The 54,443-nt window shown below is 54.8% G+C and carries 65 protein-coding genes and 1 other RNA gene (2 of these 66 only partly in view); 34 read left to right on the forward strand and 32 right to left on the reverse strand.

The window, feature by feature from the left end; genetic code table 11:
• Positions 1-734 carry the 3' portion of a choline ABC transporter ATP-binding protein gene (choV, locus tag ACHUEV_RS06115; RefSeq protein ID WP_394178172.1) on the forward strand. The gene continues 286 nt to the left of window position 1, outside the view, so 734 of the gene's 1,020 nt are visible here — the last part of the coding sequence; its start codon lies beyond the left edge, outside the window; its stop codon occupies positions 732-734.
• Positions 735-749: 15 nt separating this feature from the next.
• On the opposite strand, the gene ACHUEV_RS06120 is transcribed toward choV, so the two are convergent.
• Positions 750-1,652 (reverse strand): DMT family transporter, encoded by a 903-nt coding sequence (locus ACHUEV_RS06120; RefSeq protein WP_394178173.1) that lies wholly within the window; start codon positions 1,650-1,652, stop codon positions 750-752.
• A gap of 106 nt (positions 1,653-1,758) precedes the next feature.
• Here ACHUEV_RS06120 and ACHUEV_RS06125 point away from each other — a divergent pair, with 106 nt between their 5' ends.
• The 3 genes from ACHUEV_RS06125 to ACHUEV_RS06135 all read left to right on the forward strand — a co-directional run bounded on the left by ACHUEV_RS06125 (position 1,759) and on the right by ACHUEV_RS06135 (position 5,226).
• A complete protein-coding gene (locus ACHUEV_RS06125) occupies positions 1,759-2,574 on the forward strand; it encodes a TIGR00282 family metallophosphoesterase (RefSeq protein ID WP_394178174.1) in 816 nt (271 codons plus the stop codon).
• 48 nt (positions 2,575-2,622) lie between these two features.
• A complete protein-coding gene (locus ACHUEV_RS06130) occupies positions 2,623-4,404 on the forward strand; it encodes an SLC13 family permease (protein ID WP_394178175.1) in 1,782 nt (593 codons plus the stop codon).
• A gap of 72 nt (positions 4,405-4,476) precedes the next feature.
• Entirely contained in the window at positions 4,477-5,226 is a 750-nt protein-coding gene (locus ACHUEV_RS06135; protein ID WP_106355118.1) for a YebC/PmpR family DNA-binding transcriptional regulator, read from the forward strand.
• A 78-nt stretch (positions 5,227-5,304) separates the two neighbouring features.
• Here the strand turns inward: ACHUEV_RS06135 and ACHUEV_RS06140 are convergent, their stop codons facing one another.
• Together ACHUEV_RS06140 and mgtE are read right to left on the reverse strand one after the other, a co-directional pair.
• Positions 5,305-5,856 (reverse strand): 5-formyltetrahydrofolate cyclo-ligase, encoded by a 552-nt coding sequence (locus ACHUEV_RS06140; RefSeq protein WP_394178176.1) that lies wholly within the window; start codon positions 5,854-5,856, stop codon positions 5,305-5,307.
• A complete protein-coding gene (mgtE, locus tag ACHUEV_RS06145; RefSeq protein ID WP_394178177.1) occupies positions 5,853-7,226 on the reverse strand; it encodes a magnesium transporter in 1,374 nt (457 codons plus the stop codon). The genes ACHUEV_RS06140 and mgtE overlap by 4 nt, the downstream gene beginning before the upstream one ends.
• 99 nt (positions 7,227-7,325) lie before the next feature.
• Between mgtE and guaD the strand changes: the two genes are divergently transcribed.
• Positions 7,326-8,618: a guanine deaminase gene (gene guaD, locus ACHUEV_RS06150; RefSeq protein ID WP_394178178.1), complete on the forward strand. Its 1,293-nt coding sequence runs from the start codon at positions 7,326-7,328 to the stop codon at positions 8,616-8,618.
• On the opposite strand, the gene ACHUEV_RS06155 is transcribed toward guaD, so the two are convergent.
• The 3 genes from ACHUEV_RS06155 to ACHUEV_RS06165 form a co-directional block, all read right to left on the reverse strand.
• Positions 8,615-9,949, reverse strand: coding sequence for an 8-oxoguanine deaminase (locus ACHUEV_RS06155; RefSeq protein WP_394178179.1), 1,335 nt, complete (start codon positions 9,947-9,949; stop codon positions 8,615-8,617). The genes guaD and ACHUEV_RS06155 overlap by 4 nt on opposite strands.
• Positions 9,942-10,751: a histidinol-phosphatase gene (gene hisN, locus ACHUEV_RS06160; RefSeq protein ID WP_394178180.1), complete on the reverse strand. Its 810-nt coding sequence runs from the start codon at positions 10,749-10,751 to the stop codon at positions 9,942-9,944. The genes ACHUEV_RS06155 and hisN overlap by 8 nt, the downstream gene beginning before the upstream one ends.
• Before the next feature lie 68 nt (positions 10,752-10,819).
• A complete protein-coding gene (locus ACHUEV_RS06165) occupies positions 10,820-11,191 on the reverse strand; it encodes a helix-turn-helix domain-containing protein (RefSeq protein WP_394178181.1) in 372 nt (123 codons plus the stop codon).
• Between the two features lie 276 nt (positions 11,192-11,467).
• On the opposite strand from ACHUEV_RS06165, the gene ACHUEV_RS06170 reads away from it, so the two are divergent.
• Positions 11,468-12,427 carry an NADPH:quinone oxidoreductase family protein gene (locus ACHUEV_RS06170; protein ID WP_394178182.1) on the forward strand — a complete coding sequence of 320 codons (960 nt, stop codon included), beginning with the start codon at positions 11,468-11,470 and terminating at the stop codon, positions 12,425-12,427.
• Here the strand turns inward: ACHUEV_RS06170 and ACHUEV_RS06175 are convergent.
• Complete coding sequence (locus ACHUEV_RS06175) at positions 12,417-13,289, reverse strand: LysR family transcriptional regulator (RefSeq protein WP_394178183.1); 873 nt, start codon at positions 13,287-13,289, stop codon at positions 12,417-12,419. The two genes, ACHUEV_RS06170 and ACHUEV_RS06175, sit on opposite strands and share 11 nt — an antisense overlap.
• Before the next feature lie 114 nt (positions 13,290-13,403).
• Here ACHUEV_RS06175 and ACHUEV_RS06180 point away from each other — a divergent pair, with 114 nt between their 5' ends.
• The 5 genes from ACHUEV_RS06180 to ACHUEV_RS06200 all read left to right on the forward strand — a co-directional run bounded on the left by ACHUEV_RS06180 (position 13,404) and on the right by ACHUEV_RS06200 (position 16,233).
• Positions 13,404-13,619, forward strand: coding sequence for a DUF1127 domain-containing protein (locus ACHUEV_RS06180; RefSeq protein WP_394178184.1), 216 nt, complete (start codon positions 13,404-13,406; stop codon positions 13,617-13,619).
• A 123-nt stretch (positions 13,620-13,742) separates the two neighbouring features.
• A complete protein-coding gene (locus tag ACHUEV_RS06185; RefSeq protein WP_394178185.1) occupies positions 13,743-14,519 on the forward strand; it encodes a Bax inhibitor-1/YccA family protein in 777 nt (258 codons plus the stop codon).
• A gap of 74 nt (positions 14,520-14,593) precedes the next feature.
• A complete protein-coding gene (locus ACHUEV_RS06190; protein ID WP_394178186.1) occupies positions 14,594-15,061 on the forward strand; it encodes a cupin domain-containing protein in 468 nt (155 codons plus the stop codon).
• Positions 15,062-15,176: 115 nt separating this feature from the next.
• Entirely contained in the window at positions 15,177-15,524 is a 348-nt protein-coding gene (locus ACHUEV_RS06195; protein ID WP_394178187.1) for a CidA/LrgA family protein, read from the forward strand.
• On the forward strand, positions 15,517-16,233 hold the full coding sequence (locus ACHUEV_RS06200) for an LrgB family protein (protein WP_394178188.1): 717 nt from the start codon (positions 15,517-15,519) through the stop codon (positions 16,231-16,233). Before ACHUEV_RS06195 ends, ACHUEV_RS06200 begins: the two co-directional genes overlap by 8 nt.
• Positions 16,234-16,341: 108 nt before the next feature.
• Here ACHUEV_RS06200 and rpmG read toward each other — a convergent pair whose 3' ends face one another.
• The 8 genes from rpmG to ACHUEV_RS06240 form a co-directional block, all read right to left on the reverse strand.
• Positions 16,342-16,509, reverse strand: a complete 168-nt coding sequence (gene rpmG, locus ACHUEV_RS06205; RefSeq protein WP_008233681.1) for a 50S ribosomal protein L33 — start codon at positions 16,507-16,509, stop codon at positions 16,342-16,344.
• Between the two features lie 117 nt (positions 16,510-16,626).
• Positions 16,627-17,021: RNase P RNA component class A (gene rnpB / locus ACHUEV_RS06210), an RNA gene on the reverse strand.
• Positions 17,022-17,032: 11 nt separating this feature from the next.
• A complete protein-coding gene (locus tag ACHUEV_RS06215; RefSeq protein WP_463602998.1) occupies positions 17,033-17,752 on the reverse strand; it encodes an N-acetylmuramoyl-L-alanine amidase in 720 nt (239 codons plus the stop codon).
• A complete protein-coding gene (locus ACHUEV_RS06220; RefSeq protein ID WP_394178190.1) occupies positions 17,713-18,444 on the reverse strand; it encodes a hypothetical protein in 732 nt (243 codons plus the stop codon). Before ACHUEV_RS06220 ends, ACHUEV_RS06215 begins: the two co-directional genes overlap by 40 nt.
• Before the next feature lie 40 nt (positions 18,445-18,484).
• On the reverse strand, positions 18,485-19,966 hold the full coding sequence (gatA, locus tag ACHUEV_RS06225) for an Asp-tRNA(Asn)/Glu-tRNA(Gln) amidotransferase subunit GatA (RefSeq protein WP_394178191.1): 1,482 nt from the start codon (positions 19,964-19,966) through the stop codon (positions 18,485-18,487).
• Positions 19,966-20,253 (reverse strand): Asp-tRNA(Asn)/Glu-tRNA(Gln) amidotransferase subunit GatC, encoded by a 288-nt coding sequence (gene gatC, locus ACHUEV_RS06230; RefSeq protein WP_106355076.1) that lies wholly within the window; start codon positions 20,251-20,253, stop codon positions 19,966-19,968. The genes gatA and gatC overlap by 1 nt, the downstream gene beginning before the upstream one ends.
• 39 nt (positions 20,254-20,292) lie before the next feature.
• Positions 20,293-20,943: a ceramidase domain-containing protein gene (locus ACHUEV_RS06235; RefSeq protein WP_394178192.1), complete on the reverse strand. Its 651-nt coding sequence runs from the start codon at positions 20,941-20,943 to the stop codon at positions 20,293-20,295.
• A complete protein-coding gene (locus ACHUEV_RS06240; RefSeq protein ID WP_394178193.1) occupies positions 20,940-21,398 on the reverse strand; it encodes a nucleoside deaminase in 459 nt (152 codons plus the stop codon). Before ACHUEV_RS06240 ends, ACHUEV_RS06235 begins: the two co-directional genes overlap by 4 nt.
• A 66-nt stretch (positions 21,399-21,464) precedes the next feature.
• On the opposite strand from ACHUEV_RS06240, the gene ACHUEV_RS06245 reads away from it, so the two are divergent.
• The 10 genes from ACHUEV_RS06245 to dtd all read left to right on the forward strand — a co-directional run bounded on the left by ACHUEV_RS06245 (position 21,465) and on the right by dtd (position 30,094).
• A complete protein-coding gene (locus tag ACHUEV_RS06245) occupies positions 21,465-22,265 on the forward strand; it encodes a pseudouridine synthase (RefSeq protein WP_394178194.1) in 801 nt (266 codons plus the stop codon).
• 65 nt (positions 22,266-22,330) lie between these two features.
• The gene (locus ACHUEV_RS06250; RefSeq protein ID WP_394178195.1) at positions 22,331-23,149 is read left to right on the forward strand and encodes a TerC family protein; all 819 of its coding nucleotides are present in this window, start codon (positions 22,331-22,333) and stop codon (positions 23,147-23,149) included.
• A 14-nt stretch (positions 23,150-23,163) separates the two neighbouring features.
• The gene (locus ACHUEV_RS06255) at positions 23,164-23,367 is read left to right on the forward strand and encodes a hypothetical protein (RefSeq protein WP_394178196.1); all 204 of its coding nucleotides are present in this window, start codon (positions 23,164-23,166) and stop codon (positions 23,365-23,367) included.
• Positions 23,367-24,263: a 5-bromo-4-chloroindolyl phosphate hydrolysis family protein gene (locus ACHUEV_RS06260; protein WP_394178197.1), complete on the forward strand. Its 897-nt coding sequence runs from the start codon at positions 23,367-23,369 to the stop codon at positions 24,261-24,263. Before ACHUEV_RS06255 ends, ACHUEV_RS06260 begins: the two co-directional genes overlap by 1 nt.
• Positions 24,260-25,450: a toxic anion resistance protein gene (locus tag ACHUEV_RS06265; protein WP_106355061.1), complete on the forward strand. Its 1,191-nt coding sequence runs from the start codon at positions 24,260-24,262 to the stop codon at positions 25,448-25,450. Before ACHUEV_RS06260 ends, ACHUEV_RS06265 begins: the two co-directional genes overlap by 4 nt.
• Positions 25,451-25,522: 72 nt before the next feature.
• On the forward strand, positions 25,523-26,425 hold the full coding sequence (locus tag ACHUEV_RS06270) for a DUF2927 domain-containing protein (protein WP_394178198.1): 903 nt from the start codon (positions 25,523-25,525) through the stop codon (positions 26,423-26,425).
• A gap of 27 nt (positions 26,426-26,452) precedes the next feature.
• On the forward strand, positions 26,453-27,565 hold the full coding sequence (locus ACHUEV_RS06275) for an SPFH domain-containing protein (RefSeq protein ID WP_394178199.1): 1,113 nt from the start codon (positions 26,453-26,455) through the stop codon (positions 27,563-27,565).
• Positions 27,566-27,632: 67 nt separating this feature from the next.
• Positions 27,633-28,736 carry a primosomal protein N' (replication factor Y) - superfamily II helicase gene (locus ACHUEV_RS06280; protein ID WP_394178200.1) on the forward strand — a complete coding sequence of 368 codons (1,104 nt, stop codon included), beginning with the start codon at positions 27,633-27,635 and terminating at the stop codon, positions 28,734-28,736.
• Positions 28,737-28,754: 18 nt separating this feature from the next.
• Entirely contained in the window at positions 28,755-29,660 is a 906-nt protein-coding gene (locus ACHUEV_RS06285) for a carbohydrate kinase family protein (RefSeq protein ID WP_394178201.1), read from the forward strand.
• Positions 29,657-30,094 (forward strand): D-aminoacyl-tRNA deacylase, encoded by a 438-nt coding sequence (dtd, locus tag ACHUEV_RS06290; protein WP_394178202.1) that lies wholly within the window; start codon positions 29,657-29,659, stop codon positions 30,092-30,094. The genes ACHUEV_RS06285 and dtd overlap by 4 nt, the downstream gene beginning before the upstream one ends.
• Here dtd and ACHUEV_RS06295 read toward each other — a convergent pair.
• Genes ACHUEV_RS06295 through ACHUEV_RS06305 form a run of 3 tightly spaced genes read right to left on the reverse strand, consistent with a single transcriptional unit; the run spans position 30,091 to position 32,114 of the window.
• The gene (locus tag ACHUEV_RS06295; protein WP_394178203.1) at positions 30,091-30,879 is read right to left on the reverse strand and encodes a metal ABC transporter permease; all 789 of its coding nucleotides are present in this window, start codon (positions 30,877-30,879) and stop codon (positions 30,091-30,093) included. The two genes, dtd and ACHUEV_RS06295, sit on opposite strands and share 4 nt — an antisense overlap.
• Positions 30,880-31,632, reverse strand: a complete 753-nt coding sequence (locus ACHUEV_RS06300; protein ID WP_394178204.1) for an ATP-binding cassette domain-containing protein — start codon at positions 31,630-31,632, stop codon at positions 30,880-30,882.
• Positions 31,629-32,114, reverse strand: a complete 486-nt coding sequence (locus tag ACHUEV_RS06305; protein ID WP_394178205.1) for a transcriptional repressor — start codon at positions 32,112-32,114, stop codon at positions 31,629-31,631. The genes ACHUEV_RS06300 and ACHUEV_RS06305 overlap by 4 nt, the downstream gene beginning before the upstream one ends.
• A gap of 70 nt (positions 32,115-32,184) precedes the next feature.
• On the opposite strand from ACHUEV_RS06305, the gene ACHUEV_RS06310 reads away from it, so the two are divergent.
• Positions 32,185-33,156: a zinc ABC transporter substrate-binding protein gene (locus tag ACHUEV_RS06310; RefSeq protein WP_394178206.1), complete on the forward strand. Its 972-nt coding sequence runs from the start codon at positions 32,185-32,187 to the stop codon at positions 33,154-33,156.
• Here ACHUEV_RS06310 and ACHUEV_RS06315 read toward each other — a convergent pair.
• Together ACHUEV_RS06315 and ACHUEV_RS06320 are read right to left on the reverse strand one after the other, a co-directional pair.
• Positions 33,153-33,851 (reverse strand): HAD family hydrolase, encoded by a 699-nt coding sequence (locus ACHUEV_RS06315; protein ID WP_394178207.1) that lies wholly within the window; start codon positions 33,849-33,851, stop codon positions 33,153-33,155. The two genes, ACHUEV_RS06310 and ACHUEV_RS06315, sit on opposite strands and share 4 nt — an antisense overlap.
• A 72-nt stretch (positions 33,852-33,923) precedes the next feature.
• The gene (locus ACHUEV_RS06320; protein ID WP_394178208.1) at positions 33,924-34,202 is read right to left on the reverse strand and encodes a DUF3572 domain-containing protein; all 279 of its coding nucleotides are present in this window, start codon (positions 34,200-34,202) and stop codon (positions 33,924-33,926) included.
• A 92-nt stretch (positions 34,203-34,294) separates the two neighbouring features.
• On the opposite strand from ACHUEV_RS06320, the gene ACHUEV_RS06325 reads away from it, so the two are divergent.
• Positions 34,295-35,686: a diguanylate cyclase gene (locus tag ACHUEV_RS06325; protein ID WP_394178209.1), complete on the forward strand. Its 1,392-nt coding sequence runs from the start codon at positions 34,295-34,297 to the stop codon at positions 35,684-35,686.
• On the opposite strand, the gene ACHUEV_RS06330 is transcribed toward ACHUEV_RS06325, so the two are convergent.
• The 4 genes from ACHUEV_RS06330 to ACHUEV_RS06345 form a co-directional block, all read right to left on the reverse strand.
• The gene (locus ACHUEV_RS06330) at positions 35,675-36,160 is read right to left on the reverse strand and encodes a periplasmic heavy metal sensor (RefSeq protein WP_394178210.1); all 486 of its coding nucleotides are present in this window, start codon (positions 36,158-36,160) and stop codon (positions 35,675-35,677) included. The two genes, ACHUEV_RS06325 and ACHUEV_RS06330, sit on opposite strands and share 12 nt — an antisense overlap.
• Entirely contained in the window at positions 36,150-36,500 is a 351-nt protein-coding gene (locus ACHUEV_RS06335) for a hypothetical protein (protein ID WP_394178211.1), read from the reverse strand. The genes ACHUEV_RS06330 and ACHUEV_RS06335 overlap by 11 nt, the downstream gene beginning before the upstream one ends.
• On the reverse strand, positions 36,493-37,080 hold the full coding sequence (locus tag ACHUEV_RS06340) for an RNA polymerase sigma factor (protein WP_394178212.1): 588 nt from the start codon (positions 37,078-37,080) through the stop codon (positions 36,493-36,495). The genes ACHUEV_RS06335 and ACHUEV_RS06340 overlap by 8 nt, the downstream gene beginning before the upstream one ends.
• 74 nt (positions 37,081-37,154) lie before the next feature.
• Positions 37,155-37,664 carry an EF-hand domain-containing protein gene (locus ACHUEV_RS06345; protein WP_394178213.1) on the reverse strand — a complete coding sequence of 170 codons (510 nt, stop codon included), beginning with the start codon at positions 37,662-37,664 and terminating at the stop codon, positions 37,155-37,157.
• Between the two features lie 196 nt (positions 37,665-37,860).
• Here ACHUEV_RS06345 and ACHUEV_RS06350 point away from each other — a divergent pair, with 196 nt between their 5' ends.
• Both ACHUEV_RS06350 and ACHUEV_RS06355 read left to right on the forward strand, forming a co-directional pair.
• Complete coding sequence (locus ACHUEV_RS06350; protein ID WP_394178214.1) at positions 37,861-38,250, forward strand: DUF983 domain-containing protein; 390 nt, start codon at positions 37,861-37,863, stop codon at positions 38,248-38,250.
• 21 nt (positions 38,251-38,271) lie between these two features.
• On the forward strand, positions 38,272-38,949 hold the full coding sequence (locus tag ACHUEV_RS06355) for an NUDIX hydrolase (protein ID WP_394178215.1): 678 nt from the start codon (positions 38,272-38,274) through the stop codon (positions 38,947-38,949).
• Here the strand turns inward: ACHUEV_RS06355 and ACHUEV_RS06360 are convergent.
• The 5 genes from ACHUEV_RS06360 to bcoG are packed head-to-tail and all read right to left on the reverse strand — an operon-like array spanning position 38,946 to position 42,987.
• Positions 38,946-39,848, reverse strand: a complete 903-nt coding sequence (locus tag ACHUEV_RS06360; RefSeq protein ID WP_394178216.1) for a DMT family transporter — start codon at positions 39,846-39,848, stop codon at positions 38,946-38,948. The genes ACHUEV_RS06355 and ACHUEV_RS06360 overlap by 4 nt on opposite strands.
• A gap of 6 nt (positions 39,849-39,854) precedes the next feature.
• The gene (locus ACHUEV_RS06365) at positions 39,855-41,312 is read right to left on the reverse strand and encodes a carnitine 3-dehydrogenase (protein WP_394178217.1); all 1,458 of its coding nucleotides are present in this window, start codon (positions 41,310-41,312) and stop codon (positions 39,855-39,857) included.
• A gap of 6 nt (positions 41,313-41,318) precedes the next feature.
• A complete protein-coding gene (locus ACHUEV_RS06370) occupies positions 41,319-41,564 on the reverse strand; it encodes a hypothetical protein (protein WP_394178218.1) in 246 nt (81 codons plus the stop codon).
• Complete coding sequence (locus tag ACHUEV_RS06375) at positions 41,561-42,076, reverse strand: lipocalin family protein (protein ID WP_394178219.1); 516 nt, start codon at positions 42,074-42,076, stop codon at positions 41,561-41,563. The genes ACHUEV_RS06370 and ACHUEV_RS06375 overlap by 4 nt, the downstream gene beginning before the upstream one ends.
• Positions 42,073-42,987, reverse strand: coding sequence for a 3-dehydrocarnitine:acetyl-CoA trimethylamine transferase BcoG (gene bcoG, locus ACHUEV_RS06380; protein WP_394178220.1), 915 nt, complete (start codon positions 42,985-42,987; stop codon positions 42,073-42,075). The genes ACHUEV_RS06375 and bcoG overlap by 4 nt, the downstream gene beginning before the upstream one ends.
• Before the next feature lie 258 nt (positions 42,988-43,245).
• On the opposite strand from bcoG, the gene ACHUEV_RS06385 reads away from it, so the two are divergent.
• Entirely contained in the window at positions 43,246-43,689 is a 444-nt protein-coding gene (locus tag ACHUEV_RS06385; protein WP_394178221.1) for a GNAT family N-acetyltransferase, read from the forward strand.
• A 35-nt stretch (positions 43,690-43,724) separates the two neighbouring features.
• Here the strand turns inward: ACHUEV_RS06385 and ACHUEV_RS06390 are convergent, their stop codons facing one another.
• The gene (locus ACHUEV_RS06390; protein ID WP_394178222.1) at positions 43,725-44,768 is read right to left on the reverse strand and encodes an aldo/keto reductase; all 1,044 of its coding nucleotides are present in this window, start codon (positions 44,766-44,768) and stop codon (positions 43,725-43,727) included.
• 91 nt (positions 44,769-44,859) lie between these two features.
• Positions 44,860-45,324, reverse strand: a complete 465-nt coding sequence (locus ACHUEV_RS06395; protein ID WP_394178223.1) for a hypothetical protein — start codon at positions 45,322-45,324, stop codon at positions 44,860-44,862.
• A 131-nt stretch (positions 45,325-45,455) separates the two neighbouring features.
• Here ACHUEV_RS06395 and metG point away from each other — a divergent pair, with 131 nt between their 5' ends.
• Positions 45,456-47,168 carry a methionine--tRNA ligase gene (gene metG / locus ACHUEV_RS06400; RefSeq protein WP_394178224.1) on the forward strand — a complete coding sequence of 571 codons (1,713 nt, stop codon included), beginning with the start codon at positions 45,456-45,458 and terminating at the stop codon, positions 47,166-47,168.
• A 10-nt stretch (positions 47,169-47,178) separates the two neighbouring features.
• Positions 47,179-47,895 carry an acylneuraminate cytidylyltransferase family protein gene (locus tag ACHUEV_RS06405; protein WP_394178225.1) on the forward strand — a complete coding sequence of 239 codons (717 nt, stop codon included), beginning with the start codon at positions 47,179-47,181 and terminating at the stop codon, positions 47,893-47,895.
• Positions 47,896-47,925: 30 nt separating this feature from the next.
• Here ACHUEV_RS06405 and ACHUEV_RS06410 read toward each other — a convergent pair whose 3' ends face one another.
• Positions 47,926-48,633 carry a phosphatase domain-containing protein gene (locus tag ACHUEV_RS06410; protein ID WP_394178226.1) on the reverse strand — a complete coding sequence of 236 codons (708 nt, stop codon included), beginning with the start codon at positions 48,631-48,633 and terminating at the stop codon, positions 47,926-47,928.
• 129 nt (positions 48,634-48,762) lie between these two features.
• Here ACHUEV_RS06410 and ACHUEV_RS06415 point away from each other — a divergent pair, with 129 nt between their 5' ends.
• The 6 genes from ACHUEV_RS06415 to ACHUEV_RS06440 form a co-directional block, all read left to right on the forward strand.
• Positions 48,763-49,794, forward strand: coding sequence for an N-acetylneuraminate synthase family protein (locus tag ACHUEV_RS06415; protein WP_394178227.1), 1,032 nt, complete (start codon positions 48,763-48,765; stop codon positions 49,792-49,794).
• A gap of 324 nt (positions 49,795-50,118) precedes the next feature.
• Positions 50,119-50,922, forward strand: a complete 804-nt coding sequence (locus ACHUEV_RS06420) for a capsular polysaccharide export protein, LipB/KpsS family (protein WP_394178228.1) — start codon at positions 50,119-50,121, stop codon at positions 50,920-50,922.
• Positions 50,919-51,851, forward strand: coding sequence for a glycosyltransferase family 92 protein (locus tag ACHUEV_RS06425; protein WP_394178229.1), 933 nt, complete (start codon positions 50,919-50,921; stop codon positions 51,849-51,851). The genes ACHUEV_RS06420 and ACHUEV_RS06425 overlap by 4 nt, the downstream gene beginning before the upstream one ends.
• 3 nt (positions 51,852-51,854) lie before the next feature.
• Complete coding sequence (locus ACHUEV_RS06430; RefSeq protein ID WP_394178230.1) at positions 51,855-52,622, forward strand: glycosyltransferase family protein; 768 nt, start codon at positions 51,855-51,857, stop codon at positions 52,620-52,622.
• Positions 52,623-52,742: 120 nt separating this feature from the next.
• On the forward strand, positions 52,743-53,327 hold the full coding sequence (locus ACHUEV_RS06435; RefSeq protein ID WP_394178231.1) for an ANTAR domain-containing response regulator: 585 nt from the start codon (positions 52,743-52,745) through the stop codon (positions 53,325-53,327).
• Positions 53,324-54,443 carry the 5' portion of a CmpA/NrtA family ABC transporter substrate-binding protein gene (locus ACHUEV_RS06440; RefSeq protein ID WP_394178232.1) on the forward strand. The gene runs 59 nt beyond the window's last position, so 1,120 of the gene's 1,179 nt are visible here — the first part of the coding sequence; the start codon lies at positions 53,324-53,326; its stop codon lies off the right edge, out of view. The genes ACHUEV_RS06435 and ACHUEV_RS06440 overlap by 4 nt, the downstream gene beginning before the upstream one ends.

Below are 54,443 nucleotides of genomic sequence, written 5' to 3' on the forward strand. Positions count from 1 at the left end.
CAAACGCCGACAAAAAGACGCTGCGCGAATTGCGCCTGCACGACGTTGCAATGGTGTTTCAACAGTTTGGCCTGCTGCCGTGGCGCACTGTGCGCGACAATGTTGGGCTTGGACTTGAACTGGCTGGTATGGATAAGGCTGCCCGCAACAAGCGCGTGATCGAAGAATTGTCATTGGTTGGCCTTGCTGATCGTGCGGATGCACTGGTGGGTGAACTATCGGGCGGCATGCAGCAACGTGTTGGGCTTGCCCGTGCATTCGCGACCGATGCCCCAATCCTACTGATGGACGAACCTTTCTCCGCGCTTGATCCGCTGATCCGCACGAAGTTGCAGGACGAATTGCTGGACCTGCAAAAGAAACGCAACCGTACCATCATCTTTGTGAGCCACGATTTGGACGAGGCGTTCAAAATCGGCAACCGCATCGCGATTATGGAAGGTGGGCGGATCGTACAATGCGGCACGCCGCGTGACATCTTCACCAACCCAGTGAACGACTATGTTGCCGAATTCGTCGCGCATATGAACCCGCTCGGTGTTCTTACCGCGCGTGATGTGATGACGGATGGCACCTGTGACGGGCCGGAGATCGACGTTGAAACGCCTGTGAATGACATCATCTCACAGATCGAAACAGAAGCATTGCAAGTCACCCAAAACGGTGCGCCAGTGGGTCAGATCACCCAAAGTTCGCTTCTTGCGCGGCTCGCGCCGACAACGCCAACAGAATAAAACAACCTGCGCCGGTCACACCTTTGTGGCTGTGACCGGCGGGGTAATCTGACGACGCGCGACGGCTTCGCGCCAAGTGATAAAGCTGACCGAAGCCATAATCACAGCGCCACCAAAAATCACCCAGCCGTCAACGCCTTCGCCAAACACCACAGCACCCAAAAGCACAGCCCATACCAACTGCAGGAACGTCACCGGCTGGGTGACAGTCAGTGGTGCGGCGGCAAAAGCCAGCGTCATCGCGTAGTGGCCAGCGGTAGCGAAGCATGCGACCAAGAACAGCCAACCCAATTGCGGCAGTGTCGGCGTCACCCAGACCGCGATCGCGGCTGGAGCAAGGCCAATGGTCACGGTGATAGATAACATGCCAACGATCACAGGGGCCGAGACTTCACCAGACAATTGCTTCGCGATCAGATATCCGATGGCGAAGCAAACTGCGGTCCCCAGCATCGCGATATGGCCCGGCTCAATTGCTTTGACTCCCGGTCGCAGGATTATGAGCGCGCCAATCAGCGCGACAACCACAGCGGCCAACCGGCGCGGTGGTAAACGTTCTCCCAAAAACAGCGCCGCCCCGATCGAGACATAGACTGGCGAAAGATAGTTCATCGCGGTCACCTCGGCGATGGGAATGCGCGCCATAGCAAAGAACCAAAGGATCACGGCAATGGTGTGAACGATGCCCCGAAAGGCAAATAGCCTAATCTGACGCTTCGTCAGATGCGCGTCCAAAATCGGCTTAATCATTGGGATCAGAAAGACGATCCCAAGTAGATAGCGCAAGAATGCCGCCTGCGCTGCGGGCACACCGTTACCGACATGTTTTACGACCGCGGTAACGCCAACGAACATCAACCCTGTGACGATCATCCAGCCGACCCCGGCGATGGGCCGTGATTGTTTTTGGTTATCCATGGGCAAGTCGTGGCACCCCGATCCAGAATTGGCAAGCAGGGGGCGCGATGATTTTTAGCTAAAAATCATCTGGTAGAAGCCGCGCTGGCAGCATAACACAGTGTCCATGAAAATACTGTTTCTTGGCGATGTTATGGGCCGCGCCGGCCGCACTGCAATTAGCACACATCTTCCGCGACTGCGCGAAGAATGGAAACTCGATTTTGTTGTCGTGAATGGTGAAAACGCAACGGCTGGCATGGGCCTGTCCGGCGATCATGCGAAGATCCTGCTTGATGCAGGTGCTGATGTTCTGACGCTGGGCGACCATGCATTTGATCAAAAGGACATGCTGTCTTTTATCGCAAACGAGCCACGCATCATTCGACCTTTGAACTTTTCCAAATCCGCGCCCGGTGTTGGCGCCCGGATTTTCAACGCCCCCGGCGGGCGCAAGGTGCTTGTAGCGCAGGCCCTTGGTCAGGTGTTCATGAAACGCCCGTTCGACGATCCGTTCTCGGCGCTTGATGGGTTATTGAAACAATACCCAATGGGTGGCCAAATTCAGGCGAGCCTTATCGATATCCACTGTGAAGCCACATCGGAAAAGATGGCGACGGGCCATTTCTGCGATGGCCGCGCTAGCATTGTTGTAGGCACACATACGCACGTCCCAACGGGTGACGCGATGATTTTGCCCGGCGGAACCGCCTATATGACCGACGCTGGCATGTGCGGCGATTACAATTCGGTCATCGGCATGGACAAGGCTGAACCGATGCGCCGCTTTATCACAGGCATGCCCAAGGCTCGCTTTACCCCTGCCAACGAAGAAGCCACCCTATCTGGCCTTTACGTCGAAACAGATGACCGGACAGGCAAAGCGACCCGCGTTGAAATGGTGCGCCAAGGTGGGCGGCTAGCACAGGCGGGCCCTGCGTAAATGCGCAAACGCTTGCCCTTCATCATTCTCTCCGCAAGACTGTAGATCATGGAAACTGTATTTCATCTTTCGCAGGCGCAGTCCGCCTTTCTAACCATGGCCGTCGTGGCGGGCATGTTTATCATGTTCTTACGCGAAGCCTTTCCGACAGAAGTTGTCGCAATGATTGGCGTGTCCATCTTACTCGTGTCAGGTGTCTTGCCTTACGATGACGCAGTCGCCGTGCTTGCCAACCCTGCCCCTTGGACGATTGCCGCGATGTTTATCATCGTCGGCGCGCTGGTGCGAACAGGTGCTCTGAATGCGATGACGCAGGCCGTCGAAAGACAGGCCAAGATCAGCCCCGCACGGGCGATTGGCGGCAGTTTGGTTTTCGTGGCCGTCGCGAGTGCGATTATGAATAACACACCTCTTGTCGTGGTTATGATCCCTGTGTTCGTACAGCTCGCACGGACTTTGGGAACGTCGGCCTCTAAGCTACTGATCCCGCTTAGCTATGCGGCGATTGTTGGTGGCACGATGACCTTGCTGGGTACGTCGACCAACCTATTGGTTGACGGCGTTGCGCGTTCATCTGGGATGGAGCCCTTTGGTATCATCGAGATCTTACCAATCGGCGTAATTGTGGTCGCTTGGACGTTTGCCTATCTCTACTTCGCTGGTCCGCGTCTGCTGCCAGACCGGACAAGCATGGCCACTATGCTGTCTGATCGTTCCAAAATGCGGTTCTTTTCAGAGGCAATCATTCCGCCAGACAGCAACCTGATCGGTCGCGAAGTCACGGGCGTGCAGCTATTCAAACGTGACGGCGTACGGCTGATCGACGTTGTACGTGGCGATGTATCCCTGCGGCGCGAGTTAAAGGATGTCACATTGCAAGTGGGTGACCGGGTCGTGCTGCGTACTGCGATGGCTGAGCTCCTTTCGCTACAAGCAACCAAAGACCTGCGCCGTGTCGACCAGCTTTCGGCGGTTGAGACCACCACGGTCGAGGTTCTGATTACGCCAAACTGTAAGATGGTCGGCCGCCGCCTTGGTGCGCTGCGCCTACGTCGTCGTTACGCTGTCTACACGCTTGCGGTTCACCGTCGTGATACGAACCTTGGCCAACAGATGGACGACATGATCGTGCGTGTTGGCGACACCCTATTGCTTGAAGGTGCGCCCGAAGACATTCAGCGTCTTGCTGAAGACATGAACCTTGGTGATGTGTCGAAACCTTCGCAGCGCGCCTATCGCCGCGCCCATGCACCAATTGCTATCGGTGTACTGCTACTTGTTGTGATCCTTGCTGCCGTTGGGGTCGCGCCGATTCTGCTGCTTGCTATTCTCGGTGTAACCGCAGTGTTGGGTACGGGATGTATTGACGCAGACGAGGCCTTTTCAACCATCGACGGTCGTCTTCTTGCGCTAATTTTTGCAATGCTCGGTGTCGGGTCTGCCCTGCAATCATCCGGCGCAGTTGCGATGATCGCTGATACCCTATCGCCTGTTATGATGGTCTTACCGCCGTTCTTTGTAGTCTTGGCCGTATTCGCGATGGCGTCCACCCTGACTGAACTTGTATCGAACAACGCTGTCGCGGTCGTCATGACCCCCATCGCCATTGGTCTGGCAAGCGCACTTGGGGTTGATGCTCGGCCTTTGGTCGTCGCTGTTATGATTGCAGCCAGCGCGAGTTTCGCGACACCAATCGGATATCAGACCAACACGCTGGTTTACGGTCCGGGTGGTTATAAGTTCGCGGATTTCTTGAAATTCGGCATTCCGCTGAACCTGTCGCTTGCGCCAATTGTTTCCTTCGCGATCCCCTATTTCTGGCCCTTGTAAGCAAGGGTTGCGGGGGCACCGATGGATGCCGTATAGAGACGCAAATTTACATCTATAAAGACGAGGTTTCCGATGGCTGGCCACTCAAAATGGGCGAATATTCAGCACCGCAAGGGGCGTCAGGATAAACTGCGTTCCAAGCTGTTTTCCAAGCTGGCCAAAGAAATCACTGTGGCCGCCAAGATGGGCGACCCGGACCCCGACAAAAACCCACGTCTGCGGATGGCTGTCAAAGAAGCCAAATCCAGCTCTGTACCAAAGGACGTGATCGACCGCGCGATTAAGAAATCTCAAGGCGGCGACGCTGAGAACTATGATGAAATCCGGTATGAAGGCTACGGCCCAGGCGGCGTAGCTGTAATCGTTGAAACGATGACGGATAACCGCAACCGGACTGCATCAACGGTACGTTCAACATTCTCAAAGAATGGCGGCAACCTTGGCGAAACCGGTTCAGTTGGCTTCATGTTCGACCGTATGGGCGAAGTCGTCTACCCAGCGTCTGTCGGCGATGCTGACACAGTGATGATGGCCGCGATCGAGGCTGGTGCAGACGACGTGCAAAGCGACGAAGAAAACCACGTTATTTATTGCGCGGACACTGACCTAAATGACGTGTCGACCGCGTTAGAGGCTGAACTTGGTGAATCCGAATCCACTAAACTGATTTGGAAGCCTAACATGACCACAGAGGTCGATGCCGAAGGTCTGACCAAGTTGATGAAGCTGCTGGACACGCTTGAAGAAGACGATGACGTGCAGCGCGTTACGGCGAATTTTGAAGCCTCTGATGAGGTTATGGCTGCATTCGCAGAAGAGTAACTTCTGTAAAAAGCACCTGTCGATTACGCCCCGTTGGGTACGCAATTTCCAAATTGGAATTGACGCACCTGGCGGGGTTTATTTTTTGGCGGGTGTAATAACACCTTGCTCAGTGACAATCAGGTCAAGCGGCTGATCGGTAGGTTCAAGCGGTAGTGACTTGTCTTCTTGCGCCGCATAAGCAAATCCAATCGCCATTGTTGGCTGTACAGAGCGTAGATGTTCCAGCGTGCGGTCGTAGAAACCGCCACCATAGCCTAACCTGCCCCCCCGTCGGTCGAACGCCACCAAGGGCACGATCACAATCTCGGGTGTCATCCATTCGCCTTTTTCGGGGATCGAAGCACCAAAAGCACCGGCCACCATTGCGCAGTCAGGTTCCCACAGTCGGAACTTCAGCGGTTGTGCCTCTGCGATGATCACAGGCATGCCAACGGGACCATGGGCTGCCGCCTCGGCCAAAGCAGGCAACGGGTTTATCTCTGTTCGGATCGGGCTGTAGCCTGCAATCGGCACACCACGATACCCGGCCAGTACTTCGCTTAAGTACCCGGAGGCAGCCACAGCGCCCTCATGTGCCGCCTTACGACGCACAAAGGCAGCTTTGCGAGCAGCGGATTTGTCGATCATAGCAACCACATGGCAGCAAGCCCGAGGAAGGCAAAGAACCCAACAACATCTGTTACGGTCGTCACAAACGCCCCAGAGGCAAGCGCAGGGTCGATGCCAAAGCGTTCCAGAGTCACAGGAATAACCGTTCCGGCGAGTCCAGCAACGACCATGTTGATCACCATCGCAACTGCAATTACGACGCCAAGCATCGGCGATCCGAACCAGAGCACCCCGACAATCCCCATCACTATGGCAAAGATCAAACCATTGATCAGACCAACCAAGATTTCGCGTCTGATAACCCGCCAAACGTTTGCCGTGGTCAAATCGCGTGTCGCTATGGCGCGCACGGCGACCGTCAACGACTGTGTTCCCGCATTACCGCCCATCGATGCAACGATCGGCATAAGGACAGCGAGAGCCACGAGCCCCGCAATTGTATCTTCAAACAGCGAAATCACGAGCGAAGCAAAGATGGCAGTGACAAGGTTCACAGCAAGCCACGGAAACCGTCGCTTTGTCGTGTCAATTACTCGGTCGGACAAGGACCCTTCGCCAACACCCGCCAAACGTAGGATGTCTTCGTGGGCTTCTTCTTCCAGAAACGCCATGGCGTCATCAATCGTAATCACACCGACAATACGGTCGTCATCGTCAACGACCGGGGCGGTGATCATGTGATAGTGGTTGATCGCTTGCGCGACTTCTTCGACATCTTGGGTGACGTGGAAGGTACGGAATGTGTCTTCGGTTAGGTCCGATAGCGGCGTGTCACGTGGATTGCTTAGGATACGCCCAAGCGTGACATATCCGGTTGCCTTAAGCCGCGGATCGACAAGGATAACGTGATAAAACTGATCGGGAAGCACGACATCAGAACGCAAAAAATCAATCGCATCACCGACGGTCCAATGCTCTGGCGCACGCACCAGTTCGGACTGCATGTGGCGACCAGCTGATTCTTCTGGATAGGACAGCGCCTGTTCAACAACGACCCGGTCACCCGCGTCCAACGCGCCAAGAACGGCTTCTTGCTGGTCATCGTCCAGATATTCGACCAGATCGACGACATCGTCGCTTTCCAATTCGCGAACAGCCTCGGCCAAATCGGCAGGGGCAAGCTGTTCGATGATTTCTTCGCGCAGGCTTTCGTTCAATTCAGACAGGGTGTCCCCGTCCATCCCGCCTTTCCAGACCGAGATAAGATCGCGGCGATCACGGCCATCGATTTGTTCTATCAGATGCGCAATATCGGCGGGGTGAAGCGGATCAAGCAGCGTATCAATCGCGGTAGCGTCTTCGGCTGCAACTGCGTCCAGCACCTCAGCAATAAGCCGATCGGTGATGCCAAATGCTTCGTCTTCGTTGATTTCTAGTTGCTCTGCCATGACCTGCCCTCGCTACCTCCTGCAACATAGCCAATCACGACCTGCTGGCAACGCCATTCAGCGATTTACCCCGCCGTAGCCGCCCCATATGATCAGGCTATGACAAAGCAACTTCTTCTTGGCCAAACGCTTGGCTTTTCAGGCAATCCTTTGATTGGGGATTGGAATGACGCCGTACAGCTCGATAGCGCAGGTGCTGTGCTGATCGAGGGCAAACAAATTAGCGCAGTTGGTTCGGCCGCCGCCCTGCGCGCTGCGCATCCGGACGCAAAAGTTACCGATTACGGCGATGCGCTGATCAGCGCAGGCTTTGTCGATGCCCATATGCATTACCCGCAAACCGGCATCATCGCGAGCTGGGGAAAACAGCTGATCGACTGGCTGAATACCTACACTTTCCCCGAAGAAGCCCGTTTCAGCGACCCCAGGTGTGCAACCGAAGTCGCGGAACGTACGCTCGACCTTGCGCTTGACCACGGCACCACCACGCTCACCAGTTTTTGTACGATCCATCCTCCAAGTGTTGATGCGTTTTTCGGCGCTGCCGCTGATCGCGATATGGCCGTGATTGCGGGTAAAACCTGCATGGACCGCAATGCACCTGACAATCTGCAAGACACCGCGCAATCGGCCTATGATGACAGTAAGGCATTGCTTGAAAAGTGGCATGGCAAAGGGCGGGCCAGCTATGCGATTACACCACGGTTTTCACCGACATCGACGCCAGAACAATTGGCGGCCCTTGGTGCGCTCTGGTCCGAACACCCCGATTGCCTCATGCAGACCCACCTGAGTGAACAACTCCCCGAGATTGCTTGGGTGCGTGACCTGTTCCCCGATTCCCGTGACTATCTGGATACTTACGAGGCATTCGGACTGTTAGGCGCTAAGGGCCTGTATGGCCATGCCATCCACCTAGAACAGCGCGAGATTGACCGACTGAACGAAGTCGGTGCCGCAGTCGTGCACTGCCCGACGTCCAATACGTTCATCGGATCAGGACTATTTGATCTGATGGGGTTGGCAAAGACTGGGCTGTCAATCGGGCTTGCCACTGACACCGGCGGTGGATCGTCGTTTTCGATGCTGCGCACCATGGCTGCTGCTTATGAGATCGGCCAGTTGCGCGGCACGGCATTGCACCCTGCGCAACTGATGTGGCTTGCGACTGAAGGGTCTGCAAAGTCGCTGCACATGTCTGGGCAAATTGGTCATCTGGGCGCGGGTGCGATGGCGGACATTACTGTGCTTGACCTTGGTTCAACGCCCGCGATTTCGCAGCGTTCAGTCCGAGCGGCCGACATTTGGGACGCGCTATTCCCAACGATCATGATGGGCGATGACCGCGCAATCAAAGACGTGTGGATTGCAGGTCAAAGGCGACAGGCTTAATTCACCAGTCGCTGCGCCAAGTCGTTCTGTCTGCGAATGGTCGCGCCCAGGTCGAACGTTGCCAATTGTCCATCCGCAACAATCTGACGCCCCTCGACAAACAAGTCGCGTACTTTCTGAGGTCCGGCCAGCACCATTGCAGCAGGATCCCACGACCCTGCGTTTTCAACGGTCTGCGCATCCCACAGAGCAATATCCGCGCGTTTGCCAACTGCGATCTGACCGCAGTCGTCACGCCCTAAAACCTGTGCACCACCACGTGTCGCGATTTCTAATGCCTCGCGGGCCGACATAGCATCCGCCCCATTTTTGACGCGCTGCAAAAGCATCGTTTGACGTGCTTCGCCAATCAGGTTGCCGATATCGTTGCTTGCCGATCCATCGACGCCTAGCCCGACATTCACACCAGCGTCACGCATTTCGCGTATAGGCGCGATGCCGGAACCAAGCCGGCAGTTGGAACAGGGACAATGTGCAACACCTGTCTGCGACCGCGCGAACAGATCAATTTCTTGACCATCCAGTTTCACGCAATGCGCATGCCAGACATCATCACCTGTCCAACCCAAATCTTCAGCGTATTGACCAGGTCGGCAGCCGAATTTCTTAAGAGAATAGGCAATATCTTCATCATTCTCGGCCAGATGGGTATGCATCATCACGCCCTTATCGCGGGCAAGAATAGCAGCATCGCGCATCAGATCACGCGATACGGAAAACGGACTGCATGGGGCCACGCCGACACGCACCATCGCGCCCGGGTTTGGATCGTGGAACGCATCAATAACGCGAATGCTGTCTTCTAGGATTGCCCGCTCATTTTCGACAAGAGCATCAGGCGGCAAGCCACCGTCGCTTTCGCCAATGCTCATCGCACCGCGCGTGGCATGAAAACGCAAGCCAACCTCTTGGGCGGCGGCAATTGTATCATCCAACCGCGATCCGTTTGGATAAAGGTACAAATGGTCCGACGTCAGCGTACAGCCCGATAGCGCCAATTCAGCCAACCCGACTTGGGCAGAGATGAACATTTCTTCCGGGCCAAAGCGGGCCCAGATGGGATAGAGGCGTTGCAGCCAGCCAAACAGCAGCGCGTCTTGCGCACCCGGCACAGCACGGGTCAGTGTTTGATATAGATGGTGGTGCGTATTCACGAGGCCCGGCGTCACAATGCGACCATTTGCATTAACCGCGGCACCCTGCGTCTCAAGCCCCTGCCCGACGGCCGCGATGACGCCATTACGGATCAGAATATCCGCGCCTTTCAATTCACGGCGCGCGTCGTCCATCGTCAGAACGATATCAGCATTTTTGATGAGCGTCTCAGCCATTCAGGCTCTCTTGCAGGATCGCCATAGCTTCGGCGTGGATATCTGGGTTCGCTGCTGCCAGCGCACGACCACCATGGTGTGCAGGTCCGCCATCCCAATCAGTCACAATACCACCAGCCGCTTGGATGACGGAAATTGGGGCCTGAATATCATAAGCATTCAACCCTGCCTCGATAACAAGGTCGACCTGTCCTGCAGCCAGCAACGCATAGGCATAGCAGTCCATACCGTAGCGGGTCAGTTTCGCCTGACGGGCGACAGCATGAAAGGCGCGTCCTTCGTCGGCGGTGCCCACCTCTGGGAAAGTCGTCAGTACCGTTGCATCAGATAATTTGCTTTGCGCGATACATTGCAACGGATGCGCACCCATCGGTCCGGTTACTTCGGCCCTGCCAAAGCCACCTACAAACCGTTCACCGATGTAAGGTTGATCGATCAGGCCAAACAACGGGCCAGTTTCATCTGCAACTGAAATCAGAACGCCCCATGTGGGGGTGCCGCTAATATAGCCACGCGTGCCGTCGATTGGGTCAAGTACCCAAGTCAATCCAGATGTGCCGGGAGTCTCGCCGAACTCTTCACCCAAGATACCGTCATTGGGCCGTTCAACAGCGAGCAGTTTGCGCATTGCCTGTTCGGCTGCGCGATCCGCAATTGTGACCGGATCAAAGGCCTGATCACCCTTGTCGTCTGCAACCAATGCGAATGTACGAAAATGCAGCAGGGTTTCTGGCCGTGCTGCATCCGCAAGTAGATTTGCCACGCGGATCAACTCCGCCTGAAGGGTCGTATCCAATGGCATATGCTTTTCCCGACTGCGCTACGTTACCTAATGCGGTAACGTGCGGCAGTCGTGATGGTCAAGGCCGCTTAAGCAGCTTCGCTAAGAACGCGTGCCAAATCAAATAGGCGGCGACGCTGGTTCTCTGGGATCGCATAGTATGAACGCAGAAGCTCAAGTGCTTCTTTGTCTGTCAGGATATCGCCAGGCATATTGCTGTTTGCGCTGTCGGTCTGTGCCTGATCATCCAGTCCTTCGAAGAAGAAAGAAACTGGCACGTCCAACACCTTAGCAATATCCCAAAGGCGGGACGCGCTAACGCGGTTCATGCCGGTTTCATACTTCTGAATTTGCTGGAACTTAATTCCAACGTTTTCGGCCAACTGCTGTTGGGTCGTTCCGTTCATCCAACGGCGATGACGAATTCGTTTGCCCACGTGTACATCGACTGGGTGTTTCATTTATCGTATCCTTAGTTCAATTTTCTTGCGGCTATATTATTTCCGCTCCCCGATAGGCGACGCACGTATAGCCTGACTAAAGCCACATACGATGCCGTGCAGATGGAATGCACGTGTCGTGAAGAACACGCAACGGTTGCAGCGCCCTACCTTACCTTAAGGACAGGTTAGCACGCGTTCATTGTCGATCAAACGGTAAAAAAACGAGCAAATTGTAAAGATTGGTGAGTTTTCGCATAAGAAAACACGAAACATTCTACTGCGATTCGGGGTCACATGCGCGCTTTTCAGGTCACTTCTCACACTCAACCGCCATCAATGGCAGACGTTGAGACGCCAAAACCTCAGGCCGGAGAGGTGCTTTTGGACATCGCAGCTTGCGGTTTAAACTTTGCAGATCTGCTGATGTCGAAGGGTACATATCAGGACACCCCCGCCCTTCCTTTTACATTGGGCATGGAAGTATGCGGTACAGTTGTCGCGCAAGGGCCGGGCGTTTCAGAACCTGCTGTTGGCACGCGCGTCGCCGTTTTCGGAGGCAAAGGCGGGCTTGCCGAACAGGGTGTTTTCCCCGCCGATCGCTGCACAACCGTGCCCGATGGAATGCCAGCCGAAGCAGCCGCCGGGTTCATGGTGGCATATGGAACATCACATCTTGCGTTAAAGCGCCGGGCAAATTTGCAGCCGGGTGAAACGCTTTTGGTGCTTGGCGCCGCAGGCGGCGTGGGCCTGACCGCTGTCGAAGTCGGCAAAGCAATGGGCGCCCGCGTTATTGCTGTTGCGCGCGGGGCTGAAAAGCTCGCTGTCGCAAAAGAGGCCGGTGCCGACCATCTGATCGATTGCGATACTGATGATGTTAAGGCCGTTGTGAAATCGCTGGGCGGCGCTGATGTCGTTTATGATCCGGTCGGAGGCGAGTTGTTCAAAGCCGCCCTTGGCGCATGTAATCGCGAGGCCCGCATCCTTGCGATTGGATTTGCGAGCGGTGACGTCCCGCCAGTTCCTGCCAACATACTGCTTGTCAAAAACGTTAGTGTGATCGGGTTCTATTGGGGCGGCTATCTGACGTTTAATCCAAAGGCACTGACTGACAGTTTGGCAGAGCTTATGGAATGGTACACCACGGGCCGCCTGCAGCCCCATATCAGCCACGTCATGCCCTTGGACAAAGCACCAGAGGCATTGGACCTGCTGCGCACCCGCAAATCGACCGGAAAGGTCGTCGTCACGCCATAACGGGCGCTTTGAGCGTATAAAAACCATCACGGACAAACTTTGCCAAATCTCGAACGACTGGCCCCTGATCAAGGTTCGCTTGATAAAGGTTCACGTTCATTTCGCGCAAACTGGGTAGCTGACCACCGTGTTCGATCCGTTCGAGATGACGGGGCTCTGTGCCCTCTAGCATCGTATGTACAGCAAGGTCTGCGCTGACCGTTGCCTCGATGGTGCGGCTAAAGTTGCTTTCCACCGCCATCTCCCATGGGATGCCGACCTCATCCAGGCGACGTTGCACGAACTGACGGAAGATACAGCTTTCCTCATAGGCCAGTCGAAGGGGTCGTTTTTTCCAAGCCTGCCCCTTTGGCGCACCAACCCAAATCAGCGGAATTTTAGTGAGCGTTTCACCGCCCTCTCCCACCGAATCTTCGGTTGTTAGGATAATATCAATCGCACCGCGCCGAAAATCTTCGACCAATCCACGCGTGAACGAAGAAACGAGATGCACACGAACACGCGGATATGCGGCCGCAAACCGTTGAAGAACTACAGGAATCACTGGGTAAACAATGTCGTGCGGAACACCCAGCGTAACTTCGCCTTCATAATCAGGCGCTGTCAGTTTGCCGTAGGCTTCGTCATTTAACTCTAACATTCGGCGTGCATAGCTAAGCAGCAATTCCCCCTGAGAGGTCAGACTGATGCTGCGCGAGGACCGGTCAAACAATCCAACGCCCAACGATTCTTCGAGCCGCTTAAGCTGCATCGAAACGGCGGATTGGGTTAAATTCAACAATCCTGCTGCCCGCGTGACTCCACCCGTGTCAGCAACAGCAACAAATGATCGCAGTGCAGTTGTGTCTAGATTTCGCGCCATATCAATATTCCTGATATATCATAACTCAAACATTCATTTTGATTATGGATGATCGAAGACTATTCATCAAGCATTGAAATGCAAAACAGTGGACTCATCACGAAAGGACAGGTCATGAACAGTTCAATTCAACATACTATACTTCGCAGACCGCGTCGTCGGATCAGCATCTTTTCACGTCTATTAGGGCTTGCTGGGGTGGCCCGGCAGCGTCGTCGGCTCAAAGCCCTAGACGACCACATGCTGCGCGATATTGGTGTCAGCAGAAGCCAAGCAGAAAGGGAAGCACACAAAGCACCGTGGGATGTTCCCGACCACTGGACCCAATAAACCACAAATTTGTGCGAAAACGGTGTCGTTGATGCGCTAGGACCTTGAAAAATTGGCAGTAGCTGCCAATATCGACAGCAAGGGTTCCAACTGTCGGAACCACGATATTATTTGGAGGTCACAATGGCACAATACGATTGGGCAGACACAGGCGCCGGCGCACGCACGAGTGCGATCGACGAGGGTCTGCGCGCCCATATGAACAAAGTCTACGCAACCATGTCTATCGGCATGGTCATCACAGCTCTGGCTGCTTGGGCTATTGCTGGGCTGGCCGTGACGTCAGACCCGACAGGTGCTCAGGTTGCACTGCGTGAAGGTCAATACCTGACCGAGCTGGGTCGGCTGATTTACACAACTCCGCTACGCTATGTCATCATGTTTGCACCGCTGGCATTCGTCTTTGGCCTTAGCGCGATGATCAACCGTATGTCTGCTGCAACAGCGCAGCTTGTGTTCTACACGTTCGCAGCTGTGATGGGCCTTTCGCTCAGCTCGATCTTCCTTGTCTACACAGGCGCATCAATCGTTCAGATCTTCTTGATCACAGCGATTGCTTTCGCGAGCCTTTCTTTGTGGGGCTACACCACTAAGAAAGACCTGTCCGGCTGGGGCACATTCCTGATCATGGGCGTCGTTGGTCTGATCGTTGCGTCTATCGTCAACATCTTCCTGCAGTCACCTGCGATCATGTTCGCGATCTCTGGCATTGGTGTGCTGATCTTTGCTGGTCTAACAGCTTATGACACGCAGAAGATTAAAACTGACTACATCGCGCACGCGGCTCACGGCGACAGCGAATGGTTGGCGAAATCTGCAATCATGGGTGCGCTGAACCTGTACCTTGATTTCATCAACATGTTCATCTTCTTGCTGCAGTTGTTCGGCAACCGCGAGTAAGCCAGATAGCATAGCAAACACAAAAGGCCGGCGGAAACGCTGGCCTTTTTTCGTTTATTCGCAAAGGTCTTACGATGCCCATCATCCGCGCCAACGAAGCAAAGCTAGATGAACCCGAAAAGGCACACCCGGTCTTGGGTACCTATAGTGCCCGACTAATTAGCGACAGCGGTGGCCTAACGCAGTTTGGCGCGTTCACAGAGACCCTGCCGCCCGGATCAAAATCGTCCCTCCGACACTGGCACCAGAATGAGGATGAGATGATCTATATGCTTTCGGGCACGGTCACCGTCCATGAAGGCGATAGCACTCCCCCCCTTAACCCCGGCGACGCGGCAACCTTCAAAGCAGGTGAGCAGCAGGGCCATTTCTTGGAAAACACCAGCGACGCAGATGCGACCTACCTCGTCATCGGAACGCGATCTGATAGCGATGTCGTCACCTACCCTGATCACGACCGGATACTGCGTTTTGATCGAAAGAAGGGTGAGCGGAGCCATACGACGATTGACGGCAGGCCAGCCGAATCCCCTTACGAGTGAACACATTCCTGTTCATGCTGGCCTCCAAGCCAGCCGCCAAAACTGCCGTAAACTCGACTGTTGAACCGAATCCTGCGGGATGAGAGGCTAAGCTTTTAACGTTCATAGGGATACGATGGTCGGTTACTTCACACTCATTTTGGTTTGCCAGCTGATAGGAGAACTCATCGTTGGCATGTTTGGGATTGCCATACCCGGTCCGGTGGTTGGCATGCTAATTCTCTTCAGTCTGCTTTTAATGCGGGGAAAAATACCAAAGGGATTAAGCAAAACAGCAGATGGCCTACTCCAAGCTATGTCGCTGCTTTTCGTGCCTGCTGGCGCTGGGGTCATGATGCATTTTAAACTGCTAGGAGAGGCCTTGCTGCCCCTAAGCGCCGCGCTGATAGTCAGCACATCCATGACGATCATTGTTACGGCGCTTATGATGCGCTGGCTAAACCGGGCTGGTACTGATGAATAGCATTCAGGAGACTTGGGTCTATCTTAACGCCTCACCACTTTTTCACCTGACACTCACAATGGTCGCGTTTCAGGCGGCAACTTGGCTATTCGAAAAGGGCGGACGTAATCCGCTGCTGAACCCGGTACTGGGATCCGTAATTGTGATCGTGTCAGTACTATTCGTCACCAAAACCGACTATGCGACCTACTTTGAAGGCGCACAATTCGTTCACTTTCTACTGGGTCCCGCGACTGTATCGCTCGCTATACCGCTCTATCGGCAATGGGATCGTGTACGCGGATCGGCATTCGCGATTGGCGCGAGCCTTTTAACCGGCTCACTCGTCGCGATTCTTACTGCTGTCGGTACGGCATGGGTGTTTGGGGGCTCGGAGACATTGCTTGCTTCGATCGCCCCAAAATCCGCGACCGCCCCGGTCGCCATGGCGATTTCAGAAGATTTGGGTGGCCTGCCGTCGCTTACCGCTGTGCTTGTGATTGTCTCGGGGATCTTTGGCGCGATGTTTGGACCGCTTCTTTTGAACTTGATAGGGGTAAAGGACTGGGGCGCCCGTGGGCTAGCTGTTGGCACCGCCAGCCATGGGATCGGTACAGCGCGGGCATTGCAGGTTAACGAAACAGCTGGGGCATTCTCTGGCCTTGCAATGGGGCTGAATGCCATAGCCACCGCTTTGCTTGTTCCAATCCTGTGGGGGTTATTCTTCTAGGCCCACCATGCAGAACAGCGTCTCTGCATAACCGACGTTGAAACACCCGATAAAACGAAAAAAGCCACGCTATTGCGTGGCCTTTATTCGATCCAAAGGGACGATCAATTACTTGATCTTGCCTTCTTTGTATTCGACGTGCTTACGCACAACTGGGTCGTACTTTTTGATGACCATTTTTTCGGTCATTGTACGTGCGTTCTTTTTCGTGACGTAGAAGTGCCCGGTCCCCGCAGTGGAGTTCAGGCGGATCTTGATGGTGGTAGGCTTCGCCATATCTCATCTCTCCTGGTTGCGGGCCATCATCGGCACTACGCATAAATTCATTGAAGCTGCCTTTTACGCCAGCCGTGCCCCGAGTCAACCGCAAAGACGCGGAAAGAGGGGATGAATATGCGCGGACGGCCTATAAGCCGGATCTTGTCCTTTGGGTTACCCCAAATGGATGACCATTCATCTACACCGCCTGTTACCAGACGATCTCTAGCTGCCAACCCGGACTACTCGGGCTCAAGCCTCCCTGCCTTACGGCGCGTAGTCCCTATTTGGCATTGCTCCCGGTGGGGCTTGCCGTGCCGCTTACGTTGCCGCTCGCGCGGTGGGCTCTTACCCCACCGTTTCACCTTAACCTTGGCTTTGACGAATGCGCACCATAGATGCGACCAAGGCAGTCTGTTCTCTGTGGCGCTTTCCCTAGGGTTACCCCCGCCGGGCGTTACCCGGCACCGTGCTTTTTGGAGTCCGGACTTTCCTCGGACGTTACCGCCCGCGGCCATCCAGCCATCCGCGCATAACGCAGTTAGGTGCTCGCGGCGTTCACGTCAACGGGGAAACGGCGCGCGAGATCGGTGATCATGCCAGCATCAGTTTCATCAAGGGGGCCTGTGGCCCAAGGACGGAATCGCATCCGAAACACAGATAGCAGCAAATCAGCATCATCCGTGGCCGTATACCCGAAGGCCCGCATGCGCGGTGCAAAGAACTCAGGGCTCTCTGACGCAACTTCTTCGGGCCAAACCGCAAACCCCATCCGCGCAAGCCTACGCCAGTCGAATCGCGCGCCCGGATCAATCTTGCGCCCCGGCGCCATGTCCGAATGCCCGATGACACGTTCTGGGCGAATGCCCCAGCGCGCATTGATGCCTTTCAGCAGATCGGCCAGCGCATCCATTTGCGGGGCTGCAAAGGGGCTAAAGCCGTCATTCGCGATCTCAATCCCAATTGATCTACTGTTAACGTCAGTGACCGCCCCCCAGCGCCCTGCCCCAGCATGCCAAGCACGCAGCGCCTCTGGCACCAGCGACATGACTTCGCCGTCTTCAGCAATCAGATAATGCGCGGAAACCTCATTCGCGGGATTACACAACGTCTGTCGCGCGGCATCCGCAGATTTCATAGCCGTATAGTGCAACACAACCATATCCGGCTGCGCACCGTCCCGACGAGGCCCACAATTAGGCGAATTATGTGTGGTCAGTCTCAGTTGCCGAAGGCTGCGCGGAACGGCGCAGGGTCCCAACCGCAGGCAAAGCCGTCGCCATCAGGGTCGATACCGCGACGGTCACGCTCTGGCCCACCACGCGCAAGGAAATCGCGCTGCGCGTCATCAGGTGTCGCGTAGTCTGCACAGTTACGCTGATAGCGTCCCTGCGTGGTTAGCAAAGAACGGCTATACCATTCCTGCCCTTTTACGTTTGGCGCATTTACCGCGTATTCAACGATGTTCGGCCCCGTGTTCGATGGACGGTCAGGAACAGCTGTTGGCTCGACCTGTTCGCGTGCTGCAGCCTGGGCCGCACGGCGTGCCGCGTCGCTTTCGATGGTTTCACGCCCAGCCACAGCATCAAAGTTTTGTTCGTCTGAGATGCCTGAATTGCTTGATGGAACGGCAACTGGGTTGAGCGCCGAAAGCGGTTCACCAACAACCGGCTGAGCCGGTCGTGATTGCCCAATGCCTGCATTGGCGAGTTCAGACGACGCAATCGCTTGCGTCCCTGAGACTGGCGCGGGGTCATTGCGCACAATCGTCGTCACCTTCGCAGGTGGGATGATTGATGTCTGTGGTGATGTCAGTGCGGCCTCGCGGCGCGCACGTTCCAGTTCGTAGTTAGAGTAATCATCGAATCCGACGCCACGCGCACGTTGTGCATCCGTTGTCGCGCAAGCGCCCAACGCCAGAATGCTTAGCGCAATACCATAGCTAAATTTCATCGATGATCACCTGCTACTCAACATCTTCTTTTGAAGATAATTACCACCACTTGGTCGGTTTGGCTACAAAACCTGCTGTTTGCTCTAGGCTATAGGCCACATTCAGCAGATCAGCCTCTTCCCACGGACGCCCAATCAACTGCAAACCAAGCGGCAAGCCTCTGGCATCAGTGCCTGTTGGCACAGCAATGCCGGGTAGACCAGCAAGGTTCACAGTGACGGTAAACACGTCGTTCAGATACATCTGAATCGGATCCGCGTCTGTCATCTCACCCAAACCAAACGCAGCCGAAGGCGTCGCTGGCGTCAGAATCGCATCGACACCGTCAGCAAACACATTGTCAAAGTCGCGCTTGATCAACGCACGCACGCGGCGAGCGCGGTTGTAATAGGCATCATAGAAACCAGCGGACAACACATAAGTACCGACCATAACGCGGCGCTGTACTTCGTGACCAAAGCCTTCGGCGCGGGTCTTTTCGTACATTTCAGTGATGCCATCGCCTGCGTCTAGTTTCGCGCGGTGTCCAAAACGAACGCCGTCATAGCGGGCAAGGTTTGACGATGCCTCTGCTGGGGCAATCACATAGTATGCTGGCAAAGCGTATTTCGTGTGCGGCAGGCTGATATCTTTGATCACAGCGCCCGCGTCTTTAAGCATGGCAGTGCCGTCTTCCCAAAGCTTCGCGATCTCTGCGGGCATCCCGTCCATACGGTATTCTTTGGGAATACCAATGACTTTGCCTTTGATGTCGCCAGTCAAGGCAGCCTCAAAATCGGGCACAGCCAGATCGGCGCTCGTGCTGTCTTTTGGGTCGTGGCCACACATGGCCTGCAGCATGATAGCCGCGTCGCGCACGTCTTTGGTCATTGGGCCAGCCTGATCAAGCGACGACGCAAAGGCGACAACGCCCCAACGAGACACGCGGCCATAAGTTGGCTTCAAACCAGTAATACCAGTGAAGGCGGCAGGCTGACGGATTGAACCGCCCGTATCTGTACCTGTGGCCGCAAGGCAAAGGTCAGCAGCAACCGCGCTTGCCGAACCACCGGATGATCCACCAGGTGTCAGCTTACGGTCATCGACTTTCCACGGATTTACGGCGTCGCCATAGACAGACGTCTCGTTTGACGAACCCATCGCGAACTCATCCATGTTCAGCTTGCCCAGCATCACTGCGCCCGCGTCGAACAATTGGCTTGTCACGGTTGATTCGTATTCAGGTTTGAACCCTTCAAGGATGCCAGAGGCCGCCTGAGAAGGCACACCTTTGGTACAAAATAGATCTTTGATACCCAGCGGAATGCCACACATTGCTGGCGCATCGCCTGCTTTGATACGTGCATCAGCTGCTGCGGCCTGTTCGGTCGCAATTTCTGGCGTCTTGTGAACAAATGCGTTCAACGCACCCGCATCTTCGATCGCTGTCAAACAAGCGGCTGTGATCTCAGCGCTGGTTGTATCACCCTTGCGCATTGCGTCACGGGCCTGCGCGATGGTCAGTTTTGTTAGATCAGTCATTATTCAACCACCTTCGGCACGGCAAAGAACCCTTCGCGGGCATCAGGAGCGTTCTTAAGAACTGCTTCTTGTTGATCGCCATCAGTAACAACATCTTCGCGACGCTTTAGGCGCTGCGGAGTGACAGATGTCATTGGCTCAACGCCTTCGACATCGACTTCATTCAGTTGCTCGATAAAGCCAAGGATCGCGCTGAATTCAGCGGCCAAAGCAGGCAGTGCATCGTCTTCCACCTTAATGCGGGCGAGTTTCGCCACGCGGCGGGCGGTTTCTGTGTCAATCGACATGGAACGCGTCTCCGGTAAATCTTTCACCCGCGTTTACCGCTACAAACTGCGGGTCGCAAGCATATGGCGGCTGTAAACGTGAATCATCAACGTCAACATTGCGGCATTCAGGCAATGCCACATGAAATGGGTCCCAATTGGGAAAGCGGCGCATAAGATTTCATCAAGCGAACGCAACGCGATAGACAAACAAAGCAATGCGCCGCCAATTGCAAACCCCTCAGTGGTATCCGGCAAACGCTTTCGCAGTGCAAAGGCATAAGCAAATAACAAAATCGGAACCGTCCAATAGAAATTGGAGATCCTGACAAATGGGGTCGCATTCAGAACCGGAACGGTGATCGCGGCATAAGGTATAAACATTGCTGTCGCGAACATCGCGATGCGCCGCTTAAGCCCTAGAACATCGCGATGCACCGCAAACAGGTATACCAAGATAAACACACCAATCGGCGCGACGTCCGCAAGCGCTGCCCAAGCAGTGGCATGGGTATGAAACAGATAACTGCCAATCCCGATCAATGCCAAAATCACACAAAGCGCGCGCCCCAAAGGCTGACCGTTCGTTCGCCGCCACATCACTGCTGCGCCGATAACAAACGCGAGGTTCGTAAGCGCGTTTATCGGCTCGGACCAATAGGCCGCATCGGTGCGTTCACAATACCCGTCGATTTGCGCAAGCCAATTCACTTAACGGGTACGCGTCGTGCCGCGAAAAAATCCATCAAGAGATCCTCCGACTCCCGTGCTGCGATTCCGTCATAGACCTCTGGCTTGTGATGGCACTGCGGGTGCGAAAATACGCGCGGCCCCTGCCCGACACCGCCAGACTTCGGATCAGCCGCTCCGTAATAGAGCCGCGCGATCCGCGCGTTGCTGATCGCTGCGGCGCACATCGGGCACGGCTCTAAGGTTACATACAGGTCATATCCCGTCAGCCGCTCTTGTCCCAAGGTCGCGCAAGCCGCCCGGATCGCCAGCATCTCGGCATGGGCGGTCGGATCATTCAACTCGCGTGTGCGGTTGCCCGCTTGCGCAATCACACCTTCCGGACCCGCGATAACAGCACCCACGGGCACTTCACCACGCTCAGCGGCAGATCGTGCTTCGTCTAGAGCAATCTTCATGTAGCTACGAAAATTCATGTGAATGTGATGCCCCGACCAAGCACCCACTGGCAAGGGGCGATCAAAGCAGCTATGGGCATAGATATGACCAATGACACTCCTCAGGGCGATCGTATCGCCAAAGTCCTTTCCCGCGCAGGCGTCGCAAGTCGCCGCGAGGCCGAGCGTATGATTGCCGACGGCCGCGTGACCGTGAACGGCAAGGTAATCGACAGCCCTGCGCTGAACGTCACCGCAAGCGACAAGATCACTGCCAATGGCAAATTGGTGGGCGAACCAGAACCGCCACGCATTTGGCTGTACCACAAGCCTACAGGCCTTGTGACGACGGAACGCGACGAACGCGACCGCCCGACTGTTTTTGGTGCCCTGCCCGAAGATATGCCTCGAGTCATGTCGATTGGCCGCCTTGATTTGAATTCAGAAGGCCTGATGCTGCTGACCAACGACGGCGGTGTCAAACGCAAGCTGGAACTGCCCTCAACCGGATGGTTGCGCCGTTACCGCGTACGGATCAAAGGCAGCGCAAGCGAAGCGAAGCTAGATCAACTGCGCGCCGGCATAGAGGTTGATGGTGTCAAATACCAACCGATGATCGTTACCTTTGACCGCCAACAAGGCGCGAACGCGTGGCTGACTGTATCCATCCGCGAAGGTAAAAACCGCGAGATTCGTCGCACGATGGAAGCAATCGGCGTGACCGTGAACCGGCTGATCCGCGTCAGCTATGGTCCGTTTCAACTGGGCGAGCTAAAGGCTGGCGAAGTTGAAGAAGTAAAACAGCGCGTTGTCCGAGATCAGCTAGGCCTATCAAACAAACCAACACCAACGCGCGTTCGAAAACCGGTAAACCGGCCTAGCGCGGGGAAAAAACGGCGCAGTTGAACCCTTGTTCTGTTACTTTGCGTTGTGCATGGTAAAAGTAACAAAACTTTCTGGGGGAATTCGCTTTGGCCGACCTGCTGACGCTCGAAAACGCAACTAATTTGCTCATGCTTTGCTTTTTGCAGGCTGTTCTGGGCTTTGATAACCTTCTTTATATCTCAATCGAGAGCCAACGCGCCCCGGTAGCGCAGCAAAAATCGGTACGCACTTGGGGTATCATGATTGCTGTCGCGCTGCGCGTGGTGCTGCTGTTCACGATGATCAAGCTGATTGATGCATTGTCCGAACCCTTCTTTATCATGGACTGGGTTGGTGTGCTTGAAGGCGGCGTTAACTTTGCGACCATCGTGTTTGTCATTGGTGGTATCTTCATCATGTACACCGCGGTGAAAGAAATCGCGCACATGCTGTCGATGGATAACCTAGGCCATGACGTTCATGGAAAATCAGGAAAATCTGCTGCTCAGGTTGTCATATTGATCGTCATCATGAACCTGATCTTCTCGTTTGACTCGGTGCTTTCGGCGCTGGCGATTACGGATGTGTTCCCAATTCTTGCTTTCGCGATCATCCTTTCTGGCCTTGCGATGTTGCTGCTGGCTGATGGCGTCACGCGTTTCTTGGAAAAGAACCGTATGTACGAGGTCCTTGGCCTGTTTATCTTGCTGATCGTTGGTGTCGTTCTTTTGGGCGAAGCTGGCCCAGCCGCAGCCCACGCCGTTCACGACGACACGTTGAACATCAAGGTCTTTGGCAAGGATATCATCCCAATGTCTAAGTCTACATTCTACTTCTCTGTCGTCGTGCTGGTTGCTGTCGAAATCATCCAGTCGGGCTACAGCCGCAAACTCAGTGCACAGCGCCACGCTGAGCAGAAACACTAAGCCGGAGCAATGCAATGGCCCGCTTGTTCCTTGCTATCGCCCTTCTCGCAATCCTCGCGGTTGCTGGATTGGCGCTGCTAGGAACAGTGCAGGCGGTGGCCCTATGGGCCCAAGGAAAGGAAGAAGACCAGATGCCGCAAACATTTAAGCGGATCAGTTATATTGTTCTCGTCATTCTCATGTTTGGTATCACTTCTGGCATGTTAGGGGCCTCTTGATGGCAAAGCGATTTGGCGGAAAATATAGCCCTGACGGCACGAATAATGCACCCCGCGAGGCCGTTCTTGATATCAGAGAGGCCCGCGCAGCTAGGTCCCCTGCCCGGATTTTATATGTTCCAGCAGTTATTCTGGTTCTAACTTCAATCAACGACGGTCCGGCGACATTGGTAGCAGCGCTTGTCGGTGGCGGCGTTCTGACCCTTGCGGCTTGGCTACTCCAAGAGGGACTCGTCGCTGAGGCCGCGTATAACGCCCGCAAGGTTGCCCGCCGCCCTGCATTGCCACGCAAGATGATGGCATCACTGCTGACCGGGATCGGGGTCGCAATTGCCGCTTATACTGGCGACACCGGAGTTATCGGTTCGGTTTTATACGGTGCTGCGGCACTTGGCCTGCATGTTGCGGCATTTGGGATTGATCCGCTTGCGGACAAACGAATGGAAGGCATCGACGATTTTCAACAAGATCGCGTTGCCCGCGTCGTGGACAAGGCCGAAGCACACCTAGAAGCCATGCGCGGCCAGATCGACATTCTGAACGACCGTAAGCTGACCATGCGTGTTGCTACGTTCCAAACAGTCGCCCGCAAAATGATCCGCACTGTAGAAGAAGACCCACGCGATCTAACAGGCGCACGCAAGTTCCTTGGTGTTTATTTGCAAGGTGCCCGCGACGCGACAACCAAATTTGTCGACCTGTACCAGCGCAAAAAAGACGAAAGCGCCCGTTCAAACTATGAGGCGCTGTTGGATGATCTGCAACAAAACTTTGCCGCGCGCACGCACAAGATGATGCTGGATGACCGTAGCGACATGGATATTGAAATTAACGTATTGCGTGACCGCCTCCAACGCGAAGGCGTCAGCTTGAAACCGAAAGGAAATGACGAATGACCGAGATTACCCGCCAAAAGGCCGAAGCGGCACTTGAAGAAGTGGCGAAAGTGACAGCCGTCGTTCTGCCTGAACCAAAAGGCGAACTAGTGACGCTTGAACAAGCCGACGCACCAACCAGCGCTGAAATTACCAAACGCATCGCGGAAATTGATGTGACTGACACCAACTCTATCGTGTCGTTTGGTTCTTCGGCACAGGCTGAACTGCAAGTCATCAGCCAAGAAATGCTAGCCGGTGTTCGCAACAAAGACGTCGGCCCAGCTGGCGACAGCCTGCGCAACATCGTGACAACGATCCGCGGCTTCTCGATCTCTGAACTGGATGTACGTCGCAAGCGTAGCTGGTGGGAAAAACTATTGGGCCGCGCGGCGCCAATGGCGAAATTCGTTGCCCGTTTCGAAGATGTCCAAGGTCAGATCGACCACATCACTGATGATCTGTTGGGCCACGAACATATCCTGCTAAAAGACATCGAAAGCCTCGATGTGCTTTATGACAAAACGCTGCAATTCTATGACGAATTGGCGCTGTATATCGCTGCTGGAGAAGCCAAGATCGCTGATCTAGACGCCACAACCATCCCAGCGAAAGAAGCTGAAGTACAGGCAGCCCCAGAAGATCAGGCCGTGATGAAAGCGCAAGAACTGCGCGACATCCGTTCTGCCCGTGACGATCTGGAACGCCGTGTACACGATCTGAAACTGACACGTCAGGTGACGATGCAGTCCTTGCCATCTATCCGCTTGGTACAAGAAAACGACAAGTCTTTGGTCACGAAGATCAATTCGACCCTCGTGAACACTGTACCACTTTGGGAAACACAGCTGGCACAGGCCGTCACCATCCAGCGTTCGTCTGAGGCCGCAGAAGCCGTCCGCGATGCAAACGATCTGACCAACGAACTGTTGACCGCCAACGCCAAGAACCTGCGCCAGGCCAACCGCACCATCCGCGAAGAAATGGAACGCGGTGTGTTCGATATTGATGCCGTCAAAGAGGCCAACGCCAACCTGATCGCAACAATCAACGAAAGCTTAGAGATCGCAGACGAAGGTAAACGCAAGCGTGCGGAAGCCGAAGTTGAGATGCAGAAGATGGAAACTGAGCTGAAAGACACGCTCGCCGCTGCCAAAGCAAAGGCAACTGGCACTGGCGACGTGGTTGGCACCTCGGTCAATAGCTAAGAAAACATGGGGTTTGGGGGGAAATTGCAGTGTTTCGGCTTGCTCGTCACTTTGGCGAGTACGGCCGGATGCGTGGCATTTGCCCCGCCCCCAACTGAAACACCCCAAGAACCCAAGACAGAGGTTGTCGCCCCGCCGGTCACCCCACCACAGGTGATGGAACCGAGCGAGGCCAGCAAACAACTAGCTGTCTACTATAAGCGTCTGCAAAACGACCTTTTGACCCAAGGCCTATTGCGCGGCGACGGGGGCGGCCCCGACACCCAATTCACCGACACGCAATTGGCCCGCAATTTCGTACGTATCGCACTATTCAACGAATACCGCGACGACAGCGATTTTCGGAACGCCCACAGCACAGTTTCTAAGCTGCGCCGTTGGGATCAGTCCATTCGGATGTCAGTCGAATTCGGCAGCACGGTGCCCCATGACCAGCGTGATCAAGATAAGGCAAGCGTTCAGACATATGCTGCGCGACTATCGCGGCTGACTGGGGTGCCGATAACCTTTGATGATACCAACCCGAATTACCATGTCCTATTTCTGGGCGAAGACGACCGCCGTGCTTTCGAACCGAAACTACGCGAACTGATCCCGACCATCTCGGATGCGACAGTGCGGGCCTTTGTTAATCTTCCGCGCGATCAGCTTTGCGTTGTCATCGGGACATTTGTCCCCGGCCATTCTAGCTATACCAAAGCAATCGCCGTGATCCGCGCCGAACACCCGAACCTCATGCGTAGCGCCTGCATCCACGAAGAATTGGCGCAAGGTATGGGTCTTGCCAACGACAGCCCCGGCGCGCGCCCCTCAATCTTTAACGATGACGAAGAATTTGCGCTGCTAACAACGCATGACGAATTGCTTCTGCAAATGCTATATGATCCACGTCTCGAAACAGACATGGACCCCGCAACTGCTGCCCCCATCGCACGGCTCATCGCGCGTGACCTGATGGCACAAGGGGCAAGCTGAACTGTTATAACTACGGAGGCCACGTAAATGGGCATTTTCGATTTTCTTACCGGCGAATTCATCGACGTTATTCACTGGACCGACAACACCCGCGACACGATGGTCTGGCGGTTTGAACGTGAAGACCACGAGATCAAATACGGTGCCAAACTGACCGTTCGCGAAGGTCAGGCGGCAGTGTTCGTGCACGAAGGTCAGTTGGCAGACGTGTTTACGCCGGGTCTTTATATGCTTGAAACCAACAACATGCCCATCATGACCACCCTGCAACATTGGGATCATGGGTTTGATAGCCCGTTCAAGTCTGAAATCTACTACGTCAACACGACTCGGTTCTCTGACCTGAAATGGGGCACCAAAAACCCGATCATGCTGCGTGATCCAGAGTTTGGGCCAACACGCCTGCGTGCTTATGGCACCTATACAGTTAAGGTCAGTGATCCGGCTGTGTTCTTGCGTGAAATCGTCGGTACCGATGGCGAATTCACAATGGATGAAATCAGTTATCAAATCCGCAACATCATCGTTCAGGAATTCAGCCGCGTGATCGCATCATCCGGCATTCCCGTTCTGGATATGGCCGCCAACACTGCTGATCTGGGCAAGCTGATTGCGACTGCAATCGACGGCACCATGAAGCAATACGGCCTGTCGATCCCAGAGCTTTACATCGAAAACATCAGCCTGCCGCCTGCGGTCGAGGCTGCATTGGATAAACGCACGTCCATGGGGCTAGCTGGTGATCTGGGCAAATTCACACAGTATTCCGCAGCCGAGGCAATGACGGCTGCCGCGAACAACCCGGCTGGTGGCGGTATGGCTGCAGGTTTGGGTGCTGGAATGGGTATGGCTATGGCTGGCCAAATGGCACAACAAGGGCCTTGGGGTGCAGCGCCTGCGCCGGCAGCGGCTACACCTCCGCCACCACCACCTGTTGAACACGTATGGCACATTGCGAACGCTGGCGAAGTAACGGGGCCGTTCTCAAAGGCCGCCATGGGGCGTATGGTGACTGAAGGCACGCTTTCTCGCGACAGCATGGTCTGGACGCAAGGGCAAGATGGCTGGCTACAGGCTGGTGAAGTCATTGAACTTGCGCAGCTATTCACGATCATGCCACCACCGCCACCGGGCGCTTAACCATTAGTGCGGCACGTTTCAGTGTGCCGCATCCTTTCCCTTTTTGCGTTTGACACAAAGTGCACACATGACCGCTGAACTCGTCTCCGAAGTCGAACACCGATTTCCGTGTAATACCTGCGGGTCCGACCTGCGCTTTGATCCCGGCGAACACCAACTGGTCTGTGACCACTGCGGAAATGTTGAGCCAATCGAAGGCTCTCGCCATGTTGCTGGCGGCATCAAGGAGCTCGACTTTCGGGCCGGTCTTGATCATCGGCTGTCGAACGAAGAAATCGAAGAAGTCCGCGTGACCACCTGCCCCAACTGTGGGGCGCAAACGGAATTCGATGCTGATGTGCACGCGGCAGAATGCCCATTTTGTGCGACACCAGTTGTTACCGATACGGGCACTCATCGACATATCAAACCACGTGGTTTGCTCCCCTTTGATCTGGACGAAGGGTCCGCGCGCGGGGCGCTGACGAACTGGCTGGGTAGTCTATGGTTCGCGCCAAACGGTCTCATGGAATATGCCCGCAAGGGCCGCAAAATGAACGGTATCTACGTTCCCTACTGGACATTCGATGCCGACACCAAAAGCAGCTATCGCGGCCAACGCGGCACGCATTACTATGAAACAAAAACCGTGATGCGGGACGGCAAGCGTACCCAAGTACGCGTGCGCAAGACCCGTTGGCGGCCTGCTTCGGGGCGCGTTGCACGGTTTTTTGATGATGTGCTGGTGCTTGCCTCAAAGTCGCTGCCGAAGAAATACACCGACGGACTAGAACCATGGGATCTATCCGCGTTGGAACCTTACAAACCCGAATATCTGGCCGGGTTCCGCGCCGAAGGGTATCAGGTCGAACTCGACGCAGGGTTTCAAGAAGCCCGCGTCTATATGGACCGTATGATCCGGCGCGACGTGAAATACGACATCGGCGGTGACGAACAACGGATCAGCTCTGTCGAAACGGCTGTCAGCGACGTTACCTTTAAGCATATCTTGCTGCCTGTTTGGCTGGCTGCGTATAAATACCGGGGTAAAACCTATCGGTTTGTCGTGAATGGCCGGACTGGCCGCGTTCAAGGTGAGCGGCCCTATTCCGCTTGGAAGATCGCATTTGCAGTTTTGATCGGTCTGATCCTTGCGCTTATCGCTGGATTTGTTATCGCTAACAGCCAGTAAGTATTTCGGAGAACTGTCATGATCATCTGCTGCGGCGAAGCCCTTATTGATATGCTGCCACGCCAAACAGAAGCTGGCGAAAGCGCATTCGCACCGCATGCTGGCGGGGCGGTGTTTAACACAGCGGTCGCGCTAGGGCGGCTTGATACGCCAGTGCAGTTCTTTTCGGGGCTTTCTTCGGACCTGTTCGGGGACATCCTGCGCGATCAGTTGGCCAAATCAAACGTCGATAGCAGCCCTGCTGCAATCTCGGATCGTCCTACCACGCTGGCATTCGTCACATTGACCGACGGCCATGCGTCTTATGCGTTCTATGATGAAAACACCGCAGGACGCATGCTGTCTGTTGATGACCTACCCGCGTCCGGACCGGATGCGCTGTTCTTTGGTGGGATCAGCCTTGTCGTGGAACCATGCGGTGCTGCCTATGAGGCGTTGATGCTACGCGAGGCCCCAACGCGCGTCACAATGATCGACCCGAACATTCGCCCGGGCTTTATCACCGACGAAGAAAGCTATCGGGCCCGTTTGACCCGTATGCTGGGCGCTGCGGACATTATCAAAACCTCTGACGAAGACCTTGAGTGGATCACCGGAAACACTGATGCTCAGGCCCTCTTGGCCAGCACAGGCGCAAAGATCGTTCTGCTAACACGTGGTAGCGAAGGCGTCACAGTGGTCACCGCCACTGGCAGCTTTGACGTGCCCGCCCAAAAAGCGACTGTTGTTGATACAGTGGGCGCCGGCGATACGTTCAGCGCTGGTTTCCTTACTGAAATGGACAAGCGCGGTTTGTTGACGAAAGAAGCGATCGCCAAGGCAACCCATGACGATCTAAATGCAGCCACCGCTTTTGGTGCACGCGTTGCTGCGATTACGGTCAGCCGCGCAGGCGCAAACCCACCTTGGGCTTCGGAACTATGAGAGCATTAATCCAGCGCGTCACGCAGGCATCCGTCAGCGTTGATGGGCAAGTGATTGGTGAAATCAGCCATGGTGCACTGATCCTAATCTGCGCCATGCAGGGCGATGATGCAGCGAAATCTGCGCAGCTCGCCGCGAAGATCAGCAAGCTACGTATCTTTACTGATGACGCAGGCAAGATGAACAAATCCCTACTTGATACCGGGGGTTCCGCGCTAATCGTGAGCCAATTCACGCTAGCCGCAGATACTTCGCGTGGTAACCGTCCCGGTTTTTCAGCAGCGGCCCCACCTGCCGAGGGCAAAGCGCTATACGAACAGTTCACTGCTGATGTTGGCGCGCTTGGTATCGAAACCGCAACCGGGCAGTTCGGCGCTGACATGGCTGTCAGCCTCACGAACGACGGCCCGGTTACGATTTGGATGGACGTTTAAGCCCTTAGTTTTGCACCAACGGTTCCCAGCCCGAACAGCGCGGCTGCCATACATATCACCGAAGGCCCCACGGGCGTATCAAAGATCAACGCAAAGCGTAAACCGCCTAGCGCGGCCAATACCCCGACACCTACTGATAGCAGCGCCATGCGCTCTGGTGTGCGGGCGAACCCTCGGGCGGTTGCAGCCGGTATGATCAGCAGCGCGGTGATCAGCAACGCACCAACGACTTTGATCGCAACAGCAACCACGCCGGCCAGCAGTAGCGTAAGAACCAATTGTTCGCGGCGCGGGTTAATGCCCGCCGCATAGGCAAGGTCAGAGCTAAGGGTCGCGGTCAGCATCGCCGACCAATGCCACCACAGCACGGCTGCAACGACAGCGCTACCGCCCCATATGATCGCTAAATCAAACCGGGTCACGCTTAGAACGTCACCGAACAGATAGGCATCAAGATCAATACGTTGACCGGGGATCATCGTGACCGCCACAAGACCAAGCGCCAAAGCCCCATGCGAAAGCACACCCAGCATGGTATCAATCGCCGCCCCCTGCCCGCTAAGGCCGTGGATCAAGACCGCCATTGCCAGCGCAACAATAACCACGCCCAAGGTGATCGAGGTGCCAAACCCCAGCGCAAGCGCCACGCCCAGAACAGCCGCATGTGCCGTTGCATCGCCAAAATAGGCCATCCGCCGCCAAACGACGAAACACCCCAAAAGACCTGCGGCAATCGCCGTACCAACCCCGGCAAGGGCAGCGCGCACCAAAAAATCGTCTAACATTTATTCTGCCGCCTCGTGCTTATGGTGGTGGTGATCATGGTCGTGGTCATGCCCATGGTCGTGTTCGTGGCGATACAGCGCCAAGGCACCACCCGTACCTGTCCCGAACAATTCGCGATAGGCAGGCGCCACAGAAACGACCTCTGGGGTACCTTCACAGCAAACGTGACCGTTCAAACAGATCACCCTGTCAGACGCGCTCATCACGACATGCAATTCATGGCTTACCATCAGTACCGCACAGCCCAGATCGCGGCGCACGGATTCGATCTGGCGATAAAACGATGCAGATCCCGGCTGATCCAAGCCCTGTGTCGCCTCGTCCAGCATGAGCACATCAGGTTTGCCCAAAATTGCGCGCGCCAACAGTACACGCTGGAACTGTCCGCCAGATAATTGCGACATCTGCCGTTGGCCAACGCCCGGCACGCCTGCTGTTTCGAGCGCAGCTGCTGCATCTTTTGCGGCTACGCGATGCGGCAGGTTCAGAAAACGCTCCACCGTAATCGGCAACGTCGGATCAATATGGAGCTTTTGCGGCACATAGCCAACGCGCAAACCGGGCTTGCGTGTCACGCTGCCCTTTTGTGGTTTCAGCGCACCGATCAACAGCCGCAACATCGTTGATTTTCCGGACCCGTTGGGACCAACAATCGTGACGATTTCTCCGGGTTCAAGCGACAGGCTCACGCCCTGAAGCACCCGCTGCCCGCCATGTGAAAAGTCGATATTCTTTGCCGATATCAGGCTCATGCGGTCGCACCTTTGGCTTGGCAGGCAGGGCATAGGCCTTCGGCTTCGATGACTGTCTGTTCTAAAAGAAAGCCACTGTCGGCAGCAGCCTGCTGCAAAGCAAGGTTCGCGGCCTGCGCTTCGGCCACGAGGCCACATTCACGACAAATCATGAATGCCGGATCGTGCGACGCGCCGGGGTGCGTGCAGGCGATAAACGCGTTCAAACGTTCTATCCGGTGCACAAAACCCTGTTCGACCAAGAACCCTAACGCGCGGTACGCCACCGGCGGCTTGGACCCCAACCCTTCAGCATCAAGCCGTGCCAACACGTCATAGGCCCCCATCGCAGCGTGGCTTTCCAACAAAATTTCCAGCACGCGGCGACGCACAGGGGTTAGCTGCGCTTTGCTTTCTTCACAGCTACGCTCGGCACATTCGAGCGCGGCCGCGACACAACTATTGTGATCGTGATTGGCAAAACCAAGCGTATCAGAGGGCATATATTTAACCTTGTGATGTTATAACATACACCCTATAGCCTTGCCGTCATCAAAGGACAAGGACCGAATTATGATTCGCACATGCACTGCGCTCTGCCTTCTTCCACTCTCGGCGATCGCCGAAACGCCGCAAGTTATGACCGACATCGCGCCTATTCATAGCCTGACTGCGCAGGTCATGGGCGAGCTTGGCACGCCTGACCTTTTACTTCCGCCTAGCGCTGATCCACATGATTTTTCTTTGCGGCCCAGCGATGCTGGCCGTCTTGCAAATGCTGATTTGGTAATCTGGGTCGGTGAGGGTCTTACCCCTTGGTTAGAGGAACCACTGACGACACTGGCCCCCAATGCAGTAATGCGTGAATTGCTTGCGACAGAGGGCTGGGAACAACTAGCTCCGCGTGATGTTGAAGAACATAGCGATGACCACGACGAGCATGACGAGCATGACGAGCATGACGAGCATGACGAGCATGACGAGCATGACGAGCATGACGAGCATGACGAGCATGATCACCACGACCACGGCGATGTCGACCCTCATGCGTGGCTTGACCCAACGATTGCTGCCAATTGGGTCGCGGTTATTGCGGCCGACCTGAGCGCTGCGGACCCCGAAAATGCGGACACCTATGCCGCCAATGCAGAATCCGCCATCGCACGTCTAACCGCGCTTGATACCCAAATCAAAAGCACGCTTAGCCAAGTCCCAGCGACGGGGTACTTGCTTCCTCATGACGGCTATCACTATTTCGAACATCGCTATGGGCTAGAGGCGACTGCCATGATCGCAGGCATCGACGCGCGCGCACCAGGGCCAGCAAAAGTTGCGGAATTGCGCGACCTCGTTGCCGCAGGCAACGTTCATTGCGTCTTTAGTGACAATGAAATTAGTCCGCGCACAACCGCGCTTATAACTGAACAATCGAATGCAAAGACGCAAACGCTTGACGGGATCGGAATGACTTTGACGCCCGGGCCGGAATTGTACGAGGCACTTTTGTCGGGCCTTGCCACCGCGTTCAGCGACTGCCTATCCTAAACCAACCCTTCGGCGCGCAACCAATCTGGGATCGCGCCGATATGGGGCAACACGACATCCGCTCGCGGCGCGAGCTCTTCTTGTGGCGCGGGGCCAGTCAAAACGCCAATCGTTAACATCCCCGCTGCACGCCCAGCGTCCAGATCATGGGTACTATCGCCGACCATAGCACATTCTGCCGCGCCTAACCCTGTCTGGGCACAAAACGCGTGCAACTGCCCCGGCTCTGGCTTTGCGCCATGGCCACTGTCATATCCTGCAATGAAATCAAAATGGGACCGCACCCCGGCACGTTCGAGGTGACGCAACGCCGGGGCTTCGGCATCGTTAGTCGCAATGCCAAGAACCAAATTCATCTCTGCCAATGAGGTAAAATAATCCACGAGTGGCACCGCCTCTTGCTGTTCGACCAGTGCAGCACCAGCGTTCATGCGCGATAACAAATCAGCCTTAGATACATCGCCCAGCACCGTCAGAATATGGTCAGCGACGACATCAACGGTCGACGCGATGACAACACTTCCCGGAAAGAAACGGTTGGCCGAAGCGTCATATCCCAAGACCTCTGTCAACGCATCGAACTGGGCCTGATCGTCACCCGTTTCGGCCTCTAACATCTGGCGGGTCCACGCGCCCCATGTCGCATTGAAGTCGAACAATGTGCCGTCTTTATCGAAAATGATGCCCTTGATCACGTCGCCACCCTTTTTATGTTGCGGCGTCAGACGACCCCGGCAGACAAGTCATGTCAATTAAGTATCCGGTACTTAGGTCCAGTGAACCGCCTCTGCCCCCGGCAGTGCGTATCGCGCGCGCAGCGGCTTGTCATATGCCAGATCCACCGTGTCGCAGAACGCAACAACCCATGCATCGTCCATCGTAATGAATTCAAGCACCGATGACAGAAACGCAGGGTCCGTCGCCTTTGCACGCAGGTCATCAGCCGACCCGCCGGTCGCGCCTAAAAATACAGGACAAAGTTCATCATTGCCGACCAACCACGCCAAAGCCTGCAGCGCGATTACCTGTGCTTGTTCTTGATCCATGAGTGGTCCTTAAGCTTTCAGAAACTGTTTTTTAACTAATGTCATTCAACTTGTCCGAATGAAATGGGGGAAACCCCGTGGAGGATAGCAGAATGCCCGGACGTATATTAATCGTCGATACCGTCGCCACCAATCGGATCGTCATGAAGGTTAAAATGCTGGCGGCGCAATTTCGGGTGGATGTCTGCGCTAACCGTAAAGAGGCTGAATCCTGCATTCGAGAAAACCGTCCTGATCTGATCCTTGTCAGCCTTGGTGAACCAGCGACAGAACTGCATGATTTTTGCAAATCACTGCGGGCATCGCCCAGCACACAAAGCGTCGCAATCATCGCCATGGGCGTTGCAGAGACCGCAACTGCAAGATTTGCAGCACTTGACGCAGGCGCAGATGATGTCCTGCCACGGCCAACGAATGACGCGTTGCTGCTCGCCCGCATCCGCAGCCTGTTGAGGGTTCATAGCACGCATCAGGAACTGCAACTGCGCGATGGCACCCGCAGTGCACTTGGCTTCGAAGAGCCAGCCACCACATTTGAAACCGCCGCCCATGTGGCCTTGCTGTCTGCTGCGGGCTCGCCAGATAGTGCGTTGCTTGCGTCTTTGACGCATGGTCTTGGTCATATTGTGCGCTCTCTTGATCCAGACACCGTTCTACGCACAGAGCGCCTGACGCCGACGCCTGATCTTTTTGTCGTTGATGCAAGTGACCCTGACTTTTTGGAATCCCGGTTCTTTGGGCTTGTGTCGGACCTGCGCGCACGTGCCGAGACACGGCAATCAACGCAGCTCATTGTTGTCCCGAAAAGTGCGGATGAAATGGCCGCGATGTTCTTGGATCTTGGCGCAGACGATGTGATTCCTGCCGATGCATCGCCAAAAGAGATCGCATTGCGAGCAAAATCGCTTATTCAGCGAAAACGGCTACATGACAGGCTACGCGATACTGTCCGTGATGGGCTTCAGGCCGCGGTGACTGACCCGCTGACTGGGCTATTCAACCGGCGCTATGTCGATCCACATCTGGCACGCATGGCAGATCAAACGCAAATCTCTGGCGATGCGATGGCAGTGATGATGGTTGATATCGATCACTTTAAGATGATCAACGACACCTATGGCCATGCTGCAGGAGACAAGGTGTTAAAGCAGCTGTCAAAGCGGCTTCAGGAAAATGTTCGCGCCGTTGATCTTGTCGCCCGCGTCGGAGGAGAAGAATTCCTAATCGCCCTGCCCGGCACGACAGCCGCCCAAGCGCAGTCAACAGCCAACAGGTTACGGCAATTGGTTAACAGCACACCGTTTAACATAGGCGGAGCGCATCCCCCGCTTTCTGTCACGATCTCGGTCGGCGTTGCGCTCAGCCCAACAGATGCACAGCAAGAATGCCGCCCAAGTGCGATCTGCAAGGAGGCTGACGCCGCGCTTTATGCTGCGAAATCAGCCGGGCGTGACCAAGTCGCGATGGCGAACTCAGTCGCGTGACTTGCGGTCACGGCGTTCGCGAACACGCGAAAGCTCTGCGACCAGCCGGTCAGCAAATGCGTTCCGTTCCTCAACCGACATTGTGGCGAAATGGTTGATTAGGACCTCTTGGGCGTTGTGTTGTAACTGGTCAGTGTGCTTACTTTGTTCAACCAAAAGCGCACGCAGCGCATCAGGTTCGAACGGATCGGCACGCACCGTTGCAACCATTTGTGAGATTTGACCGCGCAGATCATAATCCGCCATCGGACGTGTACGCCGCAGAGCGATTGCAACATGACGGCGGTCTTCGGGCGCCAATGCACGTGAAATCGGTCCAAGGCCCAAATCAAAGCTGCGCGGCGGACCATCGCCCATACGCCCAGATGCAAATGACCCTACAACCAGACCAGCAACGGCAAGGTTCAGCGCCAAAGATGCAACCAGCACGATACGCATGGTGCGCCCGGACTTTCCTTGTTCATCAGCCATCATTTAGATCTCCTGTCGCGAAGATCGTGTCTTCACTAAAAATACTCACGCTGACCTCATCACCGAAATAGGTCGCCGTGTAATCCTGAATTGAGGCAGGCGGCGCAACACCAATCCACACCCCGGCACAGGTTGCAGTCACCAGCCCGCTGACTGCAGGCCATCCGCCAAGCAGGTCCAGCAAACGCTTACCAAGACTTAAAGGAGGCGCAGTATTCATCTGCGGCGTAGGCGGCACAGCCCCGGCCAACACCCGCGCCATCAGATCATCAGACGGGGTCGGCGCAACGGTACGAACCTGCGCGAAAATGTCTTCCAGCATGTCATCATTATGATCAGTCATCATCATACCCCAGTTCAGCCTTCCGCCCCGCCATAATATCGGCCAAGGCCCGTTTCCCACGCGCGGTCAAACTTTCAACCGAGCGTACGCTAATGTCCATAATCTGCGCGATTTCGGGGTTGGACAGCCCCTCTAGATGCCGTAGCGCAACAGCCTGTGCCTGCCGTTCTGGCAAGGCGGCCAGCGCATCCGACAAAGCCTGCATACGTGCCTTTGTCTGTATTTGTTCCGCGACACTTGGTGTGCCATCTGTTGGTTCCGCGACTTGGTCTAACGACACCCCGCCCCGGCGTTTGCGCAAAACATCCGTACAAAGGTTCGCCGTGACCCGGTACAGCCAAGTGCTGACCTGCGCCTCGCCTTGGCGCCATTCGGTGGCCTGTTTCCACAATCGGATCATGGATTCTTGGGCTACGTCTTCGGCCTCTGCCGTATTTGCCAACATCCTTGTTGCCTGCGCCAACACCCGTGGCAAAAGACGGACAGTCAACGCGCGCGCAGCTTCTGCATCGCCATTGGCGAATGCAATCAGCAGCGCCTCGTCTGGGGCGCCCGCGTAGGGGTCTGGCATGGCGTTCATTAATTCTGGTGCTACCGATATTCTGAAAGCTTAGCAAATGGCAGGGGCGCAATGCTCCCCTGCCATTGGCCATGTTAGTGTTTGCCACGTGGTCCATGTCCGTCACCACGCCCACCGTCACGGCCTCGCTCGTGACGACCACCTGCTCGGTCTTGCATGCGATCTTGAACTGCCGCGAATTCTTCTTCGCTTAGAACGCCATCTTTGTCGGCGTCCATACGTTCGAACATGCGTTCAAAACGGGCACCGCCACGCGGTTTCATTTCGTCCATCTGCAAAATGCCGTCTTCATTTGTGTCCATACGCGTGATCATGCGTGCGACACGTTCTTCAGCGTTTGCAGTGTGCTGCGCGACCAGTTCTTCGGCACTTAGGGCACCGTCGCCATCTGTGTCCGCATCAGCAAAGCGTGCGTTACCGCGTGCTTCCATTTCAGCCATTGTCAGTGCGCCATCGCTATCCGTATCAAGCGTTGCAAAGTCGGGGCGCTCAGGCATTTCAGCTGGTGCAGTTTGTGCAGTGACTGCGCCTGCTGTCATCACGACGCCCGAAAGAAGTACTGCCATCAAAATCTTAGTTTTCATTGTCGTTCCTCAGTTAAGGTTATGTGCGACGTTCGTTTGCCGCAGACCCTCCTTCAACGCAGGGGCCAGATATTTCCGTCGCGAACACGCGAAAAAACTTTGCCGCCCACGCGACACGGTGCCGCAATATCGCGCATTCCCCTTTTAAACGGGGCCAAGATAGGCCATCTGGGTTAGTGAAAATCGGAGTCACAGCATGTCAGACGCCCAAGTATTTCCTGCCGAACGCCCCAGCAAACCTGCGATCATACGCGGCCTGCGTCGTCGTTGCCCCGAATGTGGCGAAGGCCATATGTTTGATGGATACCTTAAGGTCGTCGACAATTGCCCAGTGTGTAACGAAGACCTAAGCCAGCACCGCGCCGACGATGGACCTGCCTATTTGACCATCCTGCTGGTCGCACACATCCTTGGCTTTGCAATCCACCTTATGTGGGTCATTTGGCAACCACAGCCCATTGTGATGGCAACGACACTGACGTTGGCAGCAGTTGGGCTGTCTCTCTATCTTTTGCCACGCTTAAAAGGCATGATCGTCGCAATTCAATGGGCGCGCCGTATGCATGGGTTTGGACATAACACCTGACCCAAACCAGTCAGGGATAGAATGAGCCAGACCGAAATCCGCAATGCGGCAACGATCATCCTGCTACGTGACGCGGCCAGCATGCCATCTGTGTTGATGGGCCAACGTGGCGCAAGCGCTGCATTTATGCCCGGCAAATTTGTGTTTCCAGGCGGTGCGGTTGATACCGTCGATGCGGATGTACCTATCACGGCCCTGCACAAAACCGACCATGATCAGCTGCGCGAAGACAGTGATCTTGCCCCGACAACCCTTGCCGCCGCCGCGATCCGAGAGTTGTGGGAAGAGGCGGGTCATATCCTAGGCACCCCGACAAACTGGGCCGATGCCCCCAAAGGTTGGCGTGGGTTTGCGGCATCCGGTTATCAGCCAAATGCAGCTGCATTACAGTTTTTCTTTCGGGCCATCACCCCACCTGGACGCCCCCGTCGTTTTGATGCGCGGTTCTTTTTGGCCGACGCCGCCGCGCTCGCCACGGACCCTGATGACTTCAGCAACGCCGAGGATGAATTAGCGCATCTACAATGGGTGCCGCTAAAGGATGCGCGAAGCTTTGATCTACCGTTTATTACGCAAGTGGTGTTGGCCGAACTCACTGCCCAAATCGCCTCTGGAGTTCGCCCCACCAGTGTCCCGTTCTTTCGAAACGATGACGAACCGCGGTTGGTAAGCCACCTTGGCGGTCAAAGCCTGCTTTAGGTGACTAACACCAGCAACACGATGCTTACGCCAAGGAATATGATCCCCTGCCATTCCCGGCGGCTAATCCTTTCGCCAAATGCAATGGCACCAATTGCCAGCGATAACAGTAGTTCGACTTGCCCCAGTGCATTCACATAGGCCGCAGTTTGCAAAGTGTAAGCGTTGAACCAACAGATCGACCCGACCATGCTGGTTAATCCGACAAGCCCTGCAACCCGCCAAGCCTTTATCACACGCATAATTTCTCCGCGTTCACGCCAAACCAACCAAAGTGCCATCGTTACCGTTTGCAATGCAGTCACAATCGCGAGTGTTACAATCGCGCGGTAGAATACATCACCTTCCTGCAACGACAGTGACGCGCCACGGTATCCGTTTCCAGACACGCCAAATAGCACCCCGGCCCCGAGACCCAGCGCCGTCGCGCGATTAAAAATCCGTTGATGCCACTGCCCAATCGCATTTGGTGGATCAGAAAGCAACAACACCCCGACAAGGCCGATAATCATCGCGCCAATCGCCCAACCTGTAATGACATCGCCAAGGATCACAAACCCGATCAGCGCACTGAGTAAGACTTCGGTTTTCTTAAACGTGATCCCCACAGCAAAGTTTCGATGACTGAACAGCGCCACAACGCACATGGTCGCCAATATCTGCGAGGCACCGCCAGCAATCGCATAGGGCCAAAAAAACGCAGGGATTTGTGGCACGCCCTGCCCGCTAGTTCGGGCATAGATGATTGCGATCAATACAACCAACGGCGAGGAATAGATAAACCGTGCAAAGGTCGCACCTGCCGTCGATAGCTGCATACCACGCAAATGCTTTTGCAGCATAAACCTCAGCGCCTGCGCTGTCGCCGCCGCCAGCGTGATGGGAATCCACAGTTCCATGAAAGGTTATCCTTTCACCCCAACCGATTTGCCTGCCCCATGCGGTTTTGGCAACGCGGCGTGTGCGGTGGCTACCTGTTGTAAAGCCTCCGATATCTTGGGCGACGGATCACATGCGCGACGTGTTTCAAGGCTCACGTGGATCAGCATATGTTCACCAGTCGCGAGTTCGCGGTCACCAGCAAGCATCCTGTGAAACAGATGCATCTTTTTGCCAGAACCCGAAAGCACTTGGGTCTCGACACGGATCACTGTGCCTGCATGCACTTCGTCGATGTGCCGAATGTGAGTTTCCGCCGTGAAATAACTTGCACCGCCCGCGATATAATCCGCATCGACACCGGCAAGAAGCATCATACGATCAGATGCATCGCCAAAGGCTTGTAGATACCGTGCCTCGTTCATGTGCCCGTTGTAATCTGTCCAATCCAGCGGCACAGCCCGTTCAACCGTTACGATTGGTTTGCTCAGGTCATCGGACAAAACGGGCTTGCCTGCGATCCGTTGGTCTTGGGCATTCAGCAACGCCCCTGCCCCCCAATCTTGCGCCTTTAGTCCGCGTAGGATCGTGACCAAGTTATCATCGCGGGTGCGTTCAAGTTCGCGAATAGACATGGCGCCCGACTGCGCATCAGACTGATCTGCGATCTTATCAATCAAAGTATCAGTCAGTTCCGGCACATCCATCAGTTTGGTCCAAGGCCATTCCAGACAAGGGCCGAACTGTTCGATGAAATGGCGCATGCCCGCTTCTCCACCGGCAATACGGTAGGTTTCGAACAGCCCCATCTGCGCCCAGCGCAGGCCAAAGCCATAGCGGATCGCGTCGTCTATTTCTTCCGTCGTGGCGATCCCATCATTGATCAACCAAAGCGCCTCTCGCCAAACAGCCTCTAGCAGGCGATCCGCAATATGCGCGTCGATCTCGGCTTTGATGTGCAACGGGTGCATGCCGATGGCGGTTAGTATCTCTTTGGCTTTGACAGTCATCGCGGGGGATGTCTTTTCACCGGGAACCAGTTCCACCAAGGGCAGCAGATAAACCGGGTTAAATGGATGCGCGACGACGATCTGTTCGGGGCGCGTAGCGCATCCATGCAACTCGCTAGGTTTGAAACCACTTGTCGATGACCCGATCACAGCGTCAGGCCCGCAATGTTCCTGCAACGCCTGATAAACCTTACGCTTAAGCGGTAACCGCTCTGGTACGCTTTCTTGAATCCACGATGCCCCCTGAACAGCGTCAGACATCGTGTCGTGAAAGCTCAGGTTTCCTTCGGACGGCAGCGCAACGTCTGACAACCCCGGCAGGGAACGGCGCGCGTTGACAATAACCTCACCAATCTTCCGAGTGGCCTCTGGATCAGGGTCAAAGACCCGGACATCCCAGCCCATCAACAAAAACCGAGCGGCCCAACCACCGCCAATGACGCCACCGCCGATGATTGCTGCCGTTTGTTTCACTAAATGCTAGCCTTGTTCGGTGGGGTGGTTGAATTCGTCTGCCGGAACAGGTTCGCGACGCACTGTCGGATCACAAGCAACCATCGGGCTACCATGATCACGAATGATCAAACCACCACGCGCACGGCACTGTTCGAATGTCATCCGGTTTCCGATAACGAGATATTCCTGCATGCCGGGGCTTCCGCCAATTGCGCCGCCTGTTTCACACGCGGACAAAAACACAACACATCCCAAGATCAATTTCTTCACGGGGAAACCTCCATCAACTGGCTAAGGTCATAGCCGTTAAATTCTAAAACATCACGCGCGGCGCGCAACCTATCCGCGGGTATTTCAGGATCACGGTTTAAAATCCACCCCGACTTGCCATTGGGTGCGCCAACAACCGCCGTGCGATAGCCTTCATCCACCCAAAGAACCCAGTAATCGGCAGCGACAAACGGAACGCCATCAAAACGCACCACTAGGCGGCCGGGGCCAACGACTTCGGCACTTCCATTGATGCGCGACCGTTCGGTGCCATCCGCGTTGCGGCAGATATTAAGAACCGACAAGGAGCCGTTATCCAGCAGGCCATATTCCGCTGTGGCCCGCGCGCAGTCCTTTTCAAACGGTACGGGGTAACGCGCCACCTCGTGCCACACACCGATATAGCGGGCTGGTTCGAACAGCGCTTTCGATGAAATCGGTGCATCGACATCCCGGTAGATAGCCATCGGTGCACAGCTAGCAAGCAGGAGTATCGCGAATAAAATTCTCATGTGGTCACCGGTGCGCGTTTGGTTAGGCCGAGTTTGGCACGTACCTCTGCGGGGCCGATAACCCGCGCGCCAAGGTTTTCAATCGTTCCAACCGCCCGTTCGACCAACTGTGCGTTTGTCGCCAGAACGCCGCGATCTAGCATCAGGTTATCCTCTAGCCCCACACGCACATTACCGCCCGCCAGCACGCTTGCCGCGACATAGGGCATTTGCGACCGCCCAAGCCCAAAGGCACTAAATGTCCAGTCATCTGGCACGTTATTCACCATGGCCATAAATGTATTCAGATCATCAGGCGCCCCCCAAGGCACCCCCATACAAAGCTGAACGAGCGCAGGGCCGTCCAACACACCATCTTTGACAAGCTGCTTTGCATACCAAAGATGCCCGGTGTCAAAGGCTTCGATTTCAGGCTTCACACCCAATTCAGTCATCATCCGCCCCATCGCAACCAACATGCCGGGCGTATTCGTCATGACATAGTCAGCCTCGGCAAAGTTCATCGTGCCGCAATCAAGCGTACAAATCTCTGGCAAGCATTCGGCGACATGGGCAACGCGTTCTGTCGCGCCAATCATGTCGGTACCCTCAGCGGTCGGAAACGGTGCCTCAACACCACCAAACACAATATCTCCCCCCATCCCTGCGGTCAGGTTCAAGACCACATCGACCTCTGCATCACGAATACGGTCAGTGACCTCTCGGTACAGGTCCAAGCGACGCGAAGGTGCGCCAGTATCAGGATCACGTACATGGCAATGAACGACCGCCGCGCCTGCTTTGGCGGCATCAATCGCGCTATCTGCAATCTGCTTTGGTGAACGCGGCACATGTGGGCTACGGTCTTGGGTCGCGCCCGATCCGGTCACAGCGCATGTGATAAACACCTCGCGGTTCATCGCAAGTGGCATGGGGAACTCCCGTAGTTAGATCAACTTGCTGCGACACTCACTGAAAAATGCCAGTGCCACAAGGCGGAATTCTTGACAGACCATCCCGGCATCTGGCAGGTCTACGGCATGATCAATTGTATGCACATCGCAGCAGTTTATTTTACCGGCCCCATATCGCGGCGGCCGGTTCTTTCCTGACACCAAAGACACCGACATGCCCGCAAGGGTGTTCAGGTTATTCTTGTGTCCTTGCGGCAAACGCAAAGGACAATTTCGATGATAAAAATCAATCAAGTCACACCAAAAGACATCCCAGAGCTTCTGGATATGATCAGCAAGCTTTGTGCGTTCCACGGCGACACCTGCACGCGCGGGCTTGCAGAAACCCAAACGAAATTCATTGGCGGACCACTGGTTGGGTTGATCGCACGCAAGGGCGAACAGGCCGTCGGCTATGCCGCACTGGTCACACACTGGCGGCCTATGAACGACGGCGATAGCATCGATATCTTGCATTTGTACGTGACCGAAGAAATGCGGGGGCGCAGCGTTGGTCGGCGCCTTGTCGCAGCGGCCAAAGAGCATGCTCAGGCTTACGGCGCAACCAGACTAACGATTGGTACAGCTCCAGATAACTCCGGCGCTGCGGCCGCCTACCGGGCAATGGGTTGGGCCGAGATCACAACGTTTCCCGGCCCAAGATTTCAAATCGCGCTTTAGCCCCACCCCGTAGGGTGGATCCCGATCCACCTTACTTAATAGGGCATTGGGTGTGCTTTGTGCACCTGATCAATCTCAGCGATCAGTTCGGCGCTCAATACAACGTCCTTCCCACCCAAGATTTGTTTCAATTGCGCAGACGTGGTCGCGCCGAAGATTGCGGAAATGGGGAACGGACGTGTGCGTTGCCATGCCATCGACATATGCACCGGATCGACACCGTGTTTCGCGGCCAGATCAAGATAGGCTTGGGTCACTTCAAACACGCGGTCTGATTTGCGGCCGCCAAGATCGCCGTTGATCGCCATACGGCTACCTTCTGGCAATGCGCCGTTCTGGTACTTCCCAGTCAGCAACCCGCATGCAAGCGGAGAGAACGCCAAGAGCGTCACATCTTCGTTCACTGACATCTCGGCCATGTCCGTATCGTACAGACGGCAAAGCAGGGAATATTCGTTCTGCACAGCAGCCATACGCGGAAGACCAGCCTCTTCGGCCAGATCAACCCATTTGGTCATACCCCAAGCGGATTCGTTGGATGTACCAACAGTGCGAATTTTACCTTCTTTCACCAGATCACCAAGCGTGGTCAGCACGCCCATCATATGGTCAAGCGTCTTTTGACGGTTCTGGCCTGACGGATCAAAGGTCCAGTTTTGGCGGAACATATACGACCCACGATCAGGCCAATGCAGTTGGTAAAGGTCGATAACGTCTGTCTTCAAACGCTTCAGTGATGCTTCTGTCGTTTCGCGAATATTGCCACCATCAAAGCCTTTGCCATCACGGACCCAGCCCGGATTGTTCCCGGAAACTTTGGTCGCAATAATAACCTCATCACGGCGACCGGTCTTGGCCAGCCAGTTGCCGACGATTTCTTCAGACAGGCCGACAGTCTCTGCTTTGATCGGGTTCACGGGATAGGCCTCTGCCGTATCCAAAAAATTGATCCCCGCATCTAACGCCATATCAATCTGATTATGTGCATCATTTTCTGGGGTTTGGTTGCCGTATGTCATCGTTCCAAGGCACCATTCAGTGACCTCGATGCCTGTGCGGCCAAGGGGTAGCTTTTTCATAAATCTGCTTTCAGTTCTTGGTTCGGGCCAAGACTAATGCCCGAACAGCAAGAGGCAAGACCTGCATCGCGGGTCCTGCCATTTCTTTAGTTTAGAAGTTGTAGAATGCGCCAATCCGCGTCGTTGTGACGGCTGCGGTGGAGTTATCATCCATAAAATCACGGATGAATTCGGCCCGCAGGGTGATGCTGTTCGTGAATTCCGTTTGCACACCAACGCCAAGGTTGTAGCCGTCTGCTGTGCCGCTATCCAAGTCATATTCAGTGATACCGCCAGCGACACGTGCTGCCACATTGCCAAGGTCATATGTCCCCCAAGCACGTAGACGTTGCGTGCCATAATCAGCGTCACCGCCAACATGGCCGCCAAGCTCAACCTCGGCCCCATAGGCATAAAGCCCACGGTCAAACCCTACACCACCGATTAGTGAACCAACTGTTTGCGAGTCACCAGAATGCGGATATGCATAATCAAGCGCTCCACCTGCATAGAAATCCTGTGCGCTTGCCCCGCCTGCAATTACAGCAAAAGCTGCACCCAATATGAATGTTTTCATGATTAGCCCCAATTTTGTTTTTGTGCTCACATGGTACCGTCGTACGCCCCTCAATACCAGTAGATGACTACTACATCTGGCATCTAGCGGCGCACCCCGTTAGATAGGCGCAAATTGATAGGAAAACCACGATGGCCCGTCACCTCATTACGTCCGCAATTCCCTATATCAACGGGATCAAACACCTTGGAAACCTTGTGGGTAGCCAACTGCCCGCTGACCTGTTCGCACGCTACATGCGCGCACGCGGTAACGAAGTTTTGTTTCTATGCGCGACCGATGAACACGGAACCCCTGCTGAACTGGCTGCGGCCAAGGCAGGTAAGCCTGTCGCCGAATACTGCGCCGAAATGCACGATGTGCAGGCCAAAATCGCAGAGGGCTTTCGCCTTTCCTTTGATCACTTTGGTCGCTCATCCAGCCCGCAAAACCAAAAGCTTACCCAAGCCTTTGCTGGCCGTCTGGCAGATATGGGCTTGATCCGCGAAGTCACCGAAGAACAGGTATATTCTGTTGCAGACGGTCGTTTTCTACCCGACCGCTATATCGAAGGCACCTGCCCCAACTGTGGGTTTGAATCGGCCCGTGGCGACCAATGCGACAACTGCACCAAACAGCTTGATCCGACCGACCTGATCGACGCGCATTCCACGATTTCCGGTTCAACCGATCTTGAAGTCCGCGAAACAAAACACCTGTACCTCTGCCAGTCAGAGCTAAAAGACGACTTGGCCGCTTGGATCGACAGCAAAACCGATTGGCCAATTCTTACGACATCCATCGCTAAGAAATGGCTGAATGACGGTGACGGCCTGCAAGACCGCGGCATCACCCGCGATCTGGATTGGGGCGTACCCGTCAGACGAGGCGATGCCGAATGGCCCGGCATGGAAGGCAAAGTGTTTTACGTCTGGTTCGACGCGCCCATCGAATACATCGCCTGCGCCCAAGAATGGGAAGACGCTGGCAAAGGCACCGATTGGGAACGCTGGTGGCGCACCGACAAAGGTGCAGATGACGTGACCTACACCCAGTTCATGGGCAAAGATAACGTACCCTTCCACACACTATCGTTTCCGGCGACGATCATGGGCACTCAAGAGCCGTGGAAACTGGTCGATTACATCAAATCGTTCAACTACCTGAACTACGATGGCGGCCAATTCAGCACAACACGTGGCCGCGGCGTCTTCATGGATAATGCGCTGGAGATTCTACCCTCAGACTACTGGCGCTGGTGGCTGCTAAGCCATGCGCCAGAAACCTCTGATACAGAATTTACTTGGGAAAACTTCCAAACGGATACAAATAAAGACCTGTCCGACGTACTGGGCAACTTTGTTAGCCGCGTGACAAAGTTTTGTCGGTCAAAGTTTTCTGACGATGTTCCCGCCGGCGGCACCTATGGTCCCGCCGAAAAACAGCTAATCGCCGACCTCACAACACGTATCCGCGCATACGAAACCCACATGGAAGCAACCGAAGTCCGCAAAGCGGCAGCCGAGTTGCGCGCGATTTGGGTGTTGGGCAATGAATACCTACAATCCAACGCGCCTTGGACGACGTTTAAGACCGATCCAGAAACCGCCGCGATGCAAATCCGCCTCGCGTTAAACCTGATCCGGATTTACGCAGTCTTGTCGGCGCCATTCATTCCTGACGCTGCTGCGACCATGATCGCCGCGATGCAGACAGACGATGACAGCTGGCCTACAGATGTAGCAGCGGCGCTGGAAACGCTGCCTGCTGGTCATGCGTTCACGGTACCGGAAAACCTATTCCGTAAAATCACCGACGAAGAGCGCGAAGAATGGGCTGAACGCTTCGCTGGCACACGCGACTAAGGGGACGACAATGATCATTGGTCACATCGGTGCACGTGCGGGCAGCAAGGGCGTCCCGGGCAAGAATTTTCGTGATCTGCATGGCAAGCCTCTGATCGATTGGGCGCTGGACCAGCTGTTCGAAAATGACCGCGTAGACCATGTTGTCGTGTCCACTGATTGCCCGAAAATGTACGAACACGGGCTGAAGCGCGGTGCATTGGATATCGGGCTGCGCCCCGACCATTTGGCGACTGATACAGCCGCCAAATGGGACGTGTGGCAGCACGCACTACTTGAGGTTGAAAAGCAAACCGGCTCTGCGGATGCATTCCTTGATCTGGATTGCACATCGCCCCTGCGCCTTCCCGAGGATGTCAATGCTGGGCTCGACCTGTTCTTCAAAGAACAGCCGGATATGGTCATGTCTTGCTGCGAAAGCCGCAAGAACCCCTATTTCAACATGTTAGAAACCGACGAAACCGGTGGGCTACATGTGTCGAAACCCCTGCCCCACGGTGTCGTTGCCCGCCAACAAGCGCCGATGGTCTACGACCATGTTGGGCTGGTTTATGTGGTCAAACCTTCATACCTGCGCACCGCGACCCGGCTATTCGAAGGCCATGTAATTCCGCTTATCGTGCCCAATGAACGCAGCCTTGACGTCGACAGCCCATTTGACTGGGATGTGATCGAATACCTCATGGGAAAACAAATCGCCGAAGGATTGCGTGCACCGGCAAAATAGAAAGAATTTCTAGAAATTCTTTCGCCCCACCTAACGCCAGCCTTGCCAAAACTTTAGGTTCGCCTGTTTTTCAGCAAAACTTTCAGTCAGCGCCTTAGGATCATATTCAGTCTTAATCCACTCATCAATCGCGATAGGCGATTGGGCGATGCGTTCCGCGTAAACATCTAAGAAATGATCAAGAATGCCCGTTTTGGTTCTCCTGATATGAAGGAACTTAAAGCTAAGTTGTTTGCGCGCTTCGTCTAGCGACTTGCCTTCAAACATCATGAGGTAGATCGCTGCAGCAAGACCAGTGCGATCAGCACCCGACTTACAATGTATCAGAAACGGACGATCGATCGCCTCAAAGCATTCGATTAGATGCACCAGCCTTTCGACCCTTGGTGCACTACGTGCAGCCATATGCGCAGTGACCAATGTCATTCCCAGCTTTTCACAACTTTCGACTTCAAACAGGTAATGGGGCTGTTTAGCAACTCCACGAAGATTCAACACCGTCTTAATGCCCATGTCTGCGTAGACTTCAAAGCGCTTATGATTTGGATGGTTTGAACGGTAAGCGCCCGGTGCAAATTCAGCAAAATTGTGCCATCGTTTGCGCAATACGCCGTGATCCAGCCAGTTCACATGCCATTCGGATCGCTTCCGCTCTTCCGGATCAACAATATCGTGCCCGAAAGACTGCCGTAAAGCTTTCTCTTTATTTGCGAGATTTTGTAGTATCTGACGGATCATCACAGGCCCAACTTTTCTATCGCGTCTCACTTGGACCATGCGCATAGGCTTTGCAATGGTCACACTGCAATTGCTCCGCCGCGTCAAAGACCTTAGAACCACATTAACAATACGCGCAGGAGCACGCACATGGAAATCGCAGGCCGCAAAATCGGACCAGAGCACCCACCTTTGGTGATTGCCGAAATCGGTATTAACCATGGTGGTGATCTTGAAGCAGCCAAAGAAATGGTGCGCCTTGCTGCTGGCGCTGGCTGCGAAATGATCAAGCACCAGACCCACATCATCGAAGACGAGATGACGGAAGAGGCTAAGCAGATTTTCCCACCGAACGCCGATGTGTCGATCTGGGATGTCATGGCCGCCTGCGCACTATCGCTCGACGACGAAAAAGCGCTGAAGGAATATACCGAGAGCCTCGGCATGATCTGGATTTCCACACCATTTTCGCGTGCCGCTGCCGATTTCCTAAACGATCTCGATGTTCCTGCGTTCAAAATTGGTTCGGGTGAAGCAGACAACCTACCCCTTATCCGTCACATCGCACGGATGGGAAAACCTGTAATCATGTCGACGGGCATGCAAAGCATCGACAGCGTCCGTGCTTCAGTACAAATCCTCGAAGATGCGGGCATTGAATATGCCCTCTTGGAATGCACAAACCTCTACCCCTCGCCACCAGAAATCGTTTCACTGCAAGGTGTAACTGACCTCAAGAACGCATTCCCCAATGCAATTGTCGGATTTTCGGACCATTCGATTGGGCCAGAAATGGCGCTCGCGTCCGTCGCACTTGGTGCATGCATCCTAGAACGCCACTACACCGATAGCCGCTACCGGAAGGGGCCAGATATCATCAATTCAATGGACCCATCTGAACTGCGGCATATCATTGATCGGTCACGTGAAATTCACACTGCCCTAATGAATCCAAAACAGCGCACCAGCGCAGAGGAAGACGTCTACCGCTTTGCGCGCGCAAGTGTCGTCGCCGACCGCAACTTACCCGCCGGGCACGTTATCACCGAAGCCGACATCTGGGCACGACGCCCCGGATCAGGCGAAATAGCTGGCTATGATTTCGACAAAGTCATTGGCAAGACGCTAACTCGTTCGGTCATCCGTAATACACAATTGAAATGGACCGATTTAGATGGGTAAAGTACGATGAATGCTTCATTCAACTTCATTTGCCTAAATCCACGCAAGAAAAAGCGCGCCACAATGTCACGAATGCTATCACCCGGCGGTTCTATCCGGTGGATGCATATGTGCCCCATAAGCCTTCGAAGCTGGCCTGAGACTACAAGTGAAGCGAAAACTGCTCTGGCAATGTCTAAGGAGCGAAAGCGAAGTAAATTGCCAAATTGGCTTCATCTGCAGCTCCTGAAACTGCAATACAATGGCGCACGGCGCTATTTCAGTGACCGTAATGATGCTGTCGCCGTTTGCTGGAATGGCCTAAATGGTACTAGGCGCGTCTTTATGCAGGGTGCAAAGCACGCTGGCGCCCGGCGTTTGTTTTTTGAGCTAGCGCCGTTTCCCGGCCGCTGCACCATCGATCCAAGTGGTGTGAACTACGCAAACAGCCTTCCACGCACTATCGAACCCTACCTCGCTTGGAGAGCGAGCTCACCGTCTGAAAGCTGGAAGGCGTTGCGAAACCTTGTTCGGCAACGCCAACCAATCAAGGCACATGAATCCGATGACCCACTACCGCCGCTAACAGAACCGTTCTTGTTTGTGCCATTACAGACGCCGGGTGACAGTCAACTGAGGCTGTTCGGCGGAGAATTTTCAACAGTTGAAAGCTTCATCACGGCGCTCGCAGAAGCAGTCAAACATTTGCCCCCGGAATGGCATCTGCGCGTCAAAGAACATCCGACGTCACCAGTTTCCTTCGCCGACAAGATACGTTCAGCCGCGCCGAACCGTATTTATATCGACAACTCCGATACCTTCAGCCAAGTCGCCGCATCTCGCGGCGTCGTGACCGTGAATTCGTCCGTCGGCTTGGAGGCAATGCTCTTTGACAAACCGGTCATCGCTTGTGGTCAATGCTTCTGGGCTATCGAGGGTGTTGCGCAAACAGCCCAAACCGTAAGTGAATTGGCTGATGTATTTCGTTCAGTAGATAAACTTAAATATGATTGCGAAGCTCGGGAGGCATTTTTAAGCTATCTTGATGAATACTATTACCCCAAGCGTAATCAGTCCGACAATTTTACGCTGATTGAACAGCGCCTAAGCGGCAAAGATAAATATGGTTTCTGGGGGACATCGAAATGAACTGGAATTTCTTCGGACGACGCGTCGGGCGCGCGTCGAAAATCGCCATAAAGCCACCAGAACCCGCACAAGACCGGCATGGTATTTGCCTTGTCGTCATTGTCCGCAACGAAGGAAAGAGACTGAATGACTGGCTAACATTTCATGCGGTAGCCGGTGTCAGAAGTGTCATCTTGTACGACAATATGTCGGACGACGATACGGTAGATGTCGCCAACAATTTCAAAGGTATGACCGTCACGGTCATTCCGTGGCAATTGCATACCCAAACCGTACGCCCTGCTCTGATCCTGCCGCGTCAAATACTTGCCTACTGCCATGCCATTTCGACATTCGGGGCTAAATTCAGATGGATGGCTATGATCGATGTGGACGAATACATTGTACCGCGCGGCAAGTTACAGATTTCGGATGTCCTAGATGACTTGATGAGCTTTACTAACATTTCACTGCCATGGACAATGTTTGGGCATTCCGGTTTCGATGTCGCGCCTACATCACCAATTCCTATTGCCTATAATAGGCGCGCGCGTCGATCGATTGGTGCACTGCTGAACTTTAAGTGCATCGTAGACCCTTGTGACGTCACTCAGGTCAGCACCCACAAGTTTGAAACTCGAAAAATGGGTAGCAATTCTGCAAATAGCTTAGGCCATGTTGCACGCAACAAACAGCGCAAGGCGGCTGATTTCATCACGACAGAGCGACTTCAACTCAATCACTATTATCTCATGTCGAAGGCTGAAACCGAATCTAAGATAGCAAATGGTGCGGTGTCCGGAGTGTCCCGAGAACAAAGAGAAGTCGCAATCAGGCACAAAGCTGAAATCATTGAAGACAACCCTATTGAAGATACAGCAGCCATCGATTTTCTTGCACTTCACAAGCTACAGACGCCCGACGTCTTTAACAAAAAATTCAAAGGTTAGCTAATGCGTGTTCTCTTTCAGCACCTTCGAGACAGTAAGAACATTGGTGACGCAGTCTGTAGTCCATTCGACTATTTCGACTGGGGCGACGCTCAGGCCAAGGACTTGCGCACACCAAGCCCCGATTACGACGTCGGCGTTTATGGTGGCGGAAAGATATTTGGAGGCCTTGCATCAGGACCCGGTGTCAACCACGCGCCCGGAGTCACACATATTGCTTGGGGTGTCGGCACTCGCCAAACATTACCTTGGTCGCTAAAATATTACCGATCTCGAAAGATGTGCACACTTGTTGGCAGTCGCGATTGGGGTGACAAAAGATACGACTTTGCCCCTTGCCCGACCTGTATGTCACCACTTTTTGATAGCCCACCAGCGCCAAAACACAAAGTTGTATTCTACTGCCATGGCGGTAAGACAACGCAGCAAAACATTGAGATTCCAGATGGCATTCCGCAGCTTTCAAACAATTGCACTTCGCTAGAAGACGCACTGTCGTTCATCGCAAGTGGTGAGACTGTCGTTTCAAACTCTTATCACGGGGTATATTGGGCGCTTTTGATGGGCCGTAAGACGATCTGTATCCCGTTTTCAAAAAAGTTCTACGGATACCGGCTCACTCCGCATTTTGCGACGCCGGCAAATTGGCAGACCGAAATTGATAACGGCAAGTCATATCCAGAAATGCTCGAACTTATGCGCAGCGCGACCCTCGCGTTCAAAACCAAGGTTGATGCCCAAATTGACAGGAAACGGGCGCAAGCACTTTGATGTGCCCATCTATTAAGCAGTGACTAGGTAAGCCGATACATTATTGATCACAGACCGATAATGTGAACAATTTATGAGCACATAACTACACGCTGACAGCCAATCTGCTAATCCGACCTCATGGACGTAGCCCTTAAAATTCTGGTTGTTGAACCTGACACCACCCGCGCTCAAGATATCATTGATGCGCTGAAGGATGGTGGATGGGGCAATGTGTTTATTGTCTCTGACATTTCGGCCCTTGCACCCAAGCTGACTGAAATTGACCCCGACATTGTTCTCATTGACCTCGCCCACCCGGACCGTGACACGCTTGAACACATCGGCCATGTGTCCCATGCGCAGTCTCGGCCTGTGGCGATGTTCGTGGATAGATCTGATGCAGAATTGACCCAAGCCGCCATTACAGCAGGCCTAAGCGCCTATGTCGTAGATGGCTTACAGAAAAATCGTATCAAACCAGTGCTTGAGACCGCGATCGCGCGTTTCAAGATGGTTGAACGGATGCGCCATGAGCTTGATGCAGCGAAGCAGGCCCTAACAGACCGTAAAACCATTGATCGCGCCAAAGGCTTGTTGATGAATGCGCGGGGTATCACCGAAGAAGATGCCTATAGCCTGTTGCGTAAGACCGCGATGGATCAAGGCCGCAAGGTCATTGATGTGGCGCAGGCGCTTGTGACTGCGGCGGATTTGTTGGGATGACAGAGCATCAGGTAAAATGCGGCTTCCTACCGCTCATTGATGCGGCACCGTTGATCATCGCACGCGAATTACTGTTTGCCCAAGACGAAGGCATTGATCTGCAACTGATCAAGCAGCCGTCGTGGTCAGCTTTGCGCGACTTACTGGCGCTTGGTCAAATTGATGCGGCGCATATGCTCTCGCCTATGCCCATCGCAATGACACTTGGTCAAAGCGGCATGCCGACGAATGTCGACGCGTTGATGGTTTTGTCGGTCAATGGCACCGTTGTCGGCGTGTCACAGACCTTGGCGCGAGATATGGAAAAAACCGGATGGGTCAGTGACTTTGCCAGCCCCGCCGCCGCTGCGACCGCGCTATTCGCATCGGGGCACAAGACGATACGGATTGGCATTCCCTTTCCATTTTCAATGCACAGGATGTTGCTTGAACACTGGCTGTCGGCGCATCCGTCGTTCCGCAGCAAACGCGTAGAAATCATCACCGTACCACCGCCGCGCATGGCACAAGCCGTTGCAGACGGGACCTTGGACATGTTTTGTGTCGGCGAACCTTGGGGGACTGCCGCAGTGCAGCAAGGTGTTGCAGAATTGATCCTGCCCGGATCATCAATCTGGCAGTTCGCACCAGAAAAGGTACTAGGCGCGACACGGGACTGGATCGAGCAGCACCCAGAAACCTGTGCTGGTCTAATGCGTGCGATCTACCGTGCGACCGAATGGTTAGATCAGCCGCGGAACAAACCGCTCGCGGTCGAAATATTAGCGCGCAGCCAACATATTGACCTACCGCACGAGGCGATTGACCCTGCGATCTTTGGACAAATCGTACCGCGCAAGGGCGCAAAACCCGTCACACCGCCCGGATTTTTGTTCTTTAACAACAATGCAGGGAATTTTCCTTGGCGTAGTCAGGCCGCGTGGGTTTCAGAACGGATCGCCACTTGGTGTGGGTTGGATCCGGAAGATGCATCGCGCCGTGGCAAAGCGAGCTTTCGTAGCGATTTATATCGGGCGAACCTTTCTTCGCTTGGCATCGACATGCCTGGTGCTTCGGCAAAAGTCGAAGGCGCGCTGCGCAATCCGATGGCTGTTGCCTCGACCAAGGGACACTTGA

Origin of the sequence: Yoonia maritima (genome assembly GCF_043641945.1) — a bacterium.
In the GTDB taxonomy this organism is placed as follows: domain Bacteria; phylum Pseudomonadota; class Alphaproteobacteria; order Rhodobacterales; family Rhodobacteraceae; genus Yoonia; species Yoonia maritima_B.

Coding starts and splice junctions, on each gene's coding strand:
- ACHUEV_RS06120 (WP_394178173.1), bottom strand. CDS start 1,652: ATGGATAACCAAAAACAATCACGGCCCATCGCCGGGGTCGGCTGGATG.
- ACHUEV_RS06125 (WP_394178174.1), top strand. CDS start 1,759: ATGAAAATACTGTTTCTTGGCGATGTTATGGGCCGCGCCGGCCGCACT.
- ACHUEV_RS06130 (WP_394178175.1), top strand. CDS start 2,623: ATGGAAACTGTATTTCATCTTTCGCAGGCGCAGTCCGCCTTTCTAACC.
- ACHUEV_RS06135 (WP_106355118.1), top strand. CDS start 4,477: ATGGCTGGCCACTCAAAATGGGCGAATATTCAGCACCGCAAGGGGCGT.
- ACHUEV_RS06140 (WP_394178176.1), bottom strand. CDS start 5,856: ATGATCGACAAATCCGCTGCTCGCAAAGCTGCCTTTGTGCGTCGTAAG.
- mgtE (WP_394178177.1), bottom strand. CDS start 7,226: ATGGCAGAGCAACTAGAAATCAACGAAGACGAAGCATTTGGCATCACC.
- guaD (WP_394178178.1), top strand. CDS start 7,326: ATGACAAAGCAACTTCTTCTTGGCCAAACGCTTGGCTTTTCAGGCAAT.
- ACHUEV_RS06155 (WP_394178179.1), bottom strand. CDS start 9,949: ATGGCTGAGACGCTCATCAAAAATGCTGATATCGTTCTGACGATGGAC.
- hisN (WP_394178180.1), bottom strand. CDS start 10,751: ATGCCATTGGATACGACCCTTCAGGCGGAGTTGATCCGCGTGGCAAAT.
- ACHUEV_RS06165 (WP_394178181.1), bottom strand. CDS start 11,191: ATGAAACACCCAGTCGATGTACACGTGGGCAAACGAATTCGTCATCGC.
- ACHUEV_RS06170 (WP_394178182.1), top strand. CDS start 11,468: ATGCGCGCTTTTCAGGTCACTTCTCACACTCAACCGCCATCAATGGCA.
- ACHUEV_RS06175 (WP_394178183.1), bottom strand. CDS start 13,289: ATGGCGCGAAATCTAGACACAACTGCACTGCGATCATTTGTTGCTGTT.
- ACHUEV_RS06180 (WP_394178184.1), top strand. CDS start 13,404: ATGAACAGTTCAATTCAACATACTATACTTCGCAGACCGCGTCGTCGG.
- ACHUEV_RS06185 (WP_394178185.1), top strand. CDS start 13,743: ATGGCACAATACGATTGGGCAGACACAGGCGCCGGCGCACGCACGAGT.
- ACHUEV_RS06190 (WP_394178186.1), top strand. CDS start 14,594: ATGCCCATCATCCGCGCCAACGAAGCAAAGCTAGATGAACCCGAAAAG.
- ACHUEV_RS06195 (WP_394178187.1), top strand. CDS start 15,177: ATGGTCGGTTACTTCACACTCATTTTGGTTTGCCAGCTGATAGGAGAA.
- ACHUEV_RS06200 (WP_394178188.1), top strand. CDS start 15,517: ATGAATAGCATTCAGGAGACTTGGGTCTATCTTAACGCCTCACCACTT.
- rpmG (WP_008233681.1), bottom strand. CDS start 16,509: ATGGCGAAGCCTACCACCATCAAGATCCGCCTGAACTCCACTGCGGGG.
- ACHUEV_RS06220 (WP_394178190.1), bottom strand. CDS start 18,444: ATGAAATTTAGCTATGGTATTGCGCTAAGCATTCTGGCGTTGGGCGCT.
- gatA (WP_394178191.1), bottom strand. CDS start 19,966: ATGACTGATCTAACAAAACTGACCATCGCGCAGGCCCGTGACGCAATG.
- gatC (WP_106355076.1), bottom strand. CDS start 20,253: ATGTCGATTGACACAGAAACCGCCCGCCGCGTGGCGAAACTCGCCCGC.
- ACHUEV_RS06240 (WP_394178193.1), bottom strand. CDS start 21,398: ATGAATTTTCGTAGCTACATGAAGATTGCTCTAGACGAAGCACGATCT.
- ACHUEV_RS06245 (WP_394178194.1), top strand. CDS start 21,465: ATGACCAATGACACTCCTCAGGGCGATCGTATCGCCAAAGTCCTTTCC.
- ACHUEV_RS06255 (WP_394178196.1), top strand. CDS start 23,164: ATGGCCCGCTTGTTCCTTGCTATCGCCCTTCTCGCAATCCTCGCGGTT.
- ACHUEV_RS06260 (WP_394178197.1), top strand. CDS start 23,367: ATGGCAAAGCGATTTGGCGGAAAATATAGCCCTGACGGCACGAATAAT.
- ACHUEV_RS06265 (WP_106355061.1), top strand. CDS start 24,260: ATGACCGAGATTACCCGCCAAAAGGCCGAAGCGGCACTTGAAGAAGTG.
- ACHUEV_RS06275 (WP_394178199.1), top strand. CDS start 26,453: ATGGGCATTTTCGATTTTCTTACCGGCGAATTCATCGACGTTATTCAC.
- ACHUEV_RS06280 (WP_394178200.1), top strand. CDS start 27,633: ATGACCGCTGAACTCGTCTCCGAAGTCGAACACCGATTTCCGTGTAAT.
- ACHUEV_RS06285 (WP_394178201.1), top strand. CDS start 28,755: ATGATCATCTGCTGCGGCGAAGCCCTTATTGATATGCTGCCACGCCAA.
- dtd (WP_394178202.1), top strand. CDS start 29,657: ATGAGAGCATTAATCCAGCGCGTCACGCAGGCATCCGTCAGCGTTGAT.
- ACHUEV_RS06295 (WP_394178203.1), bottom strand. CDS start 30,879: ATGTTAGACGATTTTTTGGTGCGCGCTGCCCTTGCCGGGGTTGGTACG.
- ACHUEV_RS06300 (WP_394178204.1), bottom strand. CDS start 31,632: ATGAGCCTGATATCGGCAAAGAATATCGACTTTTCACATGGCGGGCAG.
- ACHUEV_RS06305 (WP_394178205.1), bottom strand. CDS start 32,114: ATGCCCTCTGATACGCTTGGTTTTGCCAATCACGATCACAATAGTTGT.
- ACHUEV_RS06310 (WP_394178206.1), top strand. CDS start 32,185: ATGATTCGCACATGCACTGCGCTCTGCCTTCTTCCACTCTCGGCGATC.
- ACHUEV_RS06320 (WP_394178208.1), bottom strand. CDS start 34,202: ATGGATCAAGAACAAGCACAGGTAATCGCGCTGCAGGCTTTGGCGTGG.
- ACHUEV_RS06325 (WP_394178209.1), top strand. CDS start 34,295: ATGCCCGGACGTATATTAATCGTCGATACCGTCGCCACCAATCGGATC.
- ACHUEV_RS06330 (WP_394178210.1), bottom strand. CDS start 36,160: ATGATGGCTGATGAACAAGGAAAGTCCGGGCGCACCATGCGTATCGTG.
- ACHUEV_RS06335 (WP_394178211.1), bottom strand. CDS start 36,500: ATGACTGATCATAATGATGACATGCTGGAAGACATTTTCGCGCAGGTT.
- ACHUEV_RS06340 (WP_394178212.1), bottom strand. CDS start 37,080: ATGAACGCCATGCCAGACCCCTACGCGGGCGCCCCAGACGAGGCGCTG.
- ACHUEV_RS06345 (WP_394178213.1), bottom strand. CDS start 37,664: ATGAAAACTAAGATTTTGATGGCAGTACTTCTTTCGGGCGTCGTGATG.
- ACHUEV_RS06350 (WP_394178214.1), top strand. CDS start 37,861: ATGTCAGACGCCCAAGTATTTCCTGCCGAACGCCCCAGCAAACCTGCG.
- ACHUEV_RS06355 (WP_394178215.1), top strand. CDS start 38,272: ATGAGCCAGACCGAAATCCGCAATGCGGCAACGATCATCCTGCTACGT.
- ACHUEV_RS06360 (WP_394178216.1), bottom strand. CDS start 39,848: ATGGAACTGTGGATTCCCATCACGCTGGCGGCGGCGACAGCGCAGGCG.
- ACHUEV_RS06375 (WP_394178219.1), bottom strand. CDS start 42,076: ATGAGAATTTTATTCGCGATACTCCTGCTTGCTAGCTGTGCACCGATG.
- bcoG (WP_394178220.1), bottom strand. CDS start 42,987: ATGCCACTTGCGATGAACCGCGAGGTGTTTATCACATGCGCTGTGACC.
- ACHUEV_RS06385 (WP_394178221.1), top strand. CDS start 43,246: ATGATAAAAATCAATCAAGTCACACCAAAAGACATCCCAGAGCTTCTG.
- ACHUEV_RS06390 (WP_394178222.1), bottom strand. CDS start 44,768: ATGAAAAAGCTACCCCTTGGCCGCACAGGCATCGAGGTCACTGAATGG.
- ACHUEV_RS06395 (WP_394178223.1), bottom strand. CDS start 45,324: ATGAAAACATTCATATTGGGTGCAGCTTTTGCTGTAATTGCAGGCGGG.
- metG (WP_394178224.1), top strand. CDS start 45,456: ATGGCCCGTCACCTCATTACGTCCGCAATTCCCTATATCAACGGGATC.
- ACHUEV_RS06405 (WP_394178225.1), top strand. CDS start 47,179: ATGATCATTGGTCACATCGGTGCACGTGCGGGCAGCAAGGGCGTCCCG.
- ACHUEV_RS06410 (WP_394178226.1), bottom strand. CDS start 48,633: ATGATCCGTCAGATACTACAAAATCTCGCAAATAAAGAGAAAGCTTTA.
- ACHUEV_RS06415 (WP_394178227.1), top strand. CDS start 48,763: ATGGAAATCGCAGGCCGCAAAATCGGACCAGAGCACCCACCTTTGGTG.
- ACHUEV_RS06420 (WP_394178228.1), top strand. CDS start 50,119: ATGCAGGGTGCAAAGCACGCTGGCGCCCGGCGTTTGTTTTTTGAGCTA.
- ACHUEV_RS06425 (WP_394178229.1), top strand. CDS start 50,919: ATGAACTGGAATTTCTTCGGACGACGCGTCGGGCGCGCGTCGAAAATC.
- ACHUEV_RS06430 (WP_394178230.1), top strand. CDS start 51,855: ATGCGTGTTCTCTTTCAGCACCTTCGAGACAGTAAGAACATTGGTGAC.
- ACHUEV_RS06435 (WP_394178231.1), top strand. CDS start 52,743: ATGGACGTAGCCCTTAAAATTCTGGTTGTTGAACCTGACACCACCCGC.